The organism is Crenothrix sp., assembly GCF_043729335.1.
Lineage (GTDB): Bacteria > Pseudomonadota > Gammaproteobacteria > Methylococcales > Methylomonadaceae > Crenothrix.
Map to the genome: position 1 here is coordinate 1 of NZ_JAYTLQ010000063.1, position 57,671 is coordinate 57,671.

Sequence of the window (57,671 nt, forward strand, 5' to 3'; positions counted from 1 at the left end):
CTGAGCCTGTCGAAGGGTGGGCGGTTAAGCCGATCATGGTTCGACAAGCTCACCACGAACGGCTTAACCTGAAACTGTCCCACCTTAAGTGGATAGCCGGTTCGGGTTACAGGATTTATTTTGGAGAGAAGGACAATCATATTGTTGTGTTGCTCTGTGGCGGCGACAAAGGCAGCTAAAGCAAAGACATCGAAGAGCAATATCTTCGTGACCATCCCGAAGAAGTGGATGATTACATCAACGTCCTTTTCGATGAATACGCGGAAAGCGGCGATACTGCCGCTCTGCTATCGTCTTTGCGTGTGGTTAGTCGCGTTAAGGGCGTGAGCCGGATCGCAGAAACCTCCGGTCTTAGCCGCAAGGGGGTACAAAAAGCCCTTTCCGAGAACGGCAATCCGCAATTTGGCAGCGTCAATGCTATTATGCATGCAATGGGCTATCGCCTGACCCCGCAAAAACTGCATAATGCACACCATCTCCATAAATAATTAGCGGATATACGCTATATGCTCTTGCCGGACACGAAGATGATCGAATGCCATGATTGGATAAGAGCGCTACTGCGTCCAAGTCTATTAGACCATAACACTGAACGAAGAAACCAAATTCCTTAATTAAGCAACAGCTTCTTGGCCGATATTATGACTTAACTGGTTTTTGTATAAATCGATAATCGGGAAACATAACTCATAGTCTCCCCAAATTAATTCCCCATATTCAAGGTGAAATTTAGAAAATTCTTCTGGGTCAAGATAGCGCCGAATATCGGGATGTCGAGCATTAGTTAAAAATGGCTTGAAATCAATAATCTGTTGTTTACCATCATCAAATGTTAGATGCAGGCGATAATCGTCTACTTGTTGTACCGCAATGATATTGATTGTTACTTGGTTCATTTCAATCTCTTCGTAATACGTTCTGGTTTTACAGGTTTGTGCAATACGAAAAAATCAATCCATTTTTGGACAATATTATCAGCGTGTACACTGACAACTTCTTTAAAGTATTGCATTTCACGAAAAGTAAGTGATGCTCTTCCCGCTACATTGGCATAGCTAATTTCAGTTACCTTGCCGTTTAAAATAATAATTTCCGCCTTCGATTCCCGTCCTTGGCATTTTCCATGAACATGTACTGGTTCGTGTTCATTGGCATAAAACATGATAATTAAACCAAAGTATTCATACAACTTGGGCATGATTTTTCCAACAAACAAAACAATGTTTTATTTTACGCCTGTTGCTGGAAAACAGCCTATTTCAAACGAAATTTATTTCAACTTAAGAGTTTGAAAATTTCGCGGCTAATGTGTCACATGAGAATGTTATTGAAATTATCCATATCCTGCATGGATCGCGAAATTATGAGGTGTTATTGTTTCCAATCTGGTAGTTATAGAAAGCTTGTTTTGCTTATGCTTACCAGCAATTAATGGTTGCGCCGTTTCCATCCGTTACGGTTAAAGGTGTTTTTACTCCGGTATTATCTATTGTCAAAGCAGCGCAAGTATCGTTTGCAACAGGTGTTGCTGTTAAAGTATACGTTGAGGCAGTGGCTGCGGAAATAGTTAGATTATAAGTTGTAGTTCCACCCGAAAGAGGCACAACAGCGGGAAATAATGCGGATTGTGGACTGCCTATATCGGTAGGTGCACCCTGTGTTCCCGCAGCCTGAAGATATCCAGTGATTTCATGCTGCATTCTCCACATTTCCATCGCATTGGCAAAAGATACCAAAGCCCCTTGTGCTTCTGCGCGTCTGCTTCTAGCCATTTGTTCAGCATAACTGGGGTACGTAATAGCCGCTAAGATACCCATAATAGACAGCGCTATCAGTAATTCAATTAACGTAAAGCCGTTTATTTTTGCTCTCATAAATATTTATATAAATTTAAAACCGTTAAAACACTGATGACAAATAACGGTTATGGGTTAGTAACGCTCACTCTTCCCGATGGGGCAATGGTTAATGTTCGCCTTGCCGGACTGCCATCTGCAAGCGTAAAACTGATAGTAATCGGCGCAGCTGATGTTAACCGGCCATCAGATCGATACCTGGGGGTTTCATCTGTAGCAGTCACCTTAACACCAGAGGCTGTGGAATATCTTTGCATTACATTAGCAGGAACACCCGAAACATTTCTAAACACATACCATTCATCGCTTCCATCGGCAACACTATCGATACTAACCCCTGCATATATTACTTGCTTGATCGAGGTACTACGCGCTAATTGCAATGCAATAACCATATCATTTACCGATGCCGTTAAACGATTCTCAGCCATTGTGGATCTAAAACTAGGCAAGCCGAATCCTAACGTGATAGCCATTATCGCGACAACACTTATTAATTCAATCAGCGTAAAACCTTGGTTGCAACGTATTTTAGTTGTGTTCATAAATAAAATTTAATTTACTCCAAGGAAAGAAAAAGCCTACAAAATCTTCAGCATACTAAAACATTAACTATGTCTAGTATGCTGAAGCTATGAATTAAAAAATTAGCGTTATTGGCCAGCGGCTGCTTTTGTCCTCGCTGATTCCTGTGCAGCTGCTTTTGCTTCCGCCCGAGTATCCTTGACTGCCTCTGGCATTGTAATTTCACGCCAGCTTATAGGGCCGCTTTCACCATTTATCAGTGTTACGCAAGTGTTAGTGCTTGCATCACGTACTTGAGGCGCATTGCAGACCACAGGGGGAGCTGTTACACAAGTATTGGTTGCTTCATCACGTATTTTTGGCAACTTACACTTAACCGGTGTTACACAGGTGTTAGTGGCAGGGTTACGTACTTCAGGTTCCGTGCAAACAACGTCTGGTGGATTTATACATGCGCTATTTGTTGCGTCAGGCACTAATGGAGTAGTGCAAACAATGGGTGGTGGCGTTACGCAGCCGTTAGCTACCGAATCAAACACATCTGGCGCAGTGCAAGAAATAGGTGGCGGGTTTATACAGGTGTTAGTGGCACTATCACGTACTTTTGGAGCAGTACAGACTACGGGTGGCGGGTCTATACAGGCGCTATTTGTTGCATCAGGCACTTGCGGTGCGGTACAAGTGACAGGTGTTATGCAGGTGTTAGTAGCTTCGTTACGTACTTGCGGTGTAATACACGTAACTGGCGGCGGTGTTACACAGGTATTAGTAGCTGCGTCACGTACTTTTGGGGTCGTACAAACAACGGGTGGAGGGGTTACACAGGTGTTTGTTGAGGCATTAAGCACTTCTGGTTCGATGCAAACAGGGGGAGCGGCACATATCCCTGCTGATATAGGCGGACATTGACCATTGATTCTAAACACATCATCATGGTGAGTTAAATGAGTATTCAATGCATTGACACTGATTTGGATATTTTGATAATTTTCAGGATTGCCTGGAGGGAAATGGCAAATATTAACTTTTTTACCATCATTACTCATTGCCTGACTGGGTATTGGAGTTTTAGTCACGGGAATTCCACAATTGGTGGGAATGGGCGGTGACGGTATAAGTGGAGTACAATTGCTACAATCAACTGCACTAAATGGGGTGACATGAATGGCAATAATCACATCATTAAAATCATTATCACTGGTGTAACCAAAGTCATTATTTGAAGCGCTTTGGCGATTAAGATCCTCAAATGCTAATACCATGAGCTGTTTTTCGGGGTAAGAAAATAATATAGTGTGGGCTTGTTGATTAGTCGCTGTGGCGGGTTCTGGGTTAAAGCGTTTGATGGTGCGGAATATCTTGCTAACCGCTTTATTTGAATCAACAGCACCAGTATGGGTTCCTTTACCATTGACAACCGTTTGCCAGCCATTACCTACAATGGTAAAGCCAATAGCATCATTGGCGGCAAATTGCCCCAGATCGACTGTTTTGCCAAATTGCAGAACCGTATCTGAAAAGTTGGGAAATATGATGGTATCTATCACACTAGAAACCGCTAATGTTGTCAGACTTGCGGTATTAAACTTAAAAAATCCAACTGAATTTTCGTAACCTGCGCCTTCGCTCACATAAGAAACTTTTACATTAGCAGGCGCTTTTAAAAAAACATTCGCACCAAGATCATTGGTCAGCTGCGCCAATACTGTAGGATTGCTGGCGATAGACTGCCCCTCTGGTAGGCGATTTAGCACAGATGTTAATAAGTCAGCAGGCATGGCGCTACTTTTATCAGTCATGCCATTGGGCTGGCCAGTAGCAGAATTGTACCCGCCTGCCAAATATTTCCACGAAGTCGCCTGAGCACTACTCGAAGCTACGGTAAAGCCTATCGCTAAACACGCGGTTGCCAAAAAAAGCGCAGAATTTTTTCGTATATGGGTTAATGGACGATTCAACACGGGTATGCGAATCGTTTTTAATAACGTTTTCTTGGTGATAATCATAGTATTTATCCTCGGTTTAGATTTTAAAAAACGGCCTATAGCTTTATTTTCTTCACATACAACCCGTTTACGGGTTTAAATCATTTGAACAGTCAATCTCAAATTTTGATTCGACAGTACGCTGGGCATCATTTGCATCACGTAACCGGACATGCACGGTATAAACCTCTATAGGACAGGCCTGAATATTTCGCGACGTCTCTGTCCACGCCGTTCCAGAAGTCAAACTTCCCGCTGCATTCAATTTTTGACAAGCATTAACCTCATCAAGGGAAGGCCTTGCTGGTAAGGGTTGGGGGCGAGGAGGACACAGAGGGTTACCCTCGCTATCCTCTGCGTCCAAAAGGAAATTAATGTTGTAGGGGCAAAGGCTGCCTTCTTTTACATTACGCACCCAATTATCGGGACTAGTAGGCGTGGCATTGCCGGTATTATTGTCTATGTAACTGTACAGGCATCTGGCTTCATTACCTGTATCGATATAATTGGAAATGCAATGCTCCGCCTGTATTGTGGCGGTAACATCGGCGGGTAAACCAACAAGCGTACCCGTTGTATGTGGTATGGGATGTATGGAGTTAGTGGTGCCACTTTTACAATGATGGGCATTTCTTTCATCAGTGCCTATAAAGCCATCACCATCAATATCTACATAACGCAGCGCCTCCAAAATAGCCTGCGTTTGTCGTAAAGCGATGTCAATAGAGGCTTGGGCACTGACTTGTTGAGTAGCATTCGTGGCTATATTGATTTGGACTTTGTTTTGCCTGATCATGCTAACACTTGCCAACGTTAACAGTACCAGCATAACCAAACTAAACGCTAAAACTGCCCCGTGTTGATTTTTTAAAGTGGTGTGTTTCATATTAAATCTCATAGAAGGTGATTACGAAGCGCAATGGTCGTGGTAAACACTTTGTACAACTGCCGCTGGTCGCCGACTGGCGGCGGATGAGGGACACCATTAAGGGTATATGCCACAGGGGGATTCAAAACTGGATCGGGAGGGTCATTCCTTAAAAACTTCTCCTCACTTCTTATTACGAAAGATAATCGAACACTGACAATGTCTAGCCACAATTCAGGTGAACCCACCGGTATCGTAGCTGCATCGACATAGTAATCCGCCGAACCGTCAGCACCCGGATCCACGCCATAACTAACTTCAAACTTGACAACATTGTTGATAAGATCAACTGGATTAATAGCTGGATTTGGGGTGAAGTTGCTGGTACTGGTACAGTTTTTAATACAGGTTGCCGTCGTCGCCGCAGTATTCACCCGCTCTCTTTGAGCTGTACATGACAAAATCAAGTCATTAGGATGATTAGGAAGATCAGGGCGCAGATAAAAATAGATGCTAACCACATGCGGCACTGATTCTGGGTCACCCACCAGAGCAGGATCTAATGAATTTAACGGGTCTACTGGAAAAACCAATGGATCTATTTGATCTAGCGGATTAGAAAGAATATTTTGAGTACAAGGTGAGTTACTGTTACTGGAGACAGTATTAAAATTAGCACTTAAATCTTGAGCATCCAATAATTGATAGCGGATCAAGAAGGCATCGTTAGCCGGTGAGGTTGCATCGCCTTTAATATATTCTTCGCCCTCAAACTTTAAGCCCATTCCTAGTAAATCAAAGTTGCGGCGCGGCCCTAGTACATTATCAGACCATAAAAATATTTTATCAGCACCTCCATTGGTATCCGACGGACTTCTTAATCCGCCAGTGCGGCGGATTTCTTTTTGCAATACTTCTTGCACGTAACTGCTGTCATCTGCCATGGTTGCCATAGCGCGTTGTATTTGGTTAGTTTTTTTCATATGCAAAAACAAACTACTGATACCAGCAATGACAGTTAAACTTAAAACCAAACTAATCATTAACTCAACCAGACTCATCCCGTGTTGTTTATTCATGGCTGAATCTCCAGCTGAAAATTGTTTTGGGCAATCGTAGGATCATCAACCTGCTGATGATTACGATCCCAGCTGATGGTCAGACAAAGCCTGCTTCCAGTATTATCTGTGCAAACCGTGCTGAGTGGATCGAGCACTGGGCTAGCGGCAACTGTGGCAGTTGCACCAGCAATTCTGCTTCGTACATTACTTTGCCAGGCACAATAATCGAAAGTTGCCATTTCATCCGCTGAGCAAGGAGCCGCAAAATCGCAGCTTTTATCGCACGGCGTGTCAGCCGGTATTGAAGCTGCATCTTGCCATGCCACTGCATTTGCTTTGATACGATCACTCATCTCATACGCCAGCGAAGACGCTTGCGTATAAAAAAACGCATCCTGATTATCTTTTAACGCTATCGTTTGCATAGCCGCTAAACCCAACAAGCCTATGGCCATGATGACAGTTGCCACTAACACCTCGACCAGCGTGAAACCCTTGACAACCTGATAACCCAACATCGACCTATTACTCCTAAACCTGTACAAACATTTATATGAAATTAATTCTAGTTGAGATTTTAAAGCTTACAACTGACGTTAGCCTTTGGATGCCAATGCACGCAATAAACAACACAAACGCTATGGCTCAGTCCACAAGGCTTATATAAACGCTCTGCTTAAAATTAAGTGACTAAACACAACAATTACAAATTATTAAAGCAAAATTCGCGCCAAAATTTATTTATAATTAAAATTCAATTACTTAAATAAAAATCCACAAAAAACTAGGCGCGAGCTTACCCTCCCCATAAGACATTTTTTGTCACCATGAGCCAAAATTTGGCAGAATTTGAATGAAGAGAGGTGTTAAAATAGAACTAGATTAAACAGCTAGCTGATAAAGGAACCGATATGCAAACCGAAAAATGGTCGCTACAAGATGCCAAAAATAAACTCAGTGCTTTAGTGGATGCCGCGCAACATGGCAAAGCTCAGATTGTGACGCGTCGAGGCATACCAGCAGCGGTTGTGGTGTCTTTTGAAGAATTTGAAAAACTGCAACGCCTTGAAACAATGCAATCACCGTCATTTATAGATCATTTGCTGAGCATGCCTACCGATGACCTTGCATTTGAACGAATGGATATTGGCTTAAGAGATTTTGAATAATGCCTTATTTACTGGACACTGATATTCTTTCCGCCATTCGTCGTAAACAACGCGATAGCAATCTTGAAAAATGGCTACGTAGCATCACATCCTCAGAGCTTTTTTTAAGCGTCGTCACAGTGGGTGAAGTTGAACGCGGCATTACCCAGCAACGGCGTGTTAATCCCAAATTTGCTGACGATCTAGACAGTTGGCTGAATACCATTTTGCACCGCTACGAACAGCGTATCTTGCCTTTAACAACCGCTATCGCCCGCCGATGGGGCCAGCTAAGCGGTGAACTTGGACACAACAATGCCGACTTAATGATTGCAGCTACCGCACTGGAACACAATCTAGTTGTGGTGACGCGTAACACGCGTCATTTTGAACCGACCAAAGTTACCCTACTTAATCCTTATCTTTAAACTGTGGGCTAAGACTGGGCGGTTTTGTGGGCAACTGATATAATCACAAAACAGCCCTCTTCCAAAGGAACACGCCATGCAAACCAATACCTCACCACCGCCTACGCTTGATGATATTTTGCGTTTATTTCAAGAAACTGACCGTCTTATTAAAGAAAGGCAAAAAGAAACTGACCGCCTTATCAAAGAAAGCCAAAAAGAAGCTGACCGCAAATTTCAGGAAAACGAGCGTCTTATCAAAGAAAACGAGCGCTTTATCAAAGAAAGCCAAAAAGAAATGGCCTTATCAATTAAAGCGGTTAATACCGCTATTGGTAAACTGGGCAATCGCTTGGGCGAGTTTGTCGAAGAAGCCGTACGGCCTTCTGCGGTGCGATTATTTCGTGAGTGCGGTATTGATGTGCATGAAGTTCAGCAAAACATTGTTGCCAAACGCAACGGTGAAACCCTGGAACTGGATTTATTAGTAATCAACGATAAAGATGCCGTTGCCATTGAATGCAAAAGCCATCTCAGTATTGATGACGTTAACGAGCACATAGCCCGTCTGGAAAAAATCAAACGTCTGTTGCCGCGTTACAAAGACAACCGCATGTTAGGCGCGGTCGCCGGTATGGTCATTCCTGAAAACGTAGCGCTGTATGCGATACGCAAAGGCTTATATGTCATCGGCCAAAATGGCGATCATTTAGAATTGCGCAATGAATCGGTATTTATTCCAAAAACCTGGGGATGATGCTGTTGAAGCTTTATCTCTAGCTTAACCATACAACTCTTCCACAATCACTGTTAAACCCACCGATTCCAAAGTAACGCTATCATCGCCCGCAAAACATTCACGTTGCCATTCGGTGCGACGACGATAGATTTCCAGATAAGGCGACTCCTGCGATAGCAACACAAGTTCCTGCAAACTCTCCAGCATCTGGTAAGCCAAACGCTTTTCGGTGCGGTCAATACGCTGCGTAGAATCAGACAGCACTTCCACAATCAGGCAAGGACGCTCGTTATAATAACGGTCAGTTTCATCTTCGCAGGCGACATGTATATCAGGATAGTAAAAACGCACATCGTTAGCGCGTTGCACTTTTACCTTCATATCCGATTGAAACGGCTCGCAAGGCGTACCCTCCAAATACTGCGCCAATCGCAAAAAAAGTCGTCCACTGACACGATTATGTTCACGACTTGCCCCACCCATAGCATAAACAAGCCCATTGACATACTCATGGCGAGCCTCCATAAGATTGTCATTTTCCTGTAGCAAATAGGCTTCAGGTGTTAAAATGTGTTCAATTTTGACGGCAAGATTGGTCATAGCAACTCCGTATTAATAGAGATTATGTTATATTCTTAAAAGAATAATACTCGCTCATTTAGAGCAATGTCTATGCGTTTTTATTGTTTAAAATCCGCTTAAAAATACAGATAAGTCTGGTATTACCCGCGTGTTCGCTCTAAAATGCTGGGTTAATAAAACTGTAAGTATTCACCTCCCCCTTTGAAAAAGGGGGATCGAGGGGGATTTATTTAAAAAATCTCCCCTAACCCCTCTTTTTCAAATAGGGGGACTAAATGATTACATAAAATTTATTCAACCCGTTACCGACAGCCCAAACGGACGGATTTTTAAAACCTACAAAGGTTATCAATGACTGATTTTAAACTGACCCATCTCAAACAACTGGAAGCCGAAAGCATTCATATCATCCGTGAGGTTGCGGCGGAATTTGAACGTCCGGTGATGCTGTATTCCATCGGCAAAGATTCTGCCGTGATGCTGCATTTAACCATGAAGGCGTTTTATCCGGGCAAGCCGCCCTTCCCTTTAATGCACATTGATACCACCTGGAAATTTCAGGAAATGATCAGCTTCCGTGATGATCTGGTTAAAAAACTGGGCCTGGAACTGATTGTCCATATTAATCAAGACGGCGTAGACCAAGGCATTGGGCCGTTTACCCACGGCAGTAAAAAACACACCGACGTGATGAAAACCGACGGCTTAAAGCAAGCCCTGAACAAATATCAGTTTGATGCGGCGTTTGGTGGCGCTAGGCGCGATGAAGAAAAATCCCGCGCCAAAGAGCGGGTGTATTCCTTCCGTGATAAAAACCACCGCTGGGATCCTAAAAACCAGCGTCCTGAATTATGGAATATCTACAACGGCAAAATTGATAAAGGCGAAAGCATCCGTGTTTTCCCGCTGTCTAATTGGACTGAACTGGATATTTGGCAGTATATTCATCTGGAAAGCATCCCGATTGTGCCGTTATATTTTGCTAAAGAACGTCCCGTGGTTAACCGCGACGGTATGTTAATCATGGTGGATGATGAGCGTATGCCGATAGCCGAAAACGAAAAAGTTGAAATGAAAATGGTGCGTTTCCGTACTTTAGGCTGCTATCCATTGACGGGTGCAGTGGAATCCACAGCAACGACTTTGCCCGAGATTATTCAGGAAATGTTATTGACCACAACTTCTGAGCGGCAAGGTCGTTTAATTGACCATGATCAGGCGGGTTCTATGGAACAGAAAAAACGCGAAGGTTACTTCTAAAGCAGCTACTGGGAATATCTATGATTAACAGTGTCCAGCTAAAAAACTTTGGCCCGCTTACCGAGCTAGATTGGCAACACTTAGGCCAAATTAATCTAGTAATTGGTAATAACGGCTGTGGCAAATCGTTTTTGCTTAAAGCCTTGTACACTGCTGTGCGTACTTTGGAGGATTTCAAACGCGGTGATAATCCAGACAGTGCTGCCGAGATTTTGGCAGATAAACTGTTTTGGACTTTTCAAGCTGAAAAGATTAGTGATTTGGTCAGTAAAAAAGCAGAATCATCTTTAGTATTTGAATTAATTTTTGATGATAAATCATTTAGTTATAGCTTTGGCAAAGACACTACAAAAGTCATTCATTTAGAAAATCAGGCAACGCCCCGCCCTGATAACTCTATTTTCTTACCTGCCAAAGAAGTGTTGTCCTTACACCATATTATTTTAAAATCCAGGCAACAAGATCAAGTGTTTGGTTTTGATGATACCTATTTGGATTTAGCGAAAGCCTTACAAACAAGACCCTCCAATGTAAAAAAATATTTCGGTTTTAGGGAAGCCGGTGGCGGAGCATCACCATTAAATTACGGTAGTTTTTACAGACCTGACCCATCAAAAAAAGGACAGGGCTCCAACGATTTCGATAGTTCACGTCAGCTTTTGGAAAGCATGATTGGCGGGACAATTGAATATGATGAAACAAATCGCTGGTATTTCAAAAAAAACGGCCAACGTTTCCCAATGGGTACTACTGCTGAAGGTATTAAAAAAATTGCAATTTTAGATTTCTTATTGGGCAACGGCCACTTAAACGAAAACTCCATAATTTTTATTGACGAGCCTGAATCTGCCCTACATCCAGAAGCCATCTCCAAACTGCTGGATATTATCGCTATACTCGCCAAACACAGTATTCAGTTTTTTATGGCAAGCCATTCTTACTTTGTCATCAAAAAATTGTTCCTGATTGCACAAGAGCAAAAAATGTCGATTCCAGTGCTTTCTTATGAAAATGACGCTTGGCAACAATCTAATCTAAAAGATGAAATGCCCGATAACCCAATCATTGATGAGTCGATTAAACTTTATAAAGAAGAAATAAACTTACCTGCCTAATGACAACCGAAACAATTATTGAATCGGGTATGTCGTTTGGGCCTTTTTCTGATGGGCATTGCTTTTATATTGAAAAAAGCCAGACCCTCAAAGACATTAATAAACACGAAGGTATTCGGATAGCAGAATTTTTATTGCTTAACACAGAAAATAATCGAACTGTTGTTAGCATTGTTGAAGCAAAAACCAGCTCTCCTCAACCTAAAAGCCATGAAAACTATGCCAGTTATATTAACGAAATAAAAGAAAAATTAACCAATAGCCTGGCATTGTTTGTATCTTTTAATTTACAGCGTTATCCTGCTGGCCATGCTGAATTACCGGATAATTTTAAACAGCTTCAAATAGCCAATATACATTTTGAGTTGATTTTAGTCGTCAAAAATAGCAAAAGCGAATGGTTAATACCGCTATCCGATGACCTTAAAAAAGCACTCAAGCCAACCGTTAAAATTTGGAATTTATCGCCCACCTCTGTCAAAGTATTTAATGAGGAAGAGGCGAAAGTAAAAAAATTAGTCAGTTAAAACCAGGGCAGTACTGTACGCTGCAATCATTATTTTAGGAAAACCCATGTCCCACCAATCCGAACTCATCAGCACCGACATCAACGCCTACCTGACACAGCACGAAAACAAGGAATTGCTGCGTTTTTTAACCTGCGGCAATGTCGATGACGGCAAATCCACCTTAATTGGCCGCTTGCTGCACGATTCCAAAATGATCTACGAAGACCAGTTGGCCGCCGTGCAAGCCGACAGCGTAAAATCTGGCACTACCGGCGCTGGCAAAATAGACTTGGCCTTGCTGGTCGATGGCCTGCAAGCCGAGCGCGAACAAGGCATCACCATCGATGTCGCCTACCGATATTTTTCCACCTCGACACGCAAATTTATTATTGCCGACACCCCAGGCCACGAACAATACACCCGCAACATGGCCACCGGCGCTTCCACCTGTGATCTGGCGATTATTTTGATTGATGCCCGTTACGGCGTGCAAACCCAAACCAAGCGCCACAGCTTTATTGCCTCGTTATTGGGCATTAAGCACATTATCGTAGCCATTAATAAGATGGATTTGGCCGGTTACAGCGAAGCCGTGTTCAATAGCATCAAGCAAGATTACATGGCATTCACGCAATCGCTGGATTTGCAGGACATCCATTTCATCCCGATGTCGGCACTGGATGGCGATAACGTCGTTAACCCCAGCGAAAATATGCCTTGGTTTACCGGCCAGCCGATGATGGAATTGCTCAACAGCATCGAAATCATGAGCGACCGTAACTTTACCGATGCGCGTTTACCCGTGCAATATGTTAACCGCCCTAACCTGGATTTTCGTGGCTTTTGTGGCACGATTGCCTCCGGCATCTTTAACAAAGGCGATACCGTCACTGCCCTGCCATCCGGCAAAAAAAGCACCATCAAATCTATCGTCACGTATGATGGTGAACTGGAATCGGCATTTACCTCAATGGCCGTCACCTTAACACTGGATGATGAAATCGATGTCAGTCGCGGCGATATATTGGTGGGCACGACTACATCCACCATCACGGTAGCCGATAAATTTAACGCCACCATTGTATGGATGGCCGACGCTGCCTTGACGCCAGGACGGCAATACACCATCAAACTGGCTACCCGCAGCGTAGCAGGCTCGGTGGCTATGATCCACCACCGCATTGATGTCAATACCTTGGAACACCATGATGCCAACACCTTGCAGCTCAACGAAATCGGCTCGTGTGCGATTTCAGTAACTGCACCGGTGGTATACGACACTTATAAAACTAACAAAGGCACCGGTGCGTTTATTATTATCGACCGCTTGACCAACGGCACCGTCGGTGCGGGCATGATTACCGGCACGGTCGATGAAAGCTTGCAACTGCCGGTCAGTAGCGATGACCGCGCCGCGCGATTTGGCCAAATAGCCAGCATTGTGTCTTTAACAGGTGATGCCGGTAACGCACTTGCGTATCAATTGGAACGTAAACTGTTTGATAATGGCCATGCTGCCACGGTACTGGAAAGCCAGGATACGGCGCTGATGCAAGCCATTAAAAACGCGGGTTTGATTGGACTTTGCATCAATAGCCCAAGCGAATTGGCTGATGTGGTGTTTGATTGCAACCAAAACACAATTGATGACATTTACAATGCGCTGAAAAGACAAAAAATTATTTTTTAGCACCTCCTGTAATCATCAAAAACAATTAAAAGCCGCTATAAAACAGGTGAGAATTTAAATATACCGGTTGGGGTAACGGCAGGAACCCCAACGACTGACTGCTCATTGTAACGGGTGATATTATGAAAAAGGTGATTCTACTATTTATGGTAATCATGATAATGGTTACCCTGGGTTGTGAAGGCAATACCACCGGCCAGTATAGACATAAGCCTGGCCATCATAATGACAAAATAGAAAAACCTGTAAACTGAAAATCTACCACCAGTCGGCAATAAAATCATTTTGATTATACGTATTGCTTTATTGCTGTTTCTATCTGCACTGGCGGTATTTTTAGTAGCGGATGTATTGCTCAGGTTATCAATACCTGTGCTGCCAGATACCCTAAATCCAATCGGGATAGCACTGCTGTTTAGCGCCTTCATTCTATTACTCGCCAACGGTTTTGCACTAATTTCTAAATTGACTGCCAAAACTGTCTTTGATTACTTTTCCAGCCACCAACGACTGCAACGCAGACTTTTATTTATTGCGCAAAAACAGCAGGAAATCATACGGTTGTTTCATTTGAAAACCGCAAAAATTAGCTATCTTTCCGAATTAAAAAGACAACGCCTGCTTGATAAAAACAACCAGAAACATCTGCAAATGTTAAGTAAGGCGATTGATCAACAGCTATTAGCCCTCAAAAACCATATTCCTGAAACCCAGTATAAACACCTGCAAGCGCAACACATTTGTTATAAAAATAACCAGAACATCAACGCTCTGTTAGAATTGCAGCAACAAATAGCGGCTATTATACAAGCATGATGTTACTCAAAAACTGGCTATCTCAGTTCATGGAATTGCTCCATTCTGTCAAAGATGAAAACCTGCAATGGCAAAATAAAAATCAGGCGCAACAGACCAAACTCAAACACGCAAAAATACTCGCTGAAAATGCGCTGGCAGCTAAGTTAAAAATGAAAAGCGTACAGTTGGAACACGAAATTAGCCTGCTTAAAATCCGCCATGACAGCGAGCTATCCATGTTTAAAACCAAGTGCAATCAGGATATTAAAGACTATGAGCAATACCTGAATGCTTTGGATAAACTTAAAAAATCCATACAAAGCAGTTACACGCATTTGCCGGAAGCGGTTGCTTTTACCATCCATCATCACGCTAAATATTTGCTCAATAAAATGTGGGAAGCAGAGGACATGCAACAAAAAATGAACTACGAAATGCAGCTGATTACCTTCATGACCACCGTGCATGAAGATGCCAAATTACAGCTGGAAGGCCTAGCGACAAAACCATTACCTGAAAATACCCTAAAGTTGATTCAGCAATAGTTAAGATTTCTCACGTAATATAGCCGTGCCGGTTAATCCGGCACACATCAACGCTTAACATAAGGAAAGGAAAGCAGCATGATCCCCGTCATTTTATCAGGTGGCTCTGGCACACGGCTTTGGCCGCTGTCGCGCGGACAATATCCCAAACAATTTTTACCCCTGGTATCCAAATACACCATGGTGCAGGAAACTTTACTCCGCTTAGACGGCCTTGCAGACTTAAAAGCGCCTATTGCCGTGTGTAATGAAGATCATCGTTTTATTATGGCCGAGCAGCTGCGGGAAATTGACGCGCACCCTGCGGCGATTATTCTTGAACCGGTCGGCAAAAATACCGCGCCTGCCGTTGCCGTGGCGGCCTTAACCGCCGCGTCCGAAAATGATGTGTTGCTGATACTGCCAGCAGATCACGTCATTGCCAATACCGCAGCATTCCATAAGGCGGTTATGCAAGCCAAACAAATGGCCGAGCAAGGCTTTTTGGTGACCTTTGGCATCGTCCCAACAGAACCACAAACTGGCTACGGTTACATTAAAAGCGGCGACTTGCTACAGGAAAGTGCCTTTAAAGTAGCGGGCTTTGTTGAAAAACCCGATAAAGAAACTGCGGCCCGCTATCTACAAAGTGGCGATTATTTCTGGAACAGCGGCATGTTCGCGTTTACTGCGGGTACTTTTTTACGGGAACTGGAAAAATTCAACCCCGACATGTTATCTGCCTGCAAACAAGCATTAGCCGCAGCAAAAGCCGATATGGATTTTACCAGACTGGATAAAGTTCTGTTTTCAGCGTGCCCTTCCGACTCTATCGATTATGCGGTTATGGAAAAAACTGACAAAGCGGTCGTTATTCCCCTGTCAGCAGGCTGGAATGATGTCGGTTCGTGGTCAGCATTATGGGATGTTATCCCTAAAGATGAATCGGGCAATGCCATTAGTGGCGATGTATTGGCGGTAGACAGCAGCAATTCCTTCATCTACTCAGAGAATAAACTGGTGACGGTTATTGGTGTCCACAATTTGGTAGTGGTTGAAACCAGCGATGCGGTAATGGTGGCCAGTAAAGATAAAGTCCAGGAAGTTAAACAGATCGTCGACCAGTTAAAAAAACTAGGCCGCAGCGAAGCCCAAACGCACCGTAAAGTGTTCCGGCCCTGGGGACATTATGATTCGGTGGATTGCGGTGAGCGCCATCAAACCAAACGCATTGTTGTTAAACCAGGTGCTAAGTTATCGCTGCAAAAACATCATCACCGCGCCGAACATTGGGTGGTGGTAAAAGGCACCGCCTTAGTCAGTAAAGGCGATGAACAAGTCTTGATTACCGAGAATGAATCGACTTATATTCCGTTGGGCGTGGTACATTCCCTGGAAAATCCAGGCGTTATTCCATTGGAGATTGTTGAGGTGCAATCCGGCAGTTATCTGGGCGAAGATGATATTGTCCGGTTTGGAGATCAATACGGTCGCGTGTAGCCAAACGACAAACTTTTTTAGTTATTAACTTACCCCCATTAAAAAATAAGGAAATCATTACAATGACAAGAAAAATTACCAAAGCAGTTTTCCCAGTTGCCGGTTTAGGCACACGCTTTTTACCGGCTACCAAAGCCAGCCCGAAGGAAATGCTGCCTATTGTTGATAAACCGTTAATTCAATATGCCGTTGAAGAAGCGGTGGCAGCAGGGATTGATACCATGGTATTTATCACCGGGCGCAGCAAAAACGCTATTACCGATCATTTTGATAAAGCCTATGAACTGGAAAAAGAACTGGAAGCTAGAAATAAGACGGAAACCCTGAGTATATTACGCAATATCCTCCCCTCCCATGTCTCTTGCGTATTTATCCGCCAGTCGGAAGCCTTAGGCCTTGGCCATGCCGTGTATTGCGCCAGACCTGTGATAGGCGATGAACCGTTTGCCGTAATATTGGCAGATGATTTGATTGAAGATTCCACCCGTGGCTGCATGGCGCAAATGGTGAGTTTGTATGAAAAGAAACATACGTCAATTTTGGGTGTAGAACGTATTAATCCAGCCGATACCGGCAGTTACGGTATTGTCAGGACTGGTGAGTTTACCGGTGAATTTGGTCCCATCGAAATGATTGTTGAAAAACCGAAACCTGCCGATGCACCGTCCAATCTGGCGGTGGTGGGGCGTTATATTTTAACGCCAGGTATTTTTGATAAGCTAAAAAACATTCCACGGGGTGCCGGCGGGGAAATCCAGCTAACTGACGGAATTGCTGAACTGATGAAAGATGAGCAAGTATTAGCCTATGAATTTGAAGGAAAACGTTATGACTGCGGCAGTAAATTAGGTTTTTTGATTGCCACGGTAGAACATGGCTTATTGCACAACGAGTTAAAAGATGACTTTTTGGCCTATTTGAAAGAACTGACCAAAAGTCAAAACTTCTAAACTTCGCTTGTTACACGCTCTGTTTGGTACATTAACAGAGCGTGTAGCTTCCCATAAACAGTTTCTGCGCCATCAATTCTCTACAGTAATTGCCTATTTAGCAGGGCCATAATTACCGAGACCATTACCCACACTGCCAGGGGGTCTATAGATACCGTAATCACCTAATTGCTGCTGATGCTGCAATCCATCATCATGACGCCGCTCATGTCGACCTTCATGGCCATGGCGGCGGCGATGATCATCAGCATCATTATCAAAACCATTGCGGTATCCCATACCTGCACCATAATTCGGTTGCCCATAGCGATAACCTGGTATCAGCGTGTTATAGCCATTGGTTCTATTTTGATTTCCTGCCTGCTCGGCTAACCGTTGTGCAGCCAAAGCCTGCTGTTCAGATGCAGTAGCGCTGCGCTGTAACGCATTCAATTCCGCCTGCTTATCCAGCTCGGCCTGACGCTGTTTTTCCGCGTTAACTTTGGCTTGCTCACTAGCTTCCTGCTCATCGCGCCACGCTTGCAATCTAATCCGCGCCTGCTCTTCTTGTTGCGACGTCATCGGCTTAATATCAATAACCGCCTGTTTTTCCGAAGGCGATGCACAAGGCGTTTGCTGATATTCAGGAACACCGTTAGATGACTTGCACTTAAACACTTCCGCGCTTAGCGTAAAAGCTGTTAATGCTAATAGTACACCTAAGATTTTATTCACAGCTTATACCTCATGGAAACATACAACTAATCGTTCAACACATGCGATGCCAATGGCTTGGCTTTTGGTGCTGGCTTATCCGCTATTAACAATCGCGCCAGATGCCGTAAACCATCTGAAGACAGCTCCAAACCTAAAGGAGCACCCATTTTATCCAACTCATAGATCACATCGGTCGCGGCAATAAAAGTCATGTAACGCAAGCTTTGTATTTCGGGTAATTCTTTAGACAAGGTTTTTAATTGCGGTGCTAAACGCTCCCAAGTTTGCACAAAAAAAGTGCGTACCGGATCTTTACTGGGATCATGACTTTTCAAGCCGTCCTGAAACACAGTGCGCGATTCCGTCAATATACCAGTTAAGGTTTTACGCAGTTCCGCTGATTTGGCATCGTGGGTAGCCTGCTTAATGGCCCGTGTCAAAAACACATCCCATTCTTTCCAAGAAGCTTGCCATTGGCTTAATTCCGCTGGCGTAAATGCCGCTGCCGGTTTTTTAGCGACTACTTTTGTCGGGGCATCAAAAGCCACTTTGATGGCAACGCCGTTATCATTAGCTTCTGCATTACCAAACTTTAGCGTTTTGACCATCGCCTTAACAGCTGGTGCATTTTCCTTAGGCAAAAATTTGGTTAAAGCTTTTTCAATATCATCGCGCGAGCTGTTTAAATCTACTTTAACCTGAGCCAGCTTAGGTTCGGCCACCCGTCTAATCAAGTCTTGCAGTTTATCAATGGTTAATTTCTGGCCGGTTTTATCGTAAGCGTTAGCTTGGGTAACCGGCAAGCTCAACACAGAATGGTCGGCATTTAGTGTGGGTTTTTGAAACGTTTCCAGCACGCCATCCCATTTTAAAACCGTTAGGCATTGGCCTGCGATTTGAGTTCCAAATTGTGCCTGAACGTCATTCAATAATCGAATCTGGCCTTTATCACCATTTATTTTTGGATTAGCCAAATTTAAAAAGCTACAGCCATGCTTGTCATTCCAAAGCTGTGCGGAATGGTCTTTCTGGGTAAATAATTGTTTAACCAACACCTTTTTAATCAACCCGTAATCTAGCTGGATAGGTAAAGTCACTTCATTGGCGTTTGCAGCGCTGGATAACAGGATCAATAAACTGCTTGCAGCCAAGTTAAAATATTTTTTCATTCTCTACTCCACAATGTCACGATTAGAATTTGATGCTGGGTATTGTCTACAAAAAGCACAAAGAGATGCAAAATAGCGTTGGCCTCCCCCTTTGCAAAAGGGGGAGGCCAACCTTGAATTACGGCTGTACCAGTGGCGTTACTGGCGGCGTAACAGGCGTTTGCATGCTTAACTCTTTAGAAATTTCGGTAACCTGTTTAGGCCGTGAAAACTGACGGCCAATAAATAAATCATTACTGACTACGTTAACATCATTAAGCCAGCGTGTAGAATTTTGGCACGTATTGTCGTAAGGTGGTTCCTTGCAAACTTCAATTTTATTATTTTTCAGGACATTAAAATGCAAGCCCGGTAAGGGGCGCACACGCACATCCGGTGGTGCTGCGGTGTAATCCATAATGGTCGGCTCATTAAAATTCAGCAAATTGAGCAACAGCTTAGGCACCTCATACAAGGGCATACTGCCGACTTTAAGCGGGCCGCGCTTGCCATCAATAATAATGATGGGGGTACTGACATATAAACGGAACATTGCCGGGGTAAATTTGCCGCGTTCTGAGGCCAGCACACCTGAATCGACATAGCCTGCAAAATGTTCCCCCAAAAATGGCAAGTGATCGCCAAACACAGCAATAATGCTGTCCGGATCGCGTTTACGCATATCGTCAATAAAAGCCATTAATTCACGGGATTTGTAATATACCGTATTGGCGTAGCTAGTTACCTCTTCTACTGACGACGCTGAAGTGACTTTACTGGCACGGTTAGCGCCTAAAGGATAATTCCAATGGCCAAAATAAGTGACAATATAATCCAAAATGGGCTGCTTATTCGCTAACGATCCGGAAATTTTTTCAGTCACTTGACGGTATAAAGTGGAATCGGCCATGAACTCACGGTTCATGTCATCTTGTACAAAATCCTTGATTGACCAATAGGTTTGAAAGCCTATATTCCGGTACACATTCACCCGGTTCCAAAACACCGGCACATTAGGATGCGATGCTACAGTGCGATAACCTTTATCGGCAAGAATATGCGGTAAGCACGGCACTGAATTCAACAATTGCCGTTCAAATTTGACATTGTCTTTCACCACCGGAAATCCACACAATACCTCAAACTCAGAATTAGCGGTATAACCGCCAAATACCGGCGGCATAGCATGGGAATAATCAGCACTTTTCCAAAGTTTTCTAAATTCTGGCGATAAGGGGTTAGGCGTGTACTTGGCTTTTTTAAGTTCATTGGGATCCCAAAACGATTCCAGTAACACTAAATGAATATTACGCGGTGTAAACGGTTTGGCGATATCCGCTGATTTTGGCATACGGCTCAGTAACTTTTCTGCCGCTATTTGCACCTGATCCTGATCCGGTGACACATCAGCCAAAGCAAAATAACGCGTGCCCTCTTGCAAGGTATAAACAGTAGCACCATGCCATAAATAGTTAGATCGCTGATCCCACACCGACGTACCGGTATATTTATCCAAAGGATTAAGAATGGAGGCAGGCTTATAAACTACGGTAATGCCCAGTAATATAGCGATGGTACAGGCTAGATAAGCGCTCCAATGGCGCATGGAAAAATTGAACAGCAACAAACTGGCGATAGCTGCCAACGGAATGGCTGCCGCAAAAAAACGCCAGCCTTCCAATATAAGTAGCAAAGATCGTAAGGCATAGACATCATCCGGCATAATCGGGCCGCCAAAAAACGATATTTTAATGGCATTGCCGACATACAAAATACCCATGATCAGCGTTTGGATGATCAGGAAAATCCACAGCCGTTTAGATAAGGCAAACAAAATATAGCTAAAAGCTAGCTGCAATAAGAAGTCGAACGGGATGGCCTTAGCTTGAAGCTGGACATCAAACTTTAAACTGCTGACAAAGTAAAAAAGAGTATATAGCAGCGCCGTCGAAATAAGCGGCAATGATTTTCTTAACATAAAAGGGAGGCTGTTTTTTAGATAGACAGGATAAATCTGCCAGTGTGAACGAGGGATGAACGTAGTTCATATTACCATAGAATCTATGGCTAGAACTTGGGTGCGATTTTCGGCTACCCACTTAGACGAGCCGGTTTTACCCTTCAGCAGACAAAATATCAGGCACTGCAAATCCTAAGCGACTGTTAATCGACTGGGTATTTGTACGAATATCCTTACACTGTAAAAACCAAACCTCCTCTTATTTGCTGTGTATCACAACTTATTGATTTTTAGTTCATTGGCTCTGAAAAAAAATTGTAATAGGCATTTTCAATGCCATAAATTACTCATAAATATGTTTATTTAGTTATCAGTAAACTTTCAGCCTGTCAGATTTTTAATCCGCACTTTGAACGCTCATCTCAAAAATACCCATCTCATCGAATTATTTAACTTAACTTTCAATAATTTGTAAAAAATAAAAAACATGGCACAGTAAATGCTTTATCTAAAATGTAACTCAAAAGCCGTAATATTTTGTTTCTTCACAAAAAAAAATATTTACCAGGAAAACCTTTCATGCCTGGTACGGCTTAAAAAAGCATTTTAGCAAAAGTGGGCTAAATAGATTTAGCACCTTGATTTAAGACAAATAAGGAAGTGTCATGTTAAAAAAAATTATCCAAGCCACCCGCTTTAGCCGTCAAGAGAAAGACATTGCCCGCTACATGCAAGAAGTCCGGGATATTCAGGAAGCCAATGTAAGCCGTCGCGATCTGTTAAAAATGGGTTTAACAGCCGGTGTAGGTGGTTTAACCGCTATTGGCGGCAAAGGTTTTTTACCTAATCTAGCGGAAGCGGCCAAAGGCTCGGGCTCATCGGGCAGCGGATCTTCTTTAAATATTATCAGCCCACCCTGTACCATGCCGTGGTCAGTGCCCTTGCCCATACCAAAAGCCCCTGTTGCTGTAGGCGCGTTCTCAGGGCCCGAAGCAGAAAAAGGCCAATGCCAGGAAAAACATAACCTGTGGAATCCCGGCAAAGGCGCAATAGGTGGCTTTGAAGATTTTACCGAAGCACGGAGCGAAGACCATCAACGCTGGGATGAGTTGGGCGGTTTAGCAGCTTGCACTCAATATGAGCTGATGGCCAAAGAGATTGATTGGAATTTTTATTCTGACGACGATGGCCGTGGTTTTAATTCCAAAGTGTGGACTTACGTCGATATGAACCCCAATAGCAATGGCGAATTCGCGACGGGTGTGTTGCGATTTAATGCACATTATGGCAAACCCATTTTGATGCGCATGTACAACGGCTTGCCTAAAGAAGGTAGGGATACCCAAGGCTTTGGAATCAATCAAATCTCCCCGCATTTGCACAATGCCCACAATCCGCCCGAATCTGATGGCGGCCCTATGCGCTTTTGGGATTCCGGTAAATGGTATGACTTCTGGTATCCCAATGTCCGCGCTGGCTTTGCCGGCACGCATAAAACAGGTACTTATTACAAAGGCGCGTGGTGTCCTGGCGATTGGCAGGAAACTCAAAGCACATTGTGGTTTCATGATCACCGTTTTGATTTTACCGCCGCAAATGTCTACAAAGGCTTAGCTTCTTTTTATACCTTATTTAGCGATGACATTAACCTGGATACCGGCGATGAAACATCCGGCTTGAGATTGCCTAGCGGGGATTACGACATACCTCTGTTGTTTGGCGACAAAGTGTTTGATCAATCCGGACAATTGTTTTTTGACAGCTTCAATATTGAGGGCATTGTGGGCGACCAGCAAACCGTCAATTTTAAAATCAAACCGTATCTGGATGTTAAACGCCGTAAATACCGCTTCCGTTTTCTTGATGCTGGACCTTCAAGGTTTATTGAACTGTCGTTGAGCAATGGTGCCAAGATGACCCGTATTGCAAATTGCGGCAATTTGTTACCTAAAGCACAAATCGTTCCTAGCATACGTTTGGGGGTGGCTGAACGTGCCGATGTTATTATTGATTTTAGCCAATATGCACCCGGCACAGTCATCTATCTGGAAAATCGTCTGGAGCAGATCAGCGGCAAAGGCCCTACTGGCAAAATTCTGCCTTCAAGTAGCCAAACGCAATTGCTTAAATTTATTGTTTCAGCCGATGCTGTCGTCGACAACAGTGCATCGTTAGCTACATTGCAAACCCAGGTGATGGTTCCTATGCCTAATCGTGCTGCCAATCCTGTGGTTAAAAAACGCAGTTTTAGTTTTAATACCAAAAATGGTGCCTGGGTAGTGAATGGTGAATTTTTTAACCCGTCAAAAATCAGTGCTTACCCAGTAGAAGGTACAGCAGAAGAATGGACACTGACATCAGGCGGCGGCTGGTCACATCCAGTGCATATTCATCACGAAGAGTTCCAAATTACCAGCCGTGACGGTAAAGCACCGGCACTAGATGACTTATCCAGAAAAGATGTGGTCAGAATTGGTCAAGCCTCACAAGGTACATCGGGAACCAGCAGCATTACTTTTTATATGCAGTTCCGTGACTGGTATGGCGACTACCCCATGCACTGCCATAACGTAGTCCACGAAGACCATGCCATGATGATTCGCTGGAAGCTTGTACCCGCCACCGACCCCAATGCCGGCAAGTAAGCCCACTATTTTAAAAAGGATTTAGTCATGAACAAAAGACAATTTATTAAAAATATAGGTGGCGCTACCTTAGGTGCAGCAGCTTTAGCGACTTTACCCACAGGCTGCGCCAGCTTAGTAACGGTTACTCCCAATAAAACCAATCAGGTTATGCGCAGCAAAGGTGCTTTCCCAAACGTACCGGTAGTAACCCATGATGGCCAGGAAGTGCGTTTTTATGACGATTTGATTAAAGGCAAAATCGTCATGATTAACTTTATGTATGCCCAATGCGAAAAAATCTGCCCAGGCATGACCGCTAATCTAAAACGGGTTCAGAAAGAATTGGGCGATCGGGTAGGCCGTGACATTTTCATGTACTCCATCTCACTAACGCCAGAACACGATACGCCTGAGGTACTGAAAGCTTACACGCAAATGCACGATATCCAACCCGGCTGGACATTTTTGACCGGCAAAAAAGCCGATATTGAAGAACTTCGCAAACACTTGGGCTTTAGTTTTTCTGATCCGGCAATCGATAAGGACAAGTCACAACATTTGGGTGTCGTTAAGTTTGGTATTGAATCGTTAGAAAGATGGGGTATGAGTCCTGCTTTAGGCGATCCTAAATACATTGCCGAATACCTGCGCTGGATGGAACCCAATGGCAGCAGACCCAATTTATCGGAAATGATGGGTTAGAACAGTTAGCACATCATGTTTTGTCTGGTTTTTTAACAAGGCGAATCATTTTTGAAGTTAGATTTTTAGGATAAAACTGAGTGGGCTGCTCAAAAAGGACGAAAGTGATAACTTCACTTTCAACTGCTGCATAGATTCGATTTAACAGAACGATTGCAGTATTTAAAATTCAGGAGTAAAGGACATGAGCAAAAGACTGCAAACGAGGACTACCCGCCCCTCTTCAAAAAAATGGATGAAACAAACAGGTATTAATACACTGATGGTATCAACAACTTTACTAAACGGTATCTGGTGTACACAGGCTCAGGCATTACCCACCATCGCGGCAGTGGTGGGTGAGATTGAAAAAATAACCCTTAATGAACCGAATAACCACTGGTCAGGTGGTGTGATTATTGCCGGCGGACAAAATATCGTTATCCCTAAAAACCTACTGATGGACTTGCCCGCAAACCGGCTGACCTTAAAGCAGCTTTTTGATGAAGCGTCGAATTCGTGTAAAACACAGGCAGAAACCGGTTTGGCCAAAGGTGATAAATGTAATAAATCTGGCGCAGGGGGCATTGCCACAATCTACGGTACACGCCTTGATAACGGCAACGTCATTGCTGGTGATGTGTTTGTGGCAAAAGCGGCCGAAACCGTTATTGGACAGGTCACTTACATTAACTACAATGAAGGTTATTTTAAAGTGAACGGAAACGCTAATGGTTCTGGCGGTATCATGGTGCGAATTAACGATCCGGAAAGCCGTCATACCATACAGTCTGGCGCAGGTTGTAAAACGGGTAGTCCAAACTGTAGCCCAGATCCGCGCTTCACCCTGGATGGCGACAACTACACCAACGTGTTTTCTACCGGTTATCCCATGTGTATACCCAGCACGGTATCGCGCCCCTCTACCGCCATTACCACTTCGCTGAGTTTAGGTGTTGTTTTACAATCGTCTGATGGTACAGGTAATGGCGATGTGCTTTGTCCACGGGAAAACCGTCCTGCCAATAACGCTACCCCAGTGGCTGATTCACGGCGCTTTGCGCCAATTTTGGTGGGTGACAGTATTACGGCGGAAGGTAATTTTGAAACTGTCAACAATATCACCTTTTTGTCGGTTCATTCTACAATGATAGGATCTGCGCTTTCTACTGATGGTACAAGACCTGACCAACCTGACTACCTGTTTCTGGATGAAGTAGAAATAGATGTGCCTGGTTTTCAAAATCAGCGAGCCCGTACCTTAATTATTGGTTATGCAACACTGGCACCAGCCGATGTTATGATTTGGGGTATACACTATGACCCTGTAAATAATGCCCCACATGAGTTTCCTTTGGCCACTTCGGTAGGCTGCGATAACGCGGCCGGTGTGGGTCAGTGTACATCTCAGGGTTTAACTGCGGGTGCGGCAGGGAATATCTTTAAAATCCGCCACGATGTCGATTTTGCAGCAGCGACTAAGCCCAAGGCCGATCCATGTGCACATTTAAGAGCCGATCCCCGTTTTGCAGATGTTAATGCCTGTTCGCAAAATTCTGGCAGCATCGCAGAACAATTTGCTATCTTGAGCCCTATCCCACGTGAAATCCAAGCCCGGACTGGGCGTAAGTTTGCTAGCGAAAAGGGTATCACTGCTGAGTTAATCACGGTGGATATTAACGGCAACAAAGCGACTAATGGACAATATTTATTTCCTTTTGGTATGGGCCTAGGTGGTATTTCTACCCCAGAAATGAACGAAATCAACCTGGATGCTATGGCAACCCCCTTATCCTTTACTGGCATACCTTGGAACCTTGACCGACGTTTAAGTCCAGGCGGCTGTGAGGGAGCTTGTGAAAGTACGCCCCAACCCCTAGAACCGTTCCCGTTCGAAGGTATGAACATGGATCCACGCACTTTGGGTAATCTTCCATCAGATACTTACCAAGATTCCAACTTTATAAGTGGTGCCTTGGCTAGTGTTCGTGACCGTATCTTGTCTTATGTCAACCCCACAGCTGCGCGTCCTGGCAGTAATGGCATAGGCATGAATGATGATGGTAACTTCACGACGGCTTTACTGGATTGGCAAGCCAACAGCACAATACCCAGTACTGGTCCGGGCTCAGAACCAATCAGCCCTACACCTGACGTAGATTTAGGTCAAGTGGATGGTTTAATCTGCAGCAATGAAACTGAATTCAACAGCCCCCCTGAAGCGCATGACGATTCGACATCGACAGATGCTGGTGCATCTAAGACATTTTCGGTACTTTGGAATGATAGTGATGTTAATGGCGGCACGCTGTCAGTCACGGGTTTAAAAGCATTGGCATCTGATGACTCTACGACAAGCATCACCACGAGTAATGGGAACACTGTTGAGCTTGAAATTACCGGCGATATAACTTTCAACCCCGCACCTGGTTTTTCAGGCACTGATAGTTTCATCTATGCCATTGCCGATGGCCAGGGGGGAATCGATACAGGTATCGTTACAGTAACCGTTAATGCTACATCCAATAATCCACCTATAGCACTTGATGATACACGCACCACTGAAGAGGATACCCCTGTAGTTATCGATGTACTCTCTAATGATACGGACGATAATACTGGAACCGGCTCTAGTGTACTGTCAATAGCATCAGCAACCTCTCCTGCCCATGGTACAGTTTCAGTTATTGGCGACGCAGCAACAGATCATGCCCAACGGGTTAGCTATACACCCAATGCTAACTACAACGGCCCGGACGCTTTCTCCTATGTCGTTGCAGATGGCCAAGGAGGCACCGCAACCGCGAATGTGTCCGTAATGGTAAGCCCAGTAAATGATGCCCCCGTAGCACTTGCAGAAACAGCTACCGTTATGCAAGGGACTACTATGGTTATCAATGTGTTAGATAATGACACTGACATTGACGGCGATGTGCTGACGGTGAGCTTGGCCGCCAACCCGCTGGTAACACCGCTAGGTAGGGTAACTACTAACGGGGCAACAGTAAGCTATACGGCTAACGCAGGCGTTACGGGCAATACTACCTTTAACTACACCCTTAGCGATGGGCATGGTGGCACTGCCACTGCTACCGTAACGGTGAAAGTCATTGCACCTGTTTTAGATGTTTTGGGCTTTACAAGAGCGCAGTTTACAGTAAGCTCAAGCGAATGGCGTGTGAATGGGACCGGTTCTGTACCTGGCAAAACCATTACCGTTCGTTTAGGAACAACCAATACAGGTGCTATTGTGGGTACCGCTGCTGTTGATGCCCTATCAGCGTGGACGATGAGGATAAAACCTGGCATTGTTCCTCCTGCGACCACTACCGCTATAACTGCGTGGTCATCCGGAGGTGGAAGGCAGCCCGTTGTGTTTACTAGAAAATAACTAATCTAAAAGGATAATTTATTGGGAGAAGGTGTACGCCTTCTCCCTTTTTTAAGTTTCACATATCATTTCCTATCACTTTCCTTAGGAACAAGACTTTACTACCCCCTATATTTAATCCTCTAAACAACCTTCGCAAACATAACTTTTGTCAGAAAGTGACGCGAAAAGCTTCAGAAAACACCGCCTAGATTGTAGTCCTTACCTTACATCACATTCTTTTATATTTATCCATCAACAAAAAACCCTACCATATCAGCCTGATTTGTATGTCATTAAACCAAAAATTAAACTTTGGCACGAATGGTGCTTTAGGTTAAATATCTGTTGGTAGGTTTCAGCATTATTGATCTAGCTCTTGAAATATTAAAACCGTTCATATTGATTTCACCGAAAGGCTCGAAGCCTCGAAGTCCAATCAAAAGGTTTTAAACACAGCGAGCCTTTGTTTCTATCCAACAGAAGGAAGTTAGCGTAGTGAAAAACTACGTCAATAAATGACCTACAAAATTCGATGTCAATAGCATTTTATTTTGAGGATTTAAACACTTTTACAGGAGTAACTGTTATGAAACTCAAGCACCTTATCATCCCACTTAGTTTAGCTAGCGCACTGGTTGACTTAACATCTGCGTTTGCCGCCCAAGGCAACCAAAATGTCATCAAACCGGCTATTTTTCCGGTAAGCCCAACAACGCCACCCCCTGTTGTGCCCACACAGTTTGACGTTACCGGCTATATACAAAACGCTGTAGTTGATCCAAGCGTTTGCCCTAATCTGGCTAATCTGGATCCACGTCTATGGGGTGGCACAGTTACGGTTAATGGCGTGGATATCGTCATACCCTGTAATACCATTTTACAGATGCCTGCGACATCGTTGACGTGGGCAGAGTTATTTGACTCATCACTCGTACCTGAAGGCACACCCCCAGGCACATCAGGTTTGGCTTTAGCTGATAAAGTTATGTTACCTGGATCAGCCGTACCCGAACAACCTGGATCTTTACCTTTGCCAGCTTATGAAATACATATTGTAGGCAACATTATTAAAGATAAATATATTGCAGGCCTGGTCTTCATTTCGCAACAAAGCCTGAATGTCGGTCAGGGTTATATTAAATCTATTGATTATGCTAGCGGCGAACTGTGCGTATCTTCAGTACCCGCCTACGGCTTTACCGGACAAACAGAAGCTAGCCCTGTATGCCAAGAACCCGATGCCCGTGTCCGAATTAATGACGCTGTCGGTCGGTTCGGTTTAAAACATGGTGGTCCTGGCTGCGTATCAGATGGCAGTTGCGATGTGGAAGAAAGTCACTTTGACCCTCGCTTTACAGCAGATACCGATAATCCGACCATTCATGCTTCAACAGGTTACCCGATGTGTATTCCACGGGCTTACCCCTTTGGCATTGCCGGGGATACTGATGCGCTATGCCCTCAGCAAAACCGCCCTAAGCAAGTCAGCGGTCAAAAGTGTACTAACCTACCCGCTACTAATGGCATCACTTTCCCCGCTTTCCCAGCACAATCCGATGGTTACTGCCATAGCTTTGTCATGGATGCCTTGCCTACGACTTCTGCACCGTTATCAGGGCCTTGCGGCACTATAACCGCTAATGGCAGCACTACAACCATTGCGTGTACCACCCGCCCCGATAGGCAAGCACCTTTTGAAGTAGGTGATTACATTGATTATTCAGGTACCTTGACGATTGACGCTAATCGCACCAATCCAACGCAAACCACCGCTTATTTTATTTCTGCACACACGATTAACGCCCATGTGGGTATCTATACTATGCCGGGCACTAAGCCTGCGTATGTGATGATTGAAGGCTTGCTGGCTGGAACCAATGCCTTGCCCATCCAAAATATTCCACAAGAAGTCACTTCACGCGTTCATGTGGAAGGTTTTACTACTGACCCTAGCAGCATGGTGGACATTTTTGCCATGGATGTCGATAAGCAAAACGACGCCATTACAGAACGTTTATTGGGTAGTGTCAATCCGTCTGGCCCTCCGGTAATAGGACGCGCACGCTTCTTACCCGCAGCAGGAAGTTTTTCACCGCCCACCCGTAATTTTCGGATTGTTAGCCGGGCTGTCTGTAAAAGCAAAACCCAGCCTTGTTATATACCCCAAACCTATTTGGATCCTAATAACCCAGCGGGTAAATACGCCAATGGCTTGGTTGCAGGCCAGTATAACGCACCCAATTTTGAATATATTTTCACTGAAAACCTGTTTCTAGGTGATCCCGTACTGCCTAACAATTTTCAGGACTTAGCGTTTTTAGCGTGTGGTTCAGGCCCATTAACTACCGCTACTGTGGCGGGCAATGAACCCCCTGTTTTAGTGGGTGCTTTAGACCCTGCACCTTGGGCAGCTCCTATGCCAGCGCCAAACCAATGCGCAGGTAAATTAGCCAATCAGTTAACGATCCCTGCCACGCAAACACCTGATGAAGTAGCCATTTTTAATGCGAATTGGGATAACCGAAAAAATCAAGGCAAGCTGACGGTTACCGCCACTTCTTCATTACCGGGTGCTACGCAAAACCTACAGTTATATGTGCAGGCAACCGATATGTTTGGCGGCACTATGTCTGCTGACCCCCAACCCATGCAACTGATAACCAATCCAGCTGTAGCGCCCGTAGGTGGTTTGCCCTGCCCTGCTACCAACAACCCCTGCTGGCAATATTCAGTATCTGGCACCATTGTTAATCCGGCGCATGCTGGGGGTGGTAGTCCGAATCTACCCACTAATATCTATTCGGTACCTACAACGGTTACGGTGTATTCAAGCCGTGGGGGTAAAAGTGATATTGCCCCTGCCTTGCAATGCGCAATAGTTAATGGCCAGAACACTTGTTTTTAATATAGGAATACTCACCACCCCTGTTAACTCAGGGGTGGCAAGGGAATTATCTTATCAGAGAGGATTTATTTATGAACACTATAACCTTATTAAACCGAAATAGCCTTCCGGATAAATTCGAACTGACGGCTGTTCTGATTGTAATGACCTCATTGGCTGTTTACACCCAGCCTGTGCTGGCGCACCAAAAATCACTACCGAATTATTGTGACGCCAACACCTTGCTGGCGTTTCCAGAAATGCCGGGGTCTTTAAAATGCACACCGGCACCAGAACCTTACGTACTGGATGCTGATGGCAATAAAGCTTCCATAGCCCCTGCCATTATCAAAGATAAAGCCAAAGCCATTGCGCTTGGAAAAATGTTATTTTGGGACAGCCAGGTAGGTAGTGATGGCTTGGCGTGTGCAAGTTGCCATTTTCAGGCCGGTGCGGATAACCGCATCAAAAATCAGATTAATCCCGGCATGAGAAACGCCAGTGGCGAAAAGGCCAGTGATAGTATTACGCCTCTGGGTAATCTATTTAACTTTATGTCGTCACACTCAAATACAGTCTACATTGATCCGTTATTAGCCCAATCTATCATAGGTAAAGGGCCTAATTACACCTTAACACAGGCAGACTTCCCGTTACGTAAATACGAAGAGCCAGAAACACTCGTAGAAGGACAGCCTTTACAAGCTAACCGAAATGCCGAAGTCCTTTATGACAGTGATGATGTTATTTCTTCGCAAGGGGTTTACCAATCGGTATATACCAGCTTAAATGCCCGGGGTAAAAAGGAAATCTGTCAAAAAAATCTTTCTAATTTAGGGTCTGGCTTGCCGCTTTTTAATGTAGGGGGGCATTCGGTTCGCCAAGTCGAGCCGCGCAATACGCCTACCATTATTAATGCTGTCTATAATTTCCGTAATTTTTGGGACGGCAGAGCTAATAACATTTTTAATGGCCTTGATCCCTTCGGCATGCGCCGTTTTGCAAACCCAGATAATATGCCTTCTACCGATATATACAGTAAGAATGCTAAGGGTGTACTTATAAAGAATCAGCTGGCCATTTACAATGCCAGTCTTGCCTCACAGGCTGTAGGCCCTGCGTTAAGTGATTTTGAAATGTCATGTGGGGGTAAAAGTTTTGTGGAACTGGGTAAAAAGATGCTGGCGCTTAAACCGCTAAGTTATCAAACGGTAGCGCCATCGGATAGTGTTTTAGGCGCTTATTCAAGACCAGAAAGAGGCTTAAAATCATCTTATACCTATAAAAATATTATTCAGAGTACTTTTAACAATGCTTATTGGGATGACACCAAAAAAATTAATGGCTACACCCTAACTGAAAACAACTTCTCGTTATTTTGGGGTTTGGCCATTCAAGCCTACGAAGCCACCCTGGTATCGGATGATTCCCGTTTCGATCAGGCACAAGAAGATGTTATTAATGGCCGCGATTTACTGACTGAACAGGAGCAAAACGGCTTGAATGTATTTGTCAATCAAGGTAAATGTATTGGCTGCCACTCAGGAACAGAATTTACAGCGGCCTCGGTCAATCATGCGTCTAACGTTAATAATGTGCCAGCGATTGGTAAATACACTGAACGCATGGTGATGGGTGATGGTGGTGTTGCGTTATATGATGCCGGTTTTTATAATATTGGCGTACGGCCTTCTAAAGAAGATTTAGGTATTGGCGGTACTGATCCTTACGGTTTTGCCTTATCATTCACCCGCAATGCCAAGCTAAAAGCCAATGATCCATACGACTATAATCTTGAAAATGCCAACATTTCCAGCTTAGGGCCTGACCCGTTTCAAACGAATTCTTTCTTGTTTGCCGCAAGTATTGATCCCGTAACCAGTGACGAGCGCGATGCAATTGATGGCGCTTTTAAAGTACCCGCTTTGCGTAATGTCGAATTAACCGGGCCTTATTTTCATAATGGTGGCCAAGCAACGCTACAGCAAGTGGTGCAATTTTATAACCGTGGCGGCGATCGTAAGGACTTATTCCAAAAAGACCCCGAATGCGGTGGCGCATTATTAATTGATGGCCAGGTTGCTGCTGATCCAGAGACAGGCTTAATTGACAGCTCCGGTTTTTTACGTGATGGTTCTTGGTTAGGCCAACCTAGCAATATTGCTGCTGATATGGCCGGTACCAAAGAACTGCTGGATACTACCTGCCATCAAGGCCAATCACCGCATGAAACTTTAAACTTAAGCAGTACCGACGTTGAAGATGTAGTCGCTTTTTTGAAGACACTGACCGATGAGCGAGTCCGCTTGGAGCAAGCCCCATTTGACCATCCTTCTTTAAAATTACCTCATGGCCATACCGGTAATGAGAATAAAGTGAAATTTATCAAATCGACCAATCAAGCCCAACAACAAACCTATGAGGTGCCAGCAATTGGCGCAGAAGGACGTGGTGTTAAAGGTTTGTTGCCACTGCAATCATTTGAAGCTGGATTGCAATAAGCCAGCGTGTTCTCTGGTTCGGGCATAAGCTTGAACCAGAGAACTTAAATCTTTTCGAAAAAGCATCAATAAAAACCACCCTGTTGTTTAAGTTTTTTTATCTTCCCCATGTAACAGTTTTCTCAATTCGGGACGAAGCTTGACCCAAAATTGACAAAAGATGTGTTCCGATATTTCGCGGACTTTAACGGTACACCCAAAAAGAGTCGCACCCACAAGAATAAAAACAGGATGATCCCGAAACAATAAGGCAATATTTTCCAGTAAGCTATCAGGAGACACTAGCATTTTCAGCATATCTAACAGTGTCATGTTAGAGTTATCCAGATCACCACGCAGTAGCCAGTACAGGGTAATAAGAGAATAAATTACCAGCGCAAAGTGAAATATTTTGCGTGCGATAATTTGCGTCTTGGCTTGTCCCAACAGCGATCCGGTGGACAAGTTGCCTGCATGCTGGCTCATAAGTTCGACTATTTTTTTAGATTTTGGATGGACACCTTGGTTATCGACCACTTCAAATGTGTTTGGGATGTTGCCAGGGGAATAGCCAAAAACGCCTTGGGCAATACGTTCAAAAACACTGACATGGATTTTAGGCGTAGCTATATAAACGCCTGTAACTTTATCGTTGCAAATTTCAACAAAGTCCCGGGGTTTATAACGGTAATACACCCCAAGGCCCGAACGGGAATCATAAAGTTTATCAAAACAATATTTCCGGTCTTTAATAAATGCCATATCAGTGGGGACAAATTTAAGGCCATCTGCCTTTTTCACCATCCATTCGAGCGCTTCCAAAGAAAGTCCTTGCTGTGGGTAACCGCCGCCTACATTACTATGCACCCCCGGAAACCAAACCTGTTCAACACGTGCATCCTCTTTCCAAAGTAAGGGATGAAACGATTGACGCTGCTCATCAACTGATAGGGCGTGATAAGCCTTGTTAACCTTTTCATGCAGCTTATGATCTTTAAATTCAAAACGAAAAATAAATTTATCCAGAATATCTGTTGCCCAATCGAAAGGCAGACCCACGGCTGATACCGTATCCCACACCCCCATAAATTCAATGCTGGGTTTGGTATCACAAAACGTTAAATTTTTATCGGTCAGTTTGTGAAGCCATTTTTCAAAAATAAGCGTGATAGCAGGGTCATAAAACTTTTCCAAAAATGCCGGATTTTTAGCACGATAATCCCTGAAAAGATGCCACACTGCATCGTCAAGCTGCCTATCCATATAAACAGTATTATCCAGCATCCCCATTTCACAGATGAAGCTTGCCAATCTTCTTACCGTAAAAGCCCCGCGACTAAAGCCAAACAGGTAAATCTTGTCCCCTGGCTCATAGGTTCGCACCAGTTCTTTATATAAGTGGCGAACATTGCGGCTTAAGCCCCAGCCAAAAGCGCCGCCCAGTAGCTTTAATGGCTTAAAATCTTGAGTTCCAACACCGTCGTCATAAAAAGCTATTTGCTCGCAATCGGGTAAATTAAAATCAATGGCTTCGTATAATTTAAAAACATTGGTACCCCGGTTTTTAATATTGGAATTTCCGGTGCCATCGGAAAGCAGAATGATATTTTTAGACATATAACCCTCCTTGGGTTAAGACTTGCAAATCTTTTAAAAAATTGGCCACCCAAAAGTTGCGAAAACGCCACCTCGAAATTTAATCAAATACCTCATCCCCCGTGGGTTCAATGTGTTCAACCTTGTTCATCTGCTGCCGGAATTCGGACAGTTTATGGTACAGCTTATAGCGAGCACGGTTGAGATTGCCCAATGGCCGATGCTCAGGAAGACAATGCCACGGATTCATTTTCAGGCGCTTGGTAAAATCAATCAATTTTTCAGATTCAAAATGCTGTTTCGGGATATGCACAGTAGCCACCGGAATAAACGGCGATAATTTCTCCGGCCAGCGTACCGAACTGTCTTCAATAGGCATTAAATGCGGGTCAGTTTGCAACTGAACCATCAGATCAAACTCCACAGCCTTTTCGCTCAAGGTTTTGATCATGTTTTCGCGCAGATAATTAAATGGCACCTTACCAAACGGCAATCCCGGTATTTTGGTATACAGACCCTTGGTTTTCGGTATAAACGAATACATCACTGCCTGACCCTCACCCAACAAATGAGGCGTGCAACTCCAGTAACGGTCACCGAAAGGGTTGTACTTGGTTTCATTCCACAAGGCATTCATCGCCATGTCCAACAAATGGCTATCTTGGGGATTAAGGAAATAATACAGCGTCATATCCACCAGGCTCCAATACTGCAACTTGGCATTTTCCCGTGTGTTGGGGGTAACAAAAGTCGCGCCGCCGCTGGTGGTGATAAAATCCTGGGTATATTTTTCTTCCTCTTCCATCAGTTTTTTGCCAGGTACCCCCATGAGTTTGACTGACATACTCAAAAAACCAACATCTTGAATATCGGCAGGTACATTAGGGCCAGGGCCTGCATAGCGCACATAAGCCGGATAACTTTGCGGTTTGGCAAAAATACCCTTACGACAATGTTCAGGGATGTCATCGCGAATGGTTACTGTGGCTTTTAACACAGCGTGGGTTTTGGTATTGCCACCGCGTTCATAACCACCCGGTTTAAAGCGCCCGCGCATTTGGTCGGCCATGAGATCAATGATTTCATCCAGGCTTTGATCTTCATCCGGATCGATTTTTTCCTCGGCTATTTTTAGCCCCTCATTCTGTCGGCGTAGATTGATAAAATATTGCACAAGCCGAACCAGCGGTTCTCGAAACAGCCAGTTCAACTGAGGACGGAACCAGGGTTCCAGTCGACGCTCGATATACAACAGTTGCAGTAAAAACTGATGAATAATTTTAAGTATGCGGAATTTAATCGTCATGATGTGCTATCGCTCCCTTGGCTAGGTAGGCTGGCTATATATTTCAGTGCGCGCAGTCCTGGCATAAAAAAATAACCGCCGCCATGTACGGTAACAAATTGCGGCAGCGGACAAGTTTTTTGCACCGGCCCCGCCGGATTTGGGTGGTTGAATTCATCGGTGCTTTCACCGCTCATTAACGGCTGTCGGTGGCCTAACAACGGATCACTTTCGTGTTGCACGCCATTAAATTTGCTGCTCATCGCCCAGGCATTTTGAACAAACTCAAACTGCCTGGATATATTAGCCACCAGGCACATAAACTGTATGCCGCGCTCAGCCACTGGTGCATCCGGTTTGATAGCCTCTTCCGGCGTCAGTAAAGGCCCATAGGGTCTGCCACGGCGCAGTAGCCTATGAAAACGTGCGGAAGCTATCAAGTCTTCATCGTGGCGGTTTTGCCCAAAGCCCAGTATTTTCTTCAAGCGGGATATAAAACCGGTAACACCAGGCGGTAAATCGCCAGTGCGTGGATTGGTTCTACGGATATGCGCCCCTAGCGGGCATTTATTGCCAACAGGGTCTTCCTCGTAAGTAAAGCTATTATGAAAGTCATCACTGCCAATCCCCGGAATCACCCCTGCATGTTTTGACACCAAAGGTATGCCGTCACGGTTTCTACCCACCATAGCGGCTGCCAATTGTTCACGTTTTTCGAGGTTTGAGCCTGCCGCTTTAGTAACAAATTGCCAAAAACCGGGCACATCCTGACCTAGTTGGCGCAATACAAGATAGCTGCCATTACGACCCAAATCTTTTAAGTCCGGAACATCTTCTGCATTAGGCAGAACATCCGCGAGCTTGTCTGTTATCGGGTTAATCAGCGGCCTTGCGGTGTATTGCGCATATTCATTAGGGTAACCCAGCACAACCTCGCCCACCGCTAGCCTATTGGAATAGCCATCCCGGTCATGCGGATTTGTACTTTGCAGGCGCTGCCAATCAATATCAGGTTGGCTGATGCCATCGGCAAAGCCGAACGGTTCAATGCCGCCAATATCCTGCGTTGGTAAGGTTTTGAAAACTTTAAAGGCTTTTGAAAAGTTTTTGCCTTGAACTGTTTTTCGCCACGTATCAATGTCACCGGATGTGGCATAAAGCAACAATACTACATGGGGGATTTGTTTAACATTACCGCCCCACAGCCATTGTTTAGGCGCATTGCCAGCAATATCACCCAAGCGGCGCGAACGGCTTTCATCACCCGACAGCCCAACAATGAATTCATCTGAAAAGCCCTCGATAATCGATGCCCGTAGTCCTAAAGCCTGTAGACCTTGAACAGAAAAAGCTATTTGCAATACCGTTTTTGGCGGTATTTCTGTTTCTTCTGCATTAGTGACGGGGGCTGAGTTCAGCCATTGCTTAGCAGCCGTGGCATCGACAATATTCAATAGCATAAAACAGGTGTCGGTTAGTTTTCCGTGCCCAAAACGCAGTAATCCTTGCAGGTCATCAAATTCAAAATCACTGGAAGTTTTCATCATCAACACTCCTGTTCAGATTAGGCTAAGCCATTCACGCATTTTTGCATCACTATCTGGGCGAGTTTCCACGCCCTGGCGAATGCGGCTGTTACGCGCTAAATCGGTGGCCGTTAAGTCCGGATAGGCCTTGTACCAAACTTCAGTGGGTATTTGATGCCGCCTTTGGGTGTATTTAAAAGCTTGCTCGCGTGCAGCGCCTTCTTTAATAAACCATCGCGTAGTCGGATAACCCACTGCACAACTGAAAGTAAGGTTGAGTCCCCAGCCTGCCTTGTTAATAAAATCATCCATATAGCTTTCATGGCTGCCGTCATAATTACTGGCAAAAAAAGCCCGCCGGTCGTTATCCAGAAAAACCCAACGGGCAAAATGTATAGACCGTATCCGAGCCAGAAAACCCTGGTTATAAACATGTCCAGCCGCGTAATCGGTGAGCAGCAGGATAAATTCGAAGGTCAAACGCCGGAAAATTCCTGGCTTAACATCACCAAATACGCTGTACTGGTTAGTCACATCCCAATCTTCCTGCGCCGACAGCGTCTGTATATGTTTGCGGTCTGGCCTAATAAACAGCTCAGGATCAGAGCGCTCCAGCATCCGAAGCCGTAGCGCAAAAAACGGTGCGATAATTAATAATAACGGTGACACCAGCAGCAAAAACAGCGGTACGCCAATTTTGTGCGCTAGATTGCGCAATCCCCATACAAGCGGCGTTGGCTCTGGCGGTGTTAATTTAAGCCGCCCCGCATGCTTTTCCAATTCAACATGAGCTAATAATTCTTGCCGCAATTCATGGGTATTTTCTCTACCTACTTTATCGGCAATGTCTTGCAAATACGCAGATAAGCTCTGGTGCAACGCAGCTTCTTCATGAATTTGTTTAACGGTGCGCCCAATCCAGTTAACGTAACGGGTTTTGGGTTCGATGTGATGGCTTTTCATCCAGGCTAGCAAACCCTCACTGTTGGCATCTGGAAACCCAACACAAAATGAAAATAGCTTTGTCAGACCTGGTTCAGCTTGCGCCGCAAGTTCTGCCAGAAAAGAATCCCGGTCACCATCACAATCTCCCAGAAAAGCCAGAGCTGGCTGCCACGGCCTTGGCTTAACGCCAAAGGCTTTAATTTCATCACCAATTTTGCTTTCAATAATCACAAAACGCGCAAAATGTAAGCGTTCAAAACGACCAAAAGCAACCAGCTTATTAGCAGGATCGGCATGTCCGACAGCTTTGGTTTTATTCATTTTGGCCAGCAGTTTACGTAAACTATCTAACTGTCCGTCGCGCACAGGGGCGCAAATCATAAAAGTGGATTGGGGTGTCATGGCATCTCCCGCAAACTAAAGAATTACACGATGGTTTATTCAGTGGTAGTGCGTACCAGAGCAAAATCCAGAATGCGCTTTTGCTTCCACCACACTTTGCCAAGATAAACGCCGGGTTCCACTTCGCGGATTTCATCACGGATTACTTTGGCAAGAAACGAGGTACGCGAATAATCAATTACAATAGTATCTTTACCATCCAGCCAGCTTTTATCCCGATACACCTTGGCAACAATAAAGGTCAGACTGAAGGGGGTTACCTTGTTGACCAGAACACCGGCCTGTCCACCGGGGCAAAACAGATCGAATACTTTGCCCTGCCAGGCAAAAACGCCAGCCAAAAATGCCACCCATTTTGCGAACATAGAACCTGCCAAAATAGCTGTGCCTTGGGTATCACCACTGGGTATTTCTCCAGGTGTTGCATTACGATAGATGTCGTCGAGCTCTTCAACCGACTTAGTTAACCAGCTATTTACCGTGTTGTTCATAGTTGTTACTCCTTCATTTTATTCCGCAGGGCAGCGGCATGGGCGTAAACCTCCCGGCGAACGGCATTCATTCGGCCAAGTGGCGCATGGGCAGCGAGACATTGCCAGGGATTAAATCTACTTCGCTCGCCAATTGCTAATGATTCCGGATTATCAAAATCCTGGTTTTCAATTGTAATGGTAGCCACGGGAATAAAAGGCGAGACAGCTTCATCCCAAATGACCGCGGCATCTTCAATAGGCATCGTGTCCGGATCAGTTTGCAGTTGTACCGCAAAATGGAAACACGCGGAACCCTGTTGCAAATGGGCTTTAATGGCCGCACGCAACTGGTTTTCGCCAGCATCAACTGCCTGCTTGGTTTTGTACTCTGAACAAGGTATTAGCGAATATTTAACGACCTGATTGCCCGATTCACCCAACCGAAACGGCACGGTGCTCCAATATTGAATATCTAACGGACTTAAACAGTGCTTGCGGGATTTAATCACCGTACAAAGGGCTTTAAAATGCGTCGTAAAAAACAGCAGCATCTTAAATTTCCCTTGCTGACGTGCGCGGATAAATTCCAAAAAATCTTCGGGCGTGGCAACAAAAAGCGCAGGATAACTGTTCAAAATAAAATCCTGCAAGCCTGCTTCGCCCCAAAGCACTTCACCGTCTACCTGGGATAATTGCATGGATAAGCCGCGTATATCTTTTGCCGAATCATCTTTTTGGGTGGCGTTGGCAAAGCGCAGCTTGGCTGGATAAGTGACAGACTGCGAAAAAATACTCTGTTTCAGTGCTTCGGGAATATCATCATGGACACGAAATTCCGCGTTCACATAAGCCACAGTTTTTAGCTGGTTGAATCTTGGCACACTATTGTTTTCAGTTTCTGCCGTGGTGACAGCGGCAATACAGGGGTTCATTTCTGCAACCAACTGATCAATGGACATTTCATTTTGCATTGCGCTGCTCCTAGCCTGATAGGGCAAACCGAGTGTTAAAACATGAGCCTCGTAGGGTGGGCAACGCTTTTCTGCCCACCATTTGAATCACGATTGTAAGCGGTGGGCAGGAAAGCGTTGCCCACCCGACGGATTATTTACTTAAAACTTTCATCAGAAGCAGCACGGGGTTTAGGTTTCCATTGCAATGAATAATATTGCCCTATATCTCTAGACCATGGATCGAAGGCATTCATCACCCCCGCCAGCTCACCGGAAAGTTCCGGCATAGTACGCAACAATATTCTTTTCAGTAACGACACCTGAACTTTATGGCCATTATATTCATTGGCTTCCCACTGTTTTTCACCCGGTCCGTTATTCATCACCCATTGATGGCCAAGGCTAGAATAAAATTCCGGCCTAAAACTGGAAGTAAAAAACCGATCGCTAAACAAGCGCCGCGACGCATTCAATATAAACACCTGAAACTGAGTTTCGGAAATAGCAAAGCCATGCGGATGGGTAAACTCTGCCAGCCAGCCCACCACGGTATCCACATCCTCAATGTTATCAACCATACTGCTGTCAGCATGTCCTAGACAATCATTGATAGCTGAGCCATCGGCATTTAATTGCGAATCGGTAATTACTTTGCTGGCATCGCACTGATGCTGGCCATACACCTCACGTAACACACCCACCAACCGCTCCTGTTCTTTTCGTTCCGGGCTGTTTTTTTCCAGGCGCTGATCAACAAAGTCACCAAAGCTTGTCAGTTTGGTTAGCCCGTATTGCCTTCTGAATTCATTAAACCTAGGCACGCCGTGTTCACGGTCACGTATTAAATCCAGCGCAGCGACATCAATTTTGTTGGTTTCAGTTTGCAAACGCGGCATGTCTAAATTTTGTAGAAACTGCGGATGATTTTGCAAGGTAAGCACCCCCAAACGTTGCCGCCCCATGCTCATCGCCCAATTACTTAAGCCGCCATCGGTCATAGCCTGAGTCGCTTTGCCACGGAATGTGCTCGCCACAGGTACTTTTTTAGTGATGGCATTGGGGTTTTGTAATTCCCTAAACTCCAGTAAATCAGGTATTAAAGGATGCAAGCGGTAGACGGTGGGGAATTCTTCCGGAAAGTTAAACGGCGAACCAAAATGATTGGTACCGCCATTAACATGTTGCAGATTACGTAAATCCCAAATGTCTTTTTTGTCAGGTAAATAGCCTAAAAAACCAGGATTATCCTGATAACGATGACTTCCCAGCCCAAAAATACCTGCACCTGCTGCAAACGCCGAATAAAGCTGGTTGGCTTTAGTTTCCTGCGGTGACTGCCCCAAACGGTTAACGACAATTTTTTGTAAAACATTGGACACTGGATTATTTTTATCCAGCAAACCGTTCCAGTTGGCATTCATCCCCAGATTCATCGGTTCGTCGTACAGCAATTGTGTTGTCCATTCAATGGTATGAATCTTGGCTATTTCGGCGGCAACGACCAACCGCGCCAGCTGGAATAATTCTTCGTCAGTCACTTTCTGATAAGTGATAACTTCATCAGGTTTGGCTGGATTACGTAGCCCCGAATCTGCTTGCGGCGTGGCTGCGGCCTGTTTTCTAAAAGCATCGACAATCAGATTGTGTTCACGCACAAAAAGGTTATGGTAAAAGCTCATGCCCACAGTCCAGTTATCGGCAAAGGCGGCAGCTTCCTGACCTTTCCAAGCGGGATTAATCGGATCAGCCACACAGCCTGTTTGATTACTGTCACAACTGTTTAAAACCGGCAAATAACCTTGGCTATCACTGGCTGCTGTTGATTTACCGCGCGGCAACATCAGTAATTTTGCATTATCTTTTGGATCACGCTTTACGCGTTTTAACGAGGTGTCATCATAGCCGTAAATTTGTGAGGCATCCCACCAGGCGGTTACCGTGTTTTCGGTGGTTTTTTGCGCACGCGCCAAATAAGACTTGCCGTTGTGATCAAAGCTGGGTGCAGGTTCATGCTGGGCAATATAACCCGCATCAACTTTATCATTGGGCCTGCAACCCAGGGTTTTAGACTGTTCAGCGGTGACTGGCTGTTCCTGATTATTAACCTTTTGACTGGTACAACCCATCGCCATTTTGGCATCGTCATTATGGCCTTCGCGCAAATGAGAAAACCAGTCATGGGTCATAAACTGAATCCAGTAGGCAGCCAATACATTAAAAAACGGTGCTTTTTTATAATCGCATTGCGCGGTTTTGGCATTATCAGGTAAGCCTTGCCCAAAATTACACATATCGGGTTTAGTTTGCGCACGGGTGAACAGCTTGCGGGAAATAACTTGCGGATCGGGTTGCAATAAACCCAACCTGTCCCCGTGACGATTACGCGCCAACTCATTTTTACCCAGTTCTGGAGAAGTAGTTTCAAAACGCACATTGCGTGCAAATAACTGATGGGTAGAGCCCATGGCCGGATTGTAAATATCGTTGCAAATACCGGTTAAACTGCGGTTTCGGATGAGTTCGCCAGTGCAAACTTGCACTCCTTTAGCGGTAGTCACTTGTTTAAATTGTGGATGGGATGGCGGTAAACGCATGGCTTCCCAGGTTTTTAGTACCGGCCCATCGGTTGTTCCGTTACCATTAATATAATTTTCAAAGGTTTTATTATCATTCAGGTTAAACCGGATTAACTCCATGCGCTGGTATTCCAAATCAATTAACGCACCATCGACACCGCGCTCATTGGGTTTTAGATGCTTACCGACTGTGGTTATTGCACCCAGCTCTTGAGTTTTACTGCTGGCATCACCTGCTCCCCAGTAATTAGGCCAATCTAGCCAGACACTGCTACGTCTCTCTAACGCTTTGTTTCCGCCCCTGCAATTAGCGGTATCCTCAGCGACTTTACCTAAAAAACGTTCGGTCTGTTGCTTGGCAAGAGGTCGTAAACCTTTTTCGGCTACTCTTACACAAGCTTTGTCGGAGCTAACCCTTTCCAAGACTTTTTGAGGATTTGGAGGCGTCCAGGCGGTAAAGGACAAAGCTACTGGAACAAATAGTAGTGTGCGATAACTGATCATTTTCTTGTCTCCTATTATTGATACGTGAATTCAACTCTGAAGGACAGTCTTAAGCGTTAGGTAATTTTTGGCAGAGGTTCAAAAAGAACCGTTACGATGCTCAGGATGAATAGGAAGTTAGCTGTATTAAAGCTAAGAGGTTTGAAAGGTTTAGTTTTAAGATGTTTCGGTGCTGATTGATGAGGTATATCAATCAACCCAATTTTGGAGTTGGGGGATATAGCATTGAGTACAGCGTCCAAAACAGTGTTTTGGATAGGCTCAAGAAAGCCGCTGTAAATATTTATGTGTGACATGTGTGATTCCCTTTATTGTTATGCTAAACAACGCAAGTAAAGCCAAACAGTGCCATTTTTGTAAAATACGCTTAAATGAATAACTTTTCTGTTTTGTTTACTTAGAGCGTTAGTCTATTTAAAAAGTGGGAGAATATCTGTGAACTTTTACACTTTGTATGTGTGAATTACTAGTCTTGACTTTACTACTTTAAAATGATAACTGCAATGCTGTAATTAATTTTTTTTAGCAGTGCTCAACCAACTCGAAGCAAAATTATCCAGCCACATTTTCCTGATGGCTTCCATCTCGTTTACATTAATTGTTCTTAGTATATTAGATGCCGATAGTGCAAAAATCCCATGAAGACTAGCCCAAAGCATTTTAGCGACTAGCTTGCAATCCAGCTCAGTGTCTTCGGGCAAGGTTTTTAAAAACAGTATTTCGATGGCGGCAAAATTCTGTTCTATTTGTAGCCGATACCATTCCGGTAAAGATAAGTTTTCAGCTAAGCGGTACTCAAATAACATGCGCCAACGATTAAAATGTGTCGTGGCATAGTTAAAATAACTTTGGGTAAGAATATCAATGGATAACGTTTTATCCTGACTTTTTGCCATATAACTGGCTAGTTGGCTTAAGGTTTTTGCATTTATATGCAACGCTATATCGGCCATGCTGTCAAACACCATATAAATGCTGCCTACCGTGTAGTCAATGTCCAAGGCAATTTTACGTGCATTTAAGGCGCTGTAACCTTGTTCATTAACAATAGTTTCGGCTGATTGCAAAATCATGGCTTTTATTTCTGCCAAACTGTGTTTATAACGTCTTGCCATATCTACACATGCTTTAGGTAAGTAATTTAGAACATATTGTGGCTGATTTTTGTTATGGACTCTAGTTACAATTATTCCGGCATTTCTGCCTATATATAATGCTAGACCTGATCTATTGTTTTTGGAATAGGGCTACTAATTTAAGACGGGACATCCGTTCGCCCTTAGCCTGTCGAAGGGTTTGTTGTTCATGGTTCGACAAGCTCACCACGAACGGCTTTTTTAAACTGTACCGTTTTAGAATTAAAGATATAAAGTTGCTAGCCTGGAATAGTAACGTGTCTGCAACTGGATAAATGTGTGGTTTTCATTTTTAGTCTCTTAAATAAATGTGAATAATCTTTTGGGTACTAGCCCCTCTTTTTCAAAGAGGGGGACTGAACGGTTGCTAACGTATTTAATTTATTGAATTAGCCGACACTTTAAACCCAGAAATCAAGCTGCTCAAACGTTTTAATCCTTCCATTGTCGGTTTGCGGCCATAGCGCAAATCAATAAACGCAACCGTAATTTGCTCAATGCTAGACGCCTGTTCAGGGATATTGGCTTTAACCCGTTCGGCAAAATCTCTAGCGCCCTCCCCTGCTTTTTTACTTAACCCTACCTTAGCCAGTTTCTTTAAAAATCGATTATAGACCAGCAAAGTACGGTCTACCGATTTGGGTTTTTGATAGAATAAAAAAGCACTCAGTATGGCCGTGATGATGGCTATGATTATCCCCATCCAATACACCATGGCTTTAAAGTCTGCAATACCAAACGATGACAGAAAACCAGCTTGATTAACGCTATTGTAGTTAATCACCCAGCGCTGCCAATTGTAATCAACATTGCGCCATAACTGCCGGGTCTTTTGCAGCCATAAAAATGCTGCCTGAGCTGTTTCACTGGGATTAACATAATTGATAAGACCGTTGGCTGCCAGACGATTGATATCAATATTCTTCTCTATTCTTTCGGGCGCAATGGCCGCTGTCGGGTCAACCCGAACCCATCCCTTTTTATCGAGCCAAACTTCTGCCCACGCATGCGCCTGCGCTTGCCGGATTTCTAGAAAATTACCCACCGGATTCAGCTCGCCGCCCTGGTAACCGGTTACTACCCGTGCTGGCACATTAGCCACCCGCATCAGCGTTACAAATGCAGAAGCATAATGGCTGCAAAATCCGTAGCGGGTTTCAAATAAAAACGTTTCGACGGGGTTTTCTTCCATCAACGGCGGCGTTAAGGTGTAATGAAAATCTTCTTGCCGAAAATGATTAAGTAAGTGTTTTATAAAGTCTTCAGGCGCATTGTCAAAACCGTGTAATTGGCTTACCAATTGTTTTAAACGGTAAGTAGGTGCAGCGGGCAAATGACGGGCTTGTTGAATTTCATTCTCAGTAATCGCACCCGTGTTGTAACTCGCATAGGATGTTAGCGGGTATTCTGTGCGTTGTTTAAGGTCATCAGTAGTAACTAGCTGATAATTGGCATTTTGGCGCACCGACTGAGAAAATTTTGCTGGCATATCCAAGCCAAACACCCAGTTTTTATTCTGCGGCTCCATCAATAAAGTGTACTGGTAAGGCGTTCCCGAAAAGACCGGTTGCGCTAAAACGGACTGCTGCGTTAAGTTGCTCGCTTGTGTCCACTTTTTGCCGTCGGTATGGGTTAATACCGGCCCGCGCCAATAGCGCAGATGTGGCGGGGGAATAGTGCCGGTAAATTTAACCCGGAATACCAGTTCATCGGATCCACCAAGATCAGTGATGGAACCGGGTTCCATGGAGTCGCTCAAGCCCATTTTGTTTTGACGATCATCATCAAACAACAGCCATTTAGGCGCTTCTACCCGTGGAAATAAAATAAATACCGCTATGGCCATCGGTATAGCCTGCGCGATGATAAGCGTGGCTTTTTTAAGCGAGGTGCTGGTTTGCGCCACGTAACTGTTGATGAACACCAAAGTGGCCAGCAACACGCAACACACAAATAAAATGTAAGCGGCCATCAAAATACTTTGTTCGTATAAAAACTGCGAGGCAGCCACAACAAACGCCAAATAATTAACTAAATAAAGATCGCGCTCGCTTTTTATCTCCATTAACTTTAAGCCCAGGGCAATGACGAATAAACTGGTTCCGCCGTCCCGCCCCATAATACCCCGCTGCTGGGTATACAAAATAATAAGTCCGCACAACGTTAATAACAATAACGCAGGGCCTTTGGGTAAACGTTCAGGTTTCCAGATACCCATAAAGCGCCATGCAAGCAACACGCAAAAAAACCCAAACAAAGCAGGTTGCAGATGATAAACATGCGGCAATACAATCAAGCCAATAGAAGTTAACAAAAAAATTAATATATTTTTGTTGTGCGCAGGATTCAAGGTCATCGCCATTAACATTAAAATGACGCCAGTGCTTCAAGACAGCGTCGGTAATGCGCCGAGCCATTGCCAGGTTCCAAACGCAAGCCAGGCATTACAAAGCCGTAACTTAAACCGGCTTGTTCGGCATCAACCACCCAGCGGCACAGGTAACTCAGGCGTTCTTCAAGTGATTGCCCGGAGGTATGGCCGTAATCCAGCCAGATTTCGGCGGAATTTTCGGCACCATACTGTTTACTGAATAAACCCAAGCCCCGCGCATAGGCTTTCCAATGCAAATGTTTGATGGGGTCACCGGCTTTATAACCCTGCAAATCATAAAACTCATCACCGCCTTTTTTAAACTGGCCTTGTTGATTTTGAGTAGCGCCGCTTTCTGGGAACGGTATTTTCTGATCGACAGGTTTAGGATAAACCAAGGCTTTGGCATTAAAACGGATAGGCGACCACGCACGAAATAAACCCAGCGGATAGGTGCTGGAAACAGTCACTTTTCCTGCCGGATGCCAGCCTCTTTTTTGGGTGGGTTCATATAAAGTGAGCTGCGTTTTAGTGTGCATCTGTAGGTTAAAGTTTTCGACAGTCTTCATTTTCAATTGTATATGCTGGCGCTCAATCGAAGTGGGGTTATCAATATAAACACCAAATCCAGCCGATTCGCCTGCAAATGCCGCAACAGTTGCGCCTTCTTGAATAGTAAGCCCTGCCAGGGATTTATAGGTATGTAAAATGGTAATAAAAAAAATACTGGCCAGCAAAAACGCCAACATATAGGCCAAGTTATTGTTGTATACAAAAGCAATCAGCGCCAATAGCACTATTAATAAAGCAAAACCAAAACCCCGTTGAGTCGGCAATATAAATATGCGGCGCTGGTTTAAGATTAACGGCTTATCGTCTAGCCGTCGTTCCCCTAAAAAAAACCGATCCAGTCCAAAACGATCTTTTAACGTAAACACTTTCAATGCACAGCCACCTTAGCCAAAATGGGCGCGACAATCGCATCCGAATCAGTATTGTCTGATCTTAACCGATGCCCCGCAACCGATGCCAGTACCGCTTGAATGTCTTCTGGAATAACCGCATCACGCTGATCCATAAACGCCCAGGCTTTGGCGGCGGTCAGTAACGCTAAACCAGCTCTGGGTGATAAACCACAATGGTATTCCGTAGATTGGCGCGTAAAGTTAATAATGGCCTGACAATAATCCAGCAACGCGCTTGACACATGAACCTGCGTAATTGCTTGCTGCAACTGTTGCACAGCTTGTGGGGTAATTTGCGCCGACAAGTTTTGAATAAGCGCGTGCCTATTTTGTCCAGTGAGTAATAATCGTTCTGATTTAGCATCAGGATAACCCAGCTCAATGCGCATTAAAAACCGATCCAGCTGTGATTCTGGCAAGGGAAACGTGCCAATCTGGTGCGATGGATTTTGCGTTGCAATCACAAAAAACGGTTCAGGCAATGTATAGGTGATCCCTTCTACCGTCACCTGATGCTCTTCCATAGCTTCCAGCAAGGCACTTTGTGCTTTTGGTGTAGAGCGGTTAATTTCATCAGCCAATATCATCTGGTTAAATAATGGCCCAGGATGAAATTTAAATTCATGATTTTTGGCATCAAACACTGATGCGCCAATAATGTCTGCCGGTAGAATATCACTGGTAAATTGAATGCGCTGGTAATTTAAACCCAACACTTTGGCCAGCGTATGCGCCAGGGTCGTTTTGCCTACACCCGGAATATCTTCAATTAATAGATGGCCTCTTGCCAGCAGACAGCATACCGCCAAACGAATTTGCCTGTCTTTGCCCAGAATTATTTTATTAGCCACAGCAAGAAGCTGCTGGATGTCATTTTGCATAGTTTAATAAGGATTACTTGAATAAGTTGTGTTGGGCTTTAGTATAGAACAATGCTAGAAATAAAAGATACGCTAGACCTGTGGCAGTTAACTTTCGTTGCCTAAAGCTTTTTAAATAGATCGCCGCTTTATTACTCGCATATCGATAATCATTATCCTTTCATTTGATTCGGTTTGATTCAAGTCAATCGACAAAACACCAGGTAATGCCATTATGAAGTTGCCACCGATTTTACTAAACTTTCTGCTACTATATTGTTTTCTACTACTGTATCTGTTTGAATTTATATGATGATTAGATTTTTATTTGCCATACTTATAATGCTGATGACAGAAGCTGCAATCGCTAAGCCTAAAATAGTTGTTTTGGGTGATAGCATAAGCTCAGGTTATGGATTGGAATTAGGACAGGGCTGGGTTGCTTTGGTTCAGGAAAAACTGCGTGCACAAAATGACTGCTGCATTATTATTAATGAAAGCATCGCAGGAGACACCGGCGCCGGTGGCTTAGCGAGAATCCAGCCTATACTGACCACCCATAAACCCAACATTTTGATTGTAGAGTTAGGCGGCAATGATGGCTTACGCGGCCTACCGACCAAGGAGCTAAAACAAAATCTTAGTGAAATCATACGTCATGCACAACAAGCCGGTGCAAAAGTATTATTGCTAAGTATGCGCATTCCGCCTAATTACGGCAAACGCTATGTTGATATGTTTTATAACGTTTACCCCGAATTGTCCAAGGAATTGGGTGTTGCCAGCATTCCTTTTATTTTAGAAGATGTGGCTTTAATAAAAGATTTGATGCAAAACGATGGCTTACACCCCAATTCTCAAGCACAGCCCATGATTGCTGACAAAGTATGGCAACATTTGCAACCCCTTTTAAAATAACTGAGACCCTTAATGACAGTATTAACACTCAAACACGCCAATCAAATCATACAAACTGCCTTAGGTAAGGCTAGGCAACTCAAGCTCGCCCCGTTAACTATTGTGGTTTTGGACGCTGCGGGGCATTTAAAAGCCATGCAACGCGAGGATGGTGCCAGTATGATTCGCCAAAAAATTGCTACTGCAAAAGCCTGGGGCGCAGTTAATATGGGCGTATCTTCTCGTAGCCTGGCCGGTGTGGCGCTGCAAAGACCCGATTTTATGAATGCTTTAATAGATGTAGCAGAGGGTAGAGTAATGCCGATACCCGGCGGCGTTCTTATTCGTGATAAGGACAATAATCTTATTGGCGCAGTCGGTGTCAGTGGTGATGTGTCTGATCAGGATGAGCATTGTGCGATTGTGGGTATTGAAGCGGCTGGTTTTTTTGCCGGTATTTGAGGCACTATTTCAAAGGTTATATTGGGCAGTTCAGTGTGTGGTCACTTAAATGAAAACGTTTGCATTCATTTTATTATTAAGCGTTTGCTTTTTGAGTTTACCTGCTGAGGCTTTAAACCGTAGACATCCGCTTAAAGTTATTAAAGGCACAATCAGTCAGTTTGAAAGTGCAGACAATTTCTACCTGACTATCCTGGATAAAAAAGGTAAACCGCACACGGCATTATGCAACGCTGATTTATGCGAAAAACTGATGATGGCAACGGGTAACAATTTGGGAGGTTATAAAGGCAAAAAGGTACGCGTCATTGTTGGTACCGGTAACCAAATTGATGGTTCTGGAAGAGTGATGGGTACTATGGATGCTTTTGTGAAGATTCAGTTGATAAAGTAAAAATCTACGTCTGATTAAGCTCATGCAACTGAATATTAATAATCTTAAGCGCCGCCAACACCCCTGCAAACACCTGATTAGCATGTACCGCCCGGGTTTTGCGCAGTTCACCGCCGCAATCCCAGGTAACCACGCATTCAGTTAACGCATCGGTATGCCCACCTTTAGGAATGCGCACTTCGTAATTGGCAAGCGTTGGCAATGTATAATCATGTGATTGCATCACCTTGCTGATAGCATCCATAAACGCAGAAAAGCCGCCATTTCCAGCGCCGGTCGCGTTATGTTTAGTGCCCTCTATGCTGACGCGGATGCTGGCGGTGGATTCCAGATTGAGTCCGCTGGTAATCGAGCAATTCAGCAGCTTGATGTGTTGGTAATCTTTGCTTTCCAGCACGTCGGCAATAATAAACGGTAAGTCATCGGTGGTGATGGTTTGTTTGGAATCGCCTAAACTGACGATGCGCTCTAGCACTTTTTTCTGGTTTTCTTCCGATAAATTCAGATCCAGCTGTTCCAGGTTTTTTTTGAGCGAGGCCTTGCCGCTCATTTTGCCCAAAGCATAACTGTGAATGCGCGAAAAGCGTTCCGGCCCTAATCTGGTTTTATACAACCCGCCTTTCTGGTCGCCATCAGCATGAATACCCGCTGTTTGGGTAAACACGTCCGCACCGATAATGGGCGCATTGGCAGCAACTCGCTTGCCGGAAAAGTTTTCCACCATATTGCTAACATGTACCAGATGGCTTTCATCAATTCCAATCTGCATGGCCATTTTGTCGCGCAACACCACGGCCACTTCCGCCAGCGAAGCATTGCCCGCCCGCTCGCCCAAACAGTTAATGGTGCAATGGATGGAGCTGACCCCCGCCCGCACCGCCGCCATTACATTCGCTGTGGCCAGACCGTAATCATTGTGTGGATGGAAATCAAATGCTAATGCTGGATAACGCGTACACATATCATCCAGGCTGTTAAAGACTTCTTCAGGCGACAACACGCCCAAAGTATCGGGCAGCATAAAGTGGCTGATGCCGGTGTGTTGCAGGCTGTCCATTAACGCATAAACATAGTCAGGGCTGTTTTGGTAGCCATTCGACCAGTCTTCTAAATAAACGTTAACTTTGAGATTTTTTTGCAGCGCGTAGTTAACGGTACGAATGATGTCATCGGTATGCTGAGCGAGAGTTTTGCCAAGTTGTTCGCGGCAATGTTTTTCACTGCCTTTAGTGAGCAGGTTGATGACGCTGCCACCGGTAGCCAATATCCAGTCCACGCTTTTGGTGTGGTCAACAAAGCCCAGTACTTCCACACAACCGCCAAAACCTGCTTGTTTTGCCCAGCTGTTAATGTTAGTGACGGCTTCTTTTTCGCCTTCGGAAACCCGTGCCGAAGCCACTTCAATACGGTCTACCCGCAGCGATTGCAATAAGGCTTTAGCAATACTGACTTTTTCAGTCGGGGTAAATGACACGCCTTGCGTTTGTTCGCCATCGCGCAAGGTGGTGTCCATCAGCTGGATTTTTCTGGGTTGTGTAGTCATATTCCCTGATTTCTTCAGGATGTTATAGCAATACGATGTCGTTTCTCAATGATAAAATTTATCATTGAGCTAATTAGACGCAATTAATTTGATATATTCATCATGCGTGCCTATCCACGTCCAAAGAAAATAATCTTCAAACGGTACTGCCACTGCACGGTAATTCAAACCTATACGGACAGACCAAACCTTACCCACTTTCTTAAAATGCAACGATGGATGCTGTGGGTTAAGTTTTAACAAGACGAAGTTTTTATCGGCTACGTTTTGGACTTCACTCGGCAAATTATCATAACAATCCCAAAAATTTGCTGTCGTTTTATGTTTCAAAGATCCCTCGTTTTCCCGGCAAGATGCTCCTGAATAGCGGCATTGATTAAGAAATCAAGCTTGCCATTCGTGGAATCTTCTTCGAGTCTTTGATCCCAGCGCTGTTGTTCAAATTCAAAAAACCAATTACGAAATGCCAAAAATGACTCGTTGTCCAGTTTCGCAACCTTATTTTCTAAAAATGCCACTTCGGTAGCGCCATCAGTTATATTTGTCGTATTGGCCATTGAATAAACCTTCCATCCAAGTAATAAATCATTTCAATAAATTACACGCCTTCACAGCCAACTTTTTTTACAGTTTTGTAGATTGGGAAGCATATAGAAAGCAAGTTGGGGTTCGTTGCCTCACCCCAACCTACAACGGCAGTCACCTATGTTTTAAAAAGCGAGTGTAACCGTTCGGCCATACTATCCCGAATTTCTATAGTTTCGAACAACTGCGCCGGATACAGGTAATCCTCACCCGAATCATCAATAATTCGCAACATGCCACGGCTATCTATTTCCCCAACGACTTCGTAAAGCCTGCCAAGGGTTAAATCATCGGTTGAGAAATCGCCTAAAGAGGTATTTTCCATGCAAACTACAAATTTCATATCCACCTCTTAATTTTTAGCTTAACTTTTCCAATTCCATGCGCCTCATACCAATGAACTTCTGCCTCAGCAACCGATCCATCCGGTAATTCTACGAGCGCAACACCTTTTTTCTTGCGCCAGTTGCCGTAACCATAACGTTCCCGTAATGATGCCAGCTCACGAATGCCATGACCTTCTGCAATAATTTCAATTGCAACTATTTCACCAATAATTTTCATATTGATAAAGATAGGTCAATTCATTCCTTGTAATTGCTGTTAACTAGCCCAAAGCCACGGATAAGTCTGCTTATGCTGTTGCTCATAGGCGGTAATCTTATCGACATGGATTAACGTCAAGCCAATATCATCCAAGCCGCTCAACAAATTGCCCTGGCGGAACGGATCAATATCAAAGGTAAAACCATTGCCAGCCGGTGTGGTGACTTGTTTGTTTTCTAAATCCACCACAAACTTAACACCTTCGTTGGCATTGATTTCCGCCATCAGCTTATCCAATTGCTCGGCGCTGACGACGATAGGCAAGATGCCATTTTTAAAACAGTTATTATAGAAAATATCTGCATAGCTGGTGGAGATAATGGTGTTAAAGCCATAATCGGCAATCGCCCACGGCGCGTGTTCGCGCGATGAGCCACAACCAAAATTGTCGCCAGTCACCAGAATTTTAGCGCCTTTAAAAACCGGCTTGTTCAATTCAAAGTCAGCGTTATCGCTGCCATCGTCATTAAAACGCCAGTCGTGGAACAGATGTGCGCCAAAGCCACTGCGTTCCACTCGCTTTAAAAACTGCTTAGGGATAATCTGGTCGGTATCCACATTGCTGCGGTTCATTAACGCAACAAGACTTTCGTGTTTTTTGTAAGGTTCCATTAGTTTCCCCGTTATGCCAATTCGCGTATGTCAACAAAATGTCCGGCCGCTGCTGCTGCTGCTGCCATCGCTGGCGATACCAAATGCGTACGCCCACCTTTACCTTGCCGTCCTTCAAAGTTACGATTCGAGGTGGAGGCACTGCGTTGGCCCTTGGTCAGCTCGTCGCCATTCATCGCCAAACACATGGAGCAACCTGGATCGCGCCATTCCCAACCGGCATCCAGGAAAATCTTATCCAGGCCTTCGGCTTCCGCCTGTGATTTAACATGATACGAACCAGGGACAGCAATCGCCTGCACGCCAGCAGCCACTTTGGTGCCTTTGGCCACTTCGGCGGCAATACGGAAATCTTCGATGCGGCCATTGGTACATGAGCCAATAAACACCAAGTCGATGGCGATGTCGGTCATTTTGGTATTGGGAGCTAAGCCCATATAAGCCAACGCGCTTTCACAGGCTTTGCGTTTGCCTTCGTTGTCAAAACTGTCGGGGGATGGCACAGAACCGTTCACGCCCACCACTTGTTCGGGCGAGGTTCCCCAGGACACTTGCGGGGCAATGTCGGCAGCATCCAGGGTGACGATAGTGTCGAATACCGCATCCTCGTCGCTGGGCAGGCTTTGCCAGTACGCCATCGCCAAATCCCAGTTTGCGCCTTTCGGTGCGAATTCTTTACCTTGTAAATAGGCGTAGGTTTTTTCGTCGGGGGCGACTAAACCTGCTCTGGCACCGGCTTCAATCGCCATATTGCACAACGTCATGCGGCCTTCCATCGTTAAATCCTTGATGGCCTCGCCTGCGTATTCGATAACATGGCCATTACCACCGGCAGTACCAATTTTACCGACAATCGCCAAAGCAATATCTTTAGCTGAAGAGTACTTGGACAATTTACCGTTGACTTGTATCAACATGGTTTTGGATTTTTGTTGTGGCAGCGTTTGTGTCGCCATCACATGTTCCACTTCCGAAGTACCGATACCGAACGCCAAGGCACCAAATGCGCCGTGGGTTGCGGTATGGCTATCGCCGCAGACCACGACCATGCCAGGATGCACAAAACCGTGTTCCGGCACGACAACGTGAATCACGCCGTTATTCGGGTTTTTCATGTCGTACAGGTTAAGGCCGTTTTCCAGGCAATTTTCCGCCATCACTTCAATTTGCTTTTTGGCGATAGGATCAGCAATAGGCAAGTGGCGGTTTTTAGTCGGTACGCAATGATCCATTGTGGCCAAAATACTGTGCGGATTGCGGACAGGACGACCACTGATGCGCAAACCTTCAAAGGCTTGCGGGCTGGTGACTTCGTGCATCAAATGGCGGTCAACATAGATTAGAGGAGCTTGTCCTGGTACTTCAACGACCAGATGGCTGTCCCAAATCTTTTCGTACATGGTTTTTTTCATAATAGTTTCCAAAGCTGACAGAGGTCATCGCTAGGGAAAGCAATGACGTGTATAGGTAAATCGATAACACAGGCATATTAACATTCTATTATCCTCCAAATCTGGCGGGTTTGGCAATCTGGCAGAATTACTCAAAATTTTTGATGGTATCCAGTATTTTACTGGGTACATTTTGTAAGCCTACACACTGACTCAGAGCGAGGCTATATAGGCACTGCCGCCTTTATAGTAAGCTAGACAATTTACAATAACAACCTGAAGGTAATATTTACAGTATTTGTGGAAAATTATTGTAATCATCTATTTCAAATGATATTTTTGAACGATATTTTGCTGGGTTGTTATTGTTTGATATTTAGGTGTCAAATATTTAGCATAATTTACCCGTATATCATGGGTCAGCTACATATTTACTCAACTGAGGTTTTATGTCTACCAATACCCCGCCCCATTTTTTAGTTAAGCCCACTGGTAAAGTTGTCGATTCCTCTATTGCTCTTCAAGCCAACTACGCCAAGGTGCAAACCAATGGTAACATTTGGGTAACCGGCACTAACGAAACTGATCTCACTTTTGTGCATTTCAACGCCAATGGTAGTTTAGATGTCAGCTATTCTGATGATGGTATGGCCACGCTCACTTTGAAAAATACCTATCCCTATCACACGTCTGTTTTTACACAGGGCAACGGGAAAATATTAGTAACAGGCCATGGTTCAAACTTTTCCGTCATGCGTTATAACCCAGATGGTACGCAAGACAACAGTTTTTCGGGTGATGGCGAAGTGACTACGCGGGTGAGTTTTGGCGGAGGCTATGAGTACGCACTCGACATTGCTGTGCAAACCGATGGCAAAATTTTGGTAGCAGGTCGTACGGGGGGTTATGAAAACGGCCAATCCTTCCCAAATTACTTTGGTTTGGTGCGTTACAACACCAATGGCACTTTAGATACCAGCTTTTCGGGTGATGGCAAACTAACGACTGCGGTAGAAGATGGTGCAGACGGCTATGCGGTAACCGTACAAGCCGACGGCAAAATTCTGGTGGCGGGTGAGGCAACCACACTTACCAGCGCAAATAATGCCTCCAATCCCGCTTACCCTGACTTTGCTTTGGTACGCTACAATGCTAATGGCACATTAGACACCGGCTTTTCTGGCGATGGTAAAGTAATAACCAACGTGGGTACTGATGACGGTGGCCGCGCTGTTACCGTGCAAAGCAATGGCAAAATTTTAGTGGCTGGCAACAGTGATGGCAATGTCGCTGTCGTGCGTTATAACGCCAATGGCACGGTGGATACCAGTTTTTCAGACGATGGCAAAGTAATAACCGATTTGGGTGGCGATGACCGCGCAGACTCTATTACCGTACAAGCCGATGGCAAAATATTGCTGACAGGCAGCAGCGATGGTCATTTTGCCCTGCTGCGCTACAACGGCAACGGCAGTTTAGATACCTTGTTTGGCGGTACACACACGTTAAACAGCAGTGCCACTTACGCCGACAACAAACCCGCTGTGGTGCTAGATAGCTCAGCCAGTATTTTTGATGCCGAATTAAACGCACAAGGCCATTATGCAGGGGCTTCAGTCACTTTAGCGCGGCATGGTGGTGCAAACACCCAGGATGTGTTTTCCGGTGCGGGTAAGTTAAGCTTCAGCGGCGGCAATGCGCTTTTATCCGGGGTTGCTATCGGTACAATCAATAACAGCGCAGGCAAATTGGTTATCACTTTTAATATCAATGCCACCCAAGCGCGAGTGGATGAGGTCTTATCCTCACTGGCCTATAAAAACACCGTAGTCCACACATCGCAACAAGTGCGTATCGATTGGCTATTCAGTGATGGCAATACCGGTACGCAAGGCACGGGGGGAAAGCTAAACGCTATCGGTTTTACCGATGTTAAGATCAACAGCCCAATCCTTAAATCGCCTGCGGCTATCCAATATACCGACACGGTTTTTCAGGACAGTTTTGCAACTGTGTCAGGCAAATTATCAGCCAGCAAAGTGGGCACCAGCCCGATAACGTTTAACATTGTTGATAGTGCTGATAATGGCAATAATACCGTCAAAGCCTATGATAGTACCTATGGCGAGTTAACACTGAATACTAAAACCGGTGCCTATAGTTTTGTACCGAATGCCGAGGCCATTAATCTGTTGGGGAGTAACAAAACAGTGAATTTTACAG

Annotated in this window: 52 protein-coding genes (1 of these 52 running past the window's edge); 21 read left to right on the forward strand and 31 right to left on the reverse strand. The window is 44.6% G+C overall.

The genetic code is table 11. The annotated features are described in order from the left end of the window. Positions 1–188 precede the first annotated feature (188 nt). Entirely contained in the window at positions 189–488 is a 300-nt protein-coding gene (locus ACHZC4_RS15735; protein ID WP_394754887.1) for an addiction module antidote protein, read from the forward strand. A 126-nt stretch (positions 489–614) separates the two neighbouring features. Here the strand turns inward: ACHZC4_RS15735 and ACHZC4_RS15740 are convergent, their stop codons facing one another. The 8 genes from ACHZC4_RS15740 to pilV form a co-directional block, all read right to left on the reverse strand. After that, entirely contained in the window at positions 615–896 is a 282-nt protein-coding gene (locus ACHZC4_RS15740; RefSeq protein WP_394754824.1) for a DUF2442 domain-containing protein, read from the reverse strand. Beyond that, positions 893–1,198: a DUF4160 domain-containing protein gene (locus tag ACHZC4_RS15745; protein WP_394754825.1), complete on the reverse strand. Its 306-nt coding sequence runs from the start codon at positions 1,196–1,198 to the stop codon at positions 893–895. Before ACHZC4_RS15745 ends, ACHZC4_RS15740 begins: the two co-directional genes overlap by 4 nt. A gap of 220 nt (positions 1,199–1,418) precedes the next feature. Further along, on the reverse strand, positions 1,419–1,874 hold the full coding sequence (locus ACHZC4_RS15750) for a type IV pilin protein (protein ID WP_394754826.1): 456 nt from the start codon (positions 1,872–1,874) through the stop codon (positions 1,419–1,421). A gap of 50 nt (positions 1,875–1,924) precedes the next feature. Further along, positions 1,925–2,401 carry a GspH/FimT family pseudopilin gene (locus ACHZC4_RS15755; RefSeq protein WP_394754827.1) on the reverse strand — a complete coding sequence of 159 codons (477 nt, stop codon included), beginning with the start codon at positions 2,399–2,401 and terminating at the stop codon, positions 1,925–1,927. Positions 2,402–2,509: 108 nt separating this feature from the next. Beyond that, complete coding sequence (locus ACHZC4_RS15760; protein WP_394754828.1) at positions 2,510–4,387, reverse strand: DUF4114 domain-containing protein; 1,878 nt, start codon at positions 4,385–4,387, stop codon at positions 2,510–2,512. Between the two features lie 67 nt (positions 4,388–4,454). Continuing rightward, the gene (locus tag ACHZC4_RS15765) at positions 4,455–5,252 is read right to left on the reverse strand and encodes a hypothetical protein (RefSeq protein ID WP_394754829.1); all 798 of its coding nucleotides are present in this window, start codon (positions 5,250–5,252) and stop codon (positions 4,455–4,457) included. 8 nt (positions 5,253–5,260) lie between these two features. Continuing rightward, positions 5,261–6,313, reverse strand: a complete 1,053-nt coding sequence (locus ACHZC4_RS15770; protein WP_394754830.1) for a PilW family protein — start codon at positions 6,311–6,313, stop codon at positions 5,261–5,263. Then, positions 6,310–6,813: a type IV pilus modification protein PilV gene (gene pilV, locus ACHZC4_RS15775; RefSeq protein ID WP_394754831.1), complete on the reverse strand. Its 504-nt coding sequence runs from the start codon at positions 6,811–6,813 to the stop codon at positions 6,310–6,312. The genes ACHZC4_RS15770 and pilV overlap by 4 nt, the downstream gene beginning before the upstream one ends. Before the next feature lie 393 nt (positions 6,814–7,206). On the opposite strand from pilV, the gene ACHZC4_RS15780 reads away from it, so the two are divergent. The 3 genes from ACHZC4_RS15780 (at position 7,207) to ACHZC4_RS15790 (ending at position 8,607) form a co-directional block, all read left to right on the forward strand. Further along, positions 7,207–7,464, forward strand: coding sequence for a type II toxin-antitoxin system Phd/YefM family antitoxin (locus tag ACHZC4_RS15780; RefSeq protein WP_394754832.1), 258 nt, complete (start codon positions 7,207–7,209; stop codon positions 7,462–7,464). After that, positions 7,464–7,871: a type II toxin-antitoxin system VapC family toxin gene (locus ACHZC4_RS15785; RefSeq protein WP_394754833.1), complete on the forward strand. Its 408-nt coding sequence runs from the start codon at positions 7,464–7,466 to the stop codon at positions 7,869–7,871. Before ACHZC4_RS15780 ends, ACHZC4_RS15785 begins: the two co-directional genes overlap by 1 nt. Positions 7,872–7,947: 76 nt before the next feature. Beyond that, complete coding sequence (locus ACHZC4_RS15790; RefSeq protein ID WP_394754834.1) at positions 7,948–8,607, forward strand: DUF3782 domain-containing protein; 660 nt, start codon at positions 7,948–7,950, stop codon at positions 8,605–8,607. Between the two features lie 24 nt (positions 8,608–8,631). Here ACHZC4_RS15790 and ACHZC4_RS15795 read toward each other — a convergent pair whose 3' ends face one another. Next, positions 8,632–9,189, reverse strand: coding sequence for a Uma2 family endonuclease (locus tag ACHZC4_RS15795; RefSeq protein ID WP_394754835.1), 558 nt, complete (start codon positions 9,187–9,189; stop codon positions 8,632–8,634). A gap of 333 nt (positions 9,190–9,522) precedes the next feature. Between ACHZC4_RS15795 and cysD the strand changes: the two genes are divergently transcribed. From cysD to galU, 8 genes are all read left to right on the forward strand, one after another. Further along, positions 9,523–10,431, forward strand: a complete 909-nt coding sequence (gene cysD, locus ACHZC4_RS15800; protein WP_394754836.1) for a sulfate adenylyltransferase subunit CysD — start codon at positions 9,523–9,525, stop codon at positions 10,429–10,431. Positions 10,432–10,451: 20 nt separating this feature from the next. After that, positions 10,452–11,546 carry an AAA family ATPase gene (locus tag ACHZC4_RS15805; protein ID WP_394754837.1) on the forward strand — a complete coding sequence of 365 codons (1,095 nt, stop codon included), beginning with the start codon at positions 10,452–10,454 and terminating at the stop codon, positions 11,544–11,546. Then, positions 11,546–12,073 (forward strand): hypothetical protein, encoded by a 528-nt coding sequence (locus ACHZC4_RS15810; RefSeq protein ID WP_394754838.1) that lies wholly within the window; start codon positions 11,546–11,548, stop codon positions 12,071–12,073. Before ACHZC4_RS15805 ends, ACHZC4_RS15810 begins: the two co-directional genes overlap by 1 nt. A gap of 46 nt (positions 12,074–12,119) precedes the next feature. After that, a complete protein-coding gene (gene cysN / locus ACHZC4_RS15815) occupies positions 12,120–13,745 on the forward strand; it encodes a sulfate adenylyltransferase subunit CysN (RefSeq protein ID WP_394754839.1) in 1,626 nt (541 codons plus the stop codon). A 285-nt stretch (positions 13,746–14,030) separates the two neighbouring features. Continuing rightward, on the forward strand, positions 14,031–14,561 hold the full coding sequence (locus tag ACHZC4_RS15820) for a hypothetical protein (protein WP_394754840.1): 531 nt from the start codon (positions 14,031–14,033) through the stop codon (positions 14,559–14,561). Next, on the forward strand, positions 14,558–15,088 hold the full coding sequence (locus ACHZC4_RS15825) for a hypothetical protein (protein ID WP_394754841.1): 531 nt from the start codon (positions 14,558–14,560) through the stop codon (positions 15,086–15,088). Before ACHZC4_RS15820 ends, ACHZC4_RS15825 begins: the two co-directional genes overlap by 4 nt. Before the next feature lie 78 nt (positions 15,089–15,166). Next, entirely contained in the window at positions 15,167–16,567 is a 1,401-nt protein-coding gene (locus ACHZC4_RS15830) for a mannose-1-phosphate guanylyltransferase/mannose-6-phosphate isomerase (protein ID WP_394754842.1), read from the forward strand. Positions 16,568–16,629: 62 nt separating this feature from the next. Next, a complete protein-coding gene (gene galU, locus ACHZC4_RS15835; protein ID WP_394754843.1) occupies positions 16,630–17,517 on the forward strand; it encodes a UTP--glucose-1-phosphate uridylyltransferase GalU in 888 nt (295 codons plus the stop codon). A 93-nt stretch (positions 17,518–17,610) separates the two neighbouring features. Here galU and ACHZC4_RS15840 read toward each other — a convergent pair whose 3' ends face one another. The 3 genes from ACHZC4_RS15840 to ACHZC4_RS15850 all read right to left on the reverse strand — a co-directional run bounded on the left by ACHZC4_RS15840 (position 17,611) and on the right by ACHZC4_RS15850 (position 21,339). Then, complete coding sequence (locus ACHZC4_RS15840) at positions 17,611–18,231, reverse strand: DUF4124 domain-containing protein (RefSeq protein ID WP_394754844.1); 621 nt, start codon at positions 18,229–18,231, stop codon at positions 17,611–17,613. Positions 18,232–18,257: 26 nt separating this feature from the next. Continuing rightward, a complete protein-coding gene (locus ACHZC4_RS15845; RefSeq protein WP_394754845.1) occupies positions 18,258–19,382 on the reverse strand; it encodes a hypothetical protein in 1,125 nt (374 codons plus the stop codon). A gap of 118 nt (positions 19,383–19,500) precedes the next feature. Then, on the reverse strand, positions 19,501–21,339 hold the full coding sequence (locus tag ACHZC4_RS15850) for an LTA synthase family protein (RefSeq protein ID WP_394754846.1): 1,839 nt from the start codon (positions 21,337–21,339) through the stop codon (positions 19,501–19,503). A gap of 647 nt (positions 21,340–21,986) precedes the next feature. Here ACHZC4_RS15850 and ACHZC4_RS15855 point away from each other — a divergent pair. From ACHZC4_RS15855 to ACHZC4_RS15875, 5 genes are all read left to right on the forward strand, one after another. After that, entirely contained in the window at positions 21,987–23,966 is a 1,980-nt protein-coding gene (locus ACHZC4_RS15855; protein ID WP_394754847.1) for a multicopper oxidase family protein, read from the forward strand. Positions 23,967–23,993: 27 nt separating this feature from the next. Beyond that, positions 23,994–24,650 (forward strand): SCO family protein, encoded by a 657-nt coding sequence (locus tag ACHZC4_RS15860; RefSeq protein ID WP_394754848.1) that lies wholly within the window; start codon positions 23,994–23,996, stop codon positions 24,648–24,650. 184 nt (positions 24,651–24,834) lie between these two features. Beyond that, positions 24,835–28,020, forward strand: a complete 3,186-nt coding sequence (locus tag ACHZC4_RS15865; protein ID WP_394754849.1) for an Ig-like domain-containing protein — start codon at positions 24,835–24,837, stop codon at positions 28,018–28,020. A 568-nt stretch (positions 28,021–28,588) separates the two neighbouring features. Beyond that, positions 28,589–30,907 (forward strand): hypothetical protein, encoded by a 2,319-nt coding sequence (locus tag ACHZC4_RS15870; protein ID WP_394754850.1) that lies wholly within the window; start codon positions 28,589–28,591, stop codon positions 30,905–30,907. 71 nt (positions 30,908–30,978) lie between these two features. Beyond that, a complete protein-coding gene (locus ACHZC4_RS15875; protein ID WP_394754851.1) occupies positions 30,979–33,387 on the forward strand; it encodes a cytochrome-c peroxidase in 2,409 nt (802 codons plus the stop codon). Between the two features lie 87 nt (positions 33,388–33,474). On the opposite strand, the gene ACHZC4_RS15880 is transcribed toward ACHZC4_RS15875, so the two are convergent. The 12 genes from ACHZC4_RS15880 to ACHZC4_RS15935 form a co-directional block, all read right to left on the reverse strand. Continuing rightward, positions 33,475–34,983, reverse strand: coding sequence for a DUF2235 domain-containing protein (locus ACHZC4_RS15880; RefSeq protein WP_394754852.1), 1,509 nt, complete (start codon positions 34,981–34,983; stop codon positions 33,475–33,477). Positions 34,984–35,062: 79 nt separating this feature from the next. Continuing rightward, positions 35,063–36,268, reverse strand: coding sequence for a catalase family protein (locus ACHZC4_RS15885; RefSeq protein ID WP_394754853.1), 1,206 nt, complete (start codon positions 36,266–36,268; stop codon positions 35,063–35,065). Then, positions 36,265–37,794 (reverse strand): Dyp-type peroxidase, encoded by a 1,530-nt coding sequence (locus tag ACHZC4_RS15890; RefSeq protein WP_394754854.1) that lies wholly within the window; start codon positions 37,792–37,794, stop codon positions 36,265–36,267. Before ACHZC4_RS15890 ends, ACHZC4_RS15885 begins: the two co-directional genes overlap by 4 nt. A gap of 12 nt (positions 37,795–37,806) precedes the next feature. After that, positions 37,807–39,120, reverse strand: coding sequence for a hypothetical protein (locus ACHZC4_RS15895; RefSeq protein ID WP_394754855.1), 1,314 nt, complete (start codon positions 39,118–39,120; stop codon positions 37,807–37,809). A gap of 35 nt (positions 39,121–39,155) precedes the next feature. After that, on the reverse strand, positions 39,156–39,611 hold the full coding sequence (locus ACHZC4_RS15900; RefSeq protein ID WP_394754857.1) for a hypothetical protein: 456 nt from the start codon (positions 39,609–39,611) through the stop codon (positions 39,156–39,158). 5 nt (positions 39,612–39,616) lie between these two features. Then, positions 39,617–40,564, reverse strand: coding sequence for a hypothetical protein (locus tag ACHZC4_RS15905; RefSeq protein WP_394754858.1), 948 nt, complete (start codon positions 40,562–40,564; stop codon positions 39,617–39,619). A gap of 137 nt (positions 40,565–40,701) precedes the next feature. Then, complete coding sequence (locus ACHZC4_RS15910; protein WP_394754859.1) at positions 40,702–43,626, reverse strand: peroxidase family protein; 2,925 nt, start codon at positions 43,624–43,626, stop codon at positions 40,702–40,704. Between the two features lie 56 nt (positions 43,627–43,682). Further along, on the reverse strand, positions 43,683–43,922 hold the full coding sequence (locus ACHZC4_RS15915; RefSeq protein ID WP_394754860.1) for a hypothetical protein: 240 nt from the start codon (positions 43,920–43,922) through the stop codon (positions 43,683–43,685). 216 nt (positions 43,923–44,138) lie between these two features. Further along, positions 44,139–44,741 carry a TetR/AcrR family transcriptional regulator gene (locus ACHZC4_RS15920; protein ID WP_394754861.1) on the reverse strand — a complete coding sequence of 201 codons (603 nt, stop codon included), beginning with the start codon at positions 44,739–44,741 and terminating at the stop codon, positions 44,139–44,141. A gap of 397 nt (positions 44,742–45,138) precedes the next feature. Beyond that, complete coding sequence (locus tag ACHZC4_RS15925) at positions 45,139–47,130, reverse strand: DUF3488 and DUF4129 domain-containing transglutaminase family protein (RefSeq protein WP_394754862.1); 1,992 nt, start codon at positions 47,128–47,130, stop codon at positions 45,139–45,141. Beyond that, positions 47,130–48,071 (reverse strand): DUF58 domain-containing protein, encoded by a 942-nt coding sequence (locus tag ACHZC4_RS15930; protein ID WP_394754888.1) that lies wholly within the window; start codon positions 48,069–48,071, stop codon positions 47,130–47,132. The genes ACHZC4_RS15925 and ACHZC4_RS15930 overlap by 1 nt, the downstream gene beginning before the upstream one ends. Positions 48,072–48,073: 2 nt before the next feature. Continuing rightward, positions 48,074–48,979, reverse strand: coding sequence for an AAA family ATPase (locus tag ACHZC4_RS15935; RefSeq protein ID WP_394754863.1), 906 nt, complete (start codon positions 48,977–48,979; stop codon positions 48,074–48,076). 291 nt (positions 48,980–49,270) lie between these two features. On the opposite strand from ACHZC4_RS15935, the gene ACHZC4_RS15940 reads away from it, so the two are divergent. From ACHZC4_RS15940 to ACHZC4_RS15950, 3 genes are read left to right on the forward strand one after another with little or no spacing between them, the layout of a single operon-like run. Continuing rightward, positions 49,271–49,876 carry an arylesterase gene (locus ACHZC4_RS15940; RefSeq protein WP_394754889.1) on the forward strand — a complete coding sequence of 202 codons (606 nt, stop codon included), beginning with the start codon at positions 49,271–49,273 and terminating at the stop codon, positions 49,874–49,876. 12 nt (positions 49,877–49,888) lie between these two features. Beyond that, positions 49,889–50,317, forward strand: coding sequence for a heme-binding protein (locus tag ACHZC4_RS15945; RefSeq protein WP_394754864.1), 429 nt, complete (start codon positions 49,889–49,891; stop codon positions 50,315–50,317). Positions 50,318–50,366: 49 nt separating this feature from the next. Beyond that, the gene (locus tag ACHZC4_RS15950) at positions 50,367–50,711 is read left to right on the forward strand and encodes a hypothetical protein (RefSeq protein ID WP_394754865.1); all 345 of its coding nucleotides are present in this window, start codon (positions 50,367–50,369) and stop codon (positions 50,709–50,711) included. A 4-nt stretch (positions 50,712–50,715) separates the two neighbouring features. On the opposite strand, the gene ACHZC4_RS15955 is transcribed toward ACHZC4_RS15950, so the two are convergent. The 7 genes from ACHZC4_RS15955 to leuC form a co-directional block, all read right to left on the reverse strand. Then, positions 50,716–52,254, reverse strand: coding sequence for an alpha-isopropylmalate synthase regulatory domain-containing protein (locus ACHZC4_RS15955; protein WP_394754866.1), 1,539 nt, complete (start codon positions 52,252–52,254; stop codon positions 50,716–50,718). A 69-nt stretch (positions 52,255–52,323) separates the two neighbouring features. Next, entirely contained in the window at positions 52,324–52,584 is a 261-nt protein-coding gene (locus tag ACHZC4_RS15960; RefSeq protein ID WP_394754867.1) for a hypothetical protein, read from the reverse strand. Further along, on the reverse strand, positions 52,581–52,811 hold the full coding sequence (locus tag ACHZC4_RS15965; RefSeq protein WP_394754868.1) for a hypothetical protein: 231 nt from the start codon (positions 52,809–52,811) through the stop codon (positions 52,581–52,583). Before ACHZC4_RS15965 ends, ACHZC4_RS15960 begins: the two co-directional genes overlap by 4 nt. A gap of 146 nt (positions 52,812–52,957) precedes the next feature. Then, positions 52,958–53,182, reverse strand: coding sequence for a hypothetical protein (locus ACHZC4_RS15970; RefSeq protein WP_394754869.1), 225 nt, complete (start codon positions 53,180–53,182; stop codon positions 52,958–52,960). Further along, a complete protein-coding gene (locus tag ACHZC4_RS15975; protein WP_394754870.1) occupies positions 53,179–53,403 on the reverse strand; it encodes a hypothetical protein in 225 nt (74 codons plus the stop codon). Before ACHZC4_RS15975 ends, ACHZC4_RS15970 begins: the two co-directional genes overlap by 4 nt. A 39-nt stretch (positions 53,404–53,442) precedes the next feature. After that, positions 53,443–54,057, reverse strand: coding sequence for a 3-isopropylmalate dehydratase small subunit (gene leuD, locus ACHZC4_RS15980; RefSeq protein ID WP_394754871.1), 615 nt, complete (start codon positions 54,055–54,057; stop codon positions 53,443–53,445). 11 nt (positions 54,058–54,068) lie between these two features. Then, positions 54,069–55,469, reverse strand: a complete 1,401-nt coding sequence (gene leuC, locus ACHZC4_RS15985) for a 3-isopropylmalate dehydratase large subunit (protein ID WP_394754872.1) — start codon at positions 55,467–55,469, stop codon at positions 54,069–54,071. 428 nt (positions 55,470–55,897) lie between these two features. Between leuC and ACHZC4_RS15990 the strand changes: the two genes are divergently transcribed. After that, a protein-coding gene (locus ACHZC4_RS15990; protein WP_394754873.1) for a hypothetical protein crosses the window boundary here: on the forward strand, positions 55,898–57,671 show its 5' portion. 713 nt of this gene lie beyond the right edge of the window; 1,774 of the gene's 2,487 nt are visible here — the first part of the coding sequence; the start codon lies at positions 55,898–55,900; its stop codon lies off the right edge, out of view.

What these genes read in the sequence shown, in the direction of transcription:
- leuD (WP_394754871.1), bottom strand. Translation starts at nt 54,057, where the DNA reads ATGGAACCTTACAAAAAACACGAAAGTCTTGTTGCGTTAATGAACCGC.
- pilV (WP_394754831.1), bottom strand. Translation starts at nt 6,813, where the DNA reads ATGTTGGGTTATCAGGTTGTCAAGGGTTTCACGCTGGTCGAGGTGTTA.
- ACHZC4_RS15785 (WP_394754833.1), top strand. Translation starts at nt 7,464, where the DNA reads ATGCCTTATTTACTGGACACTGATATTCTTTCCGCCATTCGTCGTAAA.
- ACHZC4_RS15860 (WP_394754848.1), top strand. Translation starts at nt 23,994, where the DNA reads ATGAACAAAAGACAATTTATTAAAAATATAGGTGGCGCTACCTTAGGT.
- ACHZC4_RS15945 (WP_394754864.1), top strand. Translation starts at nt 49,889, where the DNA reads ATGACAGTATTAACACTCAAACACGCCAATCAAATCATACAAACTGCC.
- ACHZC4_RS15895 (WP_394754855.1), bottom strand. Translation starts at nt 39,120, where the DNA reads ATGACACCCCAATCCACTTTTATGATTTGCGCCCCTGTGCGCGACGGA.
- cysN (WP_394754839.1), top strand. Translation starts at nt 12,120, where the DNA reads ATGTCCCACCAATCCGAACTCATCAGCACCGACATCAACGCCTACCTG.
- ACHZC4_RS15965 (WP_394754868.1), bottom strand. Translation starts at nt 52,811, where the DNA reads ATGGCCAATACGACAAATATAACTGATGGCGCTACCGAAGTGGCATTT.
- ACHZC4_RS15740 (WP_394754824.1), bottom strand. Translation starts at nt 896, where the DNA reads ATGAACCAAGTAACAATCAATATCATTGCGGTACAACAAGTAGACGAT.
- ACHZC4_RS15760 (WP_394754828.1), bottom strand. Translation starts at nt 4,387, where the DNA reads ATGATTATCACCAAGAAAACGTTATTAAAAACGATTCGCATACCCGTG.
- ACHZC4_RS15950 (WP_394754865.1), top strand. Translation starts at nt 50,367, where the DNA reads ATGAAAACGTTTGCATTCATTTTATTATTAAGCGTTTGCTTTTTGAGT.
- ACHZC4_RS15755 (WP_394754827.1), bottom strand. Translation starts at nt 2,401, where the DNA reads ATGAACACAACTAAAATACGTTGCAACCAAGGTTTTACGCTGATTGAA.
- ACHZC4_RS15825 (WP_394754841.1), top strand. Translation starts at nt 14,558, where the DNA reads ATGATGTTACTCAAAAACTGGCTATCTCAGTTCATGGAATTGCTCCAT.
- leuC (WP_394754872.1), bottom strand. Translation starts at nt 55,469, where the DNA reads ATGAAAAAAACCATGTACGAAAAGATTTGGGACAGCCATCTGGTCGTT.
- ACHZC4_RS15805 (WP_394754837.1), top strand. Translation starts at nt 10,452, where the DNA reads ATGATTAACAGTGTCCAGCTAAAAAACTTTGGCCCGCTTACCGAGCTA.
- ACHZC4_RS15925 (WP_394754862.1), bottom strand. Translation starts at nt 47,130, where the DNA reads ATGTTAATGGCGATGACCTTGAATCCTGCGCACAACAAAAATATATTA.
- ACHZC4_RS15790 (WP_394754834.1), top strand. Translation starts at nt 7,948, where the DNA reads ATGCAAACCAATACCTCACCACCGCCTACGCTTGATGATATTTTGCGT.
- ACHZC4_RS15795 (WP_394754835.1), bottom strand. Translation starts at nt 9,189, where the DNA reads ATGACCAATCTTGCCGTCAAAATTGAACACATTTTAACACCTGAAGCC.
- ACHZC4_RS15865 (WP_394754849.1), top strand. Translation starts at nt 24,835, where the DNA reads ATGAGCAAAAGACTGCAAACGAGGACTACCCGCCCCTCTTCAAAAAAA.
- ACHZC4_RS15745 (WP_394754825.1), bottom strand. Translation starts at nt 1,198, where the DNA reads ATGCCCAAGTTGTATGAATACTTTGGTTTAATTATCATGTTTTATGCC.
- ACHZC4_RS15940 (WP_394754889.1), top strand. Translation starts at nt 49,271, where the DNA reads ATGATTAGATTTTTATTTGCCATACTTATAATGCTGATGACAGAAGCT.
- ACHZC4_RS15920 (WP_394754861.1), bottom strand. Translation starts at nt 44,741, where the DNA reads ATGGCAAGACGTTATAAACACAGTTTGGCAGAAATAAAAGCCATGATT.
- ACHZC4_RS15765 (WP_394754829.1), bottom strand. Translation starts at nt 5,252, where the DNA reads ATGAAACACACCACTTTAAAAAATCAACACGGGGCAGTTTTAGCGTTT.
- ACHZC4_RS15900 (WP_394754857.1), bottom strand. Translation starts at nt 39,611, where the DNA reads ATGAACAACACGGTAAATAGCTGGTTAACTAAGTCGGTTGAAGAGCTC.
- ACHZC4_RS15955 (WP_394754866.1), bottom strand. Translation starts at nt 52,254, where the DNA reads ATGACTACACAACCCAGAAAAATCCAGCTGATGGACACCACCTTGCGC.
- ACHZC4_RS15890 (WP_394754854.1), bottom strand. Translation starts at nt 37,794, where the DNA reads ATGATGAAAACTTCCAGTGATTTTGAATTTGATGACCTGCAAGGATTA.
- ACHZC4_RS15780 (WP_394754832.1), top strand. Translation starts at nt 7,207, where the DNA reads ATGCAAACCGAAAAATGGTCGCTACAAGATGCCAAAAATAAACTCAGT.
- ACHZC4_RS15975 (WP_394754870.1), bottom strand. Translation starts at nt 53,403, where the DNA reads ATGAAAATTATTGGTGAAATAGTTGCAATTGAAATTATTGCAGAAGGT.
- ACHZC4_RS15885 (WP_394754853.1), bottom strand. Translation starts at nt 36,268, where the DNA reads ATGACGATTAAATTCCGCATACTTAAAATTATTCATCAGTTTTTACTG.
- ACHZC4_RS15905 (WP_394754858.1), bottom strand. Translation starts at nt 40,564, where the DNA reads ATGCAAAATGAAATGTCCATTGATCAGTTGGTTGCAGAAATGAACCCC.
- ACHZC4_RS15845 (WP_394754845.1), bottom strand. Translation starts at nt 19,382, where the DNA reads ATGAAAAAATATTTTAACTTGGCTGCAAGCAGTTTATTGATCCTGTTA.
- ACHZC4_RS15915 (WP_394754860.1), bottom strand. Translation starts at nt 43,922, where the DNA reads ATGTCACACATAAATATTTACAGCGGCTTTCTTGAGCCTATCCAAAAC.
- galU (WP_394754843.1), top strand. Translation starts at nt 16,630, where the DNA reads ATGACAAGAAAAATTACCAAAGCAGTTTTCCCAGTTGCCGGTTTAGGC.
- ACHZC4_RS15850 (WP_394754846.1), bottom strand. Translation starts at nt 21,339, where the DNA reads ATGTTAAGAAAATCATTGCCGCTTATTTCGACGGCGCTGCTATATACT.
- ACHZC4_RS15910 (WP_394754859.1), bottom strand. Translation starts at nt 43,626, where the DNA reads ATGATCAGTTATCGCACACTACTATTTGTTCCAGTAGCTTTGTCCTTT.
- ACHZC4_RS15750 (WP_394754826.1), bottom strand. Translation starts at nt 1,874, where the DNA reads ATGAGAGCAAAAATAAACGGCTTTACGTTAATTGAATTACTGATAGCG.
- ACHZC4_RS15770 (WP_394754830.1), bottom strand. Translation starts at nt 6,313, where the DNA reads ATGAATAAACAACACGGGATGAGTCTGGTTGAGTTAATGATTAGTTTG.
- ACHZC4_RS15810 (WP_394754838.1), top strand. Translation starts at nt 11,546, where the DNA reads ATGACAACCGAAACAATTATTGAATCGGGTATGTCGTTTGGGCCTTTT.
- ACHZC4_RS15935 (WP_394754863.1), bottom strand. Translation starts at nt 48,979, where the DNA reads ATGCAAAATGACATCCAGCAGCTTCTTGCTGTGGCTAATAAAATAATT.
- ACHZC4_RS15875 (WP_394754851.1), top strand. Translation starts at nt 30,979, where the DNA reads ATGAACACTATAACCTTATTAAACCGAAATAGCCTTCCGGATAAATTC.
- ACHZC4_RS15970 (WP_394754869.1), bottom strand. Translation starts at nt 53,182, where the DNA reads ATGAAATTTGTAGTTTGCATGGAAAATACCTCTTTAGGCGATTTCTCA.
- cysD (WP_394754836.1), top strand. Translation starts at nt 9,523, where the DNA reads ATGACTGATTTTAAACTGACCCATCTCAAACAACTGGAAGCCGAAAGC.
- ACHZC4_RS15880 (WP_394754852.1), bottom strand. Translation starts at nt 34,983, where the DNA reads ATGTCTAAAAATATCATTCTGCTTTCCGATGGCACCGGAAATTCCAAT.
- ACHZC4_RS15855 (WP_394754847.1), top strand. Translation starts at nt 21,987, where the DNA reads ATGTTAAAAAAAATTATCCAAGCCACCCGCTTTAGCCGTCAAGAGAAA.
- ACHZC4_RS15830 (WP_394754842.1), top strand. Translation starts at nt 15,167, where the DNA reads ATGATCCCCGTCATTTTATCAGGTGGCTCTGGCACACGGCTTTGGCCG.
- ACHZC4_RS15870 (WP_394754850.1), top strand. Translation starts at nt 28,589, where the DNA reads ATGAAACTCAAGCACCTTATCATCCCACTTAGTTTAGCTAGCGCACTG.